Genomic DNA, 57671 nt, shown 5'->3' with positions numbered 1-57671 from the left:
TCCATCACCTTCCCCTTGTTATCGAAAAAAACGTCTCAGTTGGTAGAAATTAACTATTTCACACATTAGCAACCAACCTGCAACATCCTTATGGCACAAAAATAGAAGGTCAATACATCTTATCTTTCAGGATTAAAAAATATGACCACACCCTCAGATTTGAACATTTACCAACTGATTGACACCCAAAACGGTCGGGTCACTCCGCGTATTTATACCGACCCGGACATTTACCAACTGGAGCTTGAGCGCATTTTCGGTCGTTGCTGGCTATTTCTCGCCCACGAAAGCCAGATCCCAAAACCTGGTGATTTCTTTAACACCTACATGGGGGAAGATGCGGTTGTCGTGGTGCGCCAGAAAGACGGCAGCATTAAGGCGTTTCTCAACCAGTGCCGCCACCGGGCCATGCGCGTGAGCTATGCCGATTGCGGCAATACTCGCGCCTTCACCTGCCCATATCACGGCTGGTCTTACGGCATTAACGGCGAATTGATCGACGTACCGCTGGAACCTCGCGCCTACCCGCAAGGTCTGTGTAAATCCCACTGGGGATTAAACGAAGTTCCCTGCGTAGAAAGTTATAAAGGGTTGATTTTTGGCAACTGGGACACCACTGCACCGGGCCTGCGTGATTACCTTGGTGACATTGCCTGGTATCTGGATGGCATGCTGGATCGTCGCGAAGGCGGCACCGAAATTGTCGGCGGTGTACAGAAATGGGTTATCAACTGCAACTGGAAATTCCCGGCGGAGCAATTCGCCAGCGACCAATATCACGCTCTGTTCAGCCACGCTTCTGCCGTTCAGGTATTAGGAGCAAAAGATGATGGCAGTGATAAACGCCTCGGCGATGGACAAACCGCTCGCCCGGTATGGGAAACCGCTAAAGATGCCCTGCAATTTGGTCAGGACGGTCACGGCAGCGGCTTCTTCTTTACTGAAAAACCGGATGCTAATGTCTGGGTTGATGGCGCAGTTTCCAGCTATTACCGCGAAACCTACGCCGAGGCGGAACAACGTTTAGGTGAAGTTCGCGCCCTGCGCCTGGCAGGTCATAACAACATCTTCCCGACACTTTCCTGGCTCAACGGCACTGCCACGCTCCGCGTCTGGCATCCGCGCGGCCCCGACCAGGTAGAAGTGTGGGCGTTCTGTATCACCGACAAAGCCGCCTCCGATGAAGTTAAAGCCGCTTTTGAAAACAGCGCCACCCGCGCTTTTGGTCCGGCTGGTTTTCTCGAGCAGGATGACTCCGAAAACTGGTGTGAAATCCAGAAACTGCTGAAAGGCCACCGCGCTCGCAACAGCAAACTGTGTCTGGAAATGGGGCTCGGTCAGGAAAAACGTCGCGACGACGGCATTCCAGGTATTACTAACTATATCTTCTCAGAAACGGCCGCCCGTGGAATGTATCAACGCTGGGCCGATCTCCTGAGCAGCGAAAGCTGGCAGGAAGTGCTCGATAAAACCGCCGCTTACCAGCAGGAGGTGATGAAATGAGTGCCTTAGTTTCGCTGGAGTTACATCACCGTATTAGTCAGTTTCTCTTTCACGAAGCCAGCTTACTGGATGATTGGAAATTTCGTGACTGGCTGGCACAGCTCGACGAAGAGATTCGTTACACCATGCGCACCACGGTTAACGCGCAAACACGCGACCGCCGCAAAGGCGTCCAGCCCCCGACAACCTGGATTTTTAATGACACCAAAGACCAGCTGGAGCGGCGAATCGCCCGTCTGGAAACGGGCATGGCCTGGGCGGAAGAACCGCCGTCACGCACCCGCCACTTAATCAGCAACTGCCAGGTAAGCGAAACCGACATACCAAACGTATTTGCCGTGCGGGTGAATTATTTGCTCTACCGGGCTCAAAAAGAGCGCGATGAAACGTTCTATGTTGGAACGCGTTTCGACAAAGTTCGCTGTCTGGAAGACGGGAACTGGCGCTTGCTGGAACGGGATATCGTCCTGGATCAAGCGGTCATCTCCTCCCATAACCTGAGTGTACTGTTCTGATGAATCGAATTTATGCGTGTCCCGTTGCGGATGTGCCGGAGGGTGAGGCTCTCCGGATCGATACCTCGCCCGTCATCGCCCTGTTCAACGTCGGCGGCGAGTTTTATGCCATTAACGATCGTTGCAGCCATGGTAATGCGTCGATGTCAGAAGGGTATCTGGAAGATGACGCAACTGTGGAATGCCCACTGCACGCCGCCAGTTTTTGCCTGAAAACGGGGAAAGCGTTATGTCTGCCCGCCACCGACCCGCTAACCACTTATCCAGTACACGTTGAAGGTGGTGACATCTTCATCGACTTACCAGAGGCGCAGCCATGAGCGATCTCCATAACGAATCCATTTTTATTACCGGCGGCGGCTCGGGATTAGGCCTGGCGCTGGTCGAGCGATTTATCGAGGAAGGCGCGCAGGTTGCCACGCTGGAACTGTCGGCGGCAAAGGTCGCCAGTCTGCGTCAACGATTTGGCGAACATATTCTGGCGGTGGAAGGTAACGTGACCTGTTATGCCGATTATCAACGCGCGGTCGATCAGATCCTGACCCGTTCCGGCAAGCTGGATTGTTTTATCGGCAATGCGGGCATCTGGGATCACAATGCCTCACTGGTTAATACTCCGGCGGAGGCACTGGAAACCGGCTTCCATGAACTGTTTAACGTCAACGTACTCGGTTATCTGCTGGGCGCAAAAGCCTGCGCTCCGGCGTTAATCGCCAGTGAAGGCAGCATGATTTTCACACTGTCAAATGCCGCCTGGTATCCTGGCGGCGGTGGCCCGCTGTACACCGCCAGTAAACATGCCGCAACCGGGCTTATTCGCCAACTGGCTTATGAACTGGCACCGAAAGTACGGGTGAATGGCGTCGGCCCGTGCGGTATGGCCAGCGATCTGCGCGGCCCACAGGCGTTGGGGCAAAGTGAAACATCGATAATGCAGTCTCTGACGCCGGAGAAAATTGCCGCCATTTTACCGCTGCAATTTTTCCCGCAACCGGCGGATTTTACGGGTCCGTATGTGATGTTGGCATCGCGGCGCAATAATCGTGCATTAAGTGGGGTGATGATCAACGCCGATGCCGGTTTAGCCATTCGCGGAATTCGCCACGTAGCAGCTGGGCTGGATCTTTAAGGACGTGAAATGAAAGAAAAAACGATCATTATTGTCGGTGGCGGGCAAGCGGCGTCAATGGCTGCGGCCTCGCTACGCCAACAAGGATTCACTGGTGAGCTGCACCTGTTTTCCGATGAGCAACATCTTCCTTATGAACGACCACCGCTCTCGAAAACCATGTTACTGGAGGATTCCCCGCACTTGCAGCCCGTGTTACCCGCTATCTGGTGGCAGGAAAACAACGTTCATCTGCATTCTGGCGTAACCATCAAAACATTGGGACGCGACACACGGCAGTTAGTGTTAGCCAACGGCGAAAGCTGGCACTGGGATCAGCTTTTTATAGCAACGGGCGCGGCAGCCCGACCACTGCCGTTACTTGATGCACTGGGAGAACGCTGCTTTACCCTGCGCCATGCCGGTGATGCCGCCAGACTACGGGAAGCACTACAAGCTGAACGGTCAGTAGTGATTGTCGGTGCCGGAACTATTGGTCTGGAACTGGCTGCCAGCGCCACGCAGCGCGGTTGTAAGGTGACAGTGATTGAACTGGCAGCAACCGTCATGGGCCGCAATGCGCCGCCGCCCGTGCAACGCTATCTTTTGCAGCGCCATCAGCAGGCTGGCGTGCGCGTCTTGCTCAACAATGCCATTGAGCATGTGGTCGATGGTGAGAAAGTAGAGCTGACGTTGCAAAGCGGCGAAACGCTTCAGGCCGATGTAGTGATTTACGGTATTGGTATCAGCGCCAACGACCGCCTGGCACGTGAGGCCAACCTTGATACGGTAAATGGTATTGTCATTGACGAGGCTTGCCGCACCAGCGATCCCGCGATCTTTGCCGGTGGCGATGTGGCAATCACTCGTCTTGATAATGGTCTGCTGCACCGCTGCGAAAGCTGGGAAAACGCCAATAACCAGGCGCAAATTGCCGCAGCCGCAATGTTGGGGCTACCGCTTCCGCTACTGCCGCCACCGTGGTTCTGGAGCGATCAGTACAGTGATAACTTACAGTTTATTGGCAATATGCGTGGCGATGACTGGATTTGTCGTGGCAACCCGGAAGCCCAGAAAGCGATTTGGTTTAATCTGCAAAGCGGTGTGCTTATCGGCGCGGTAACGCTGAATCAGGGACGTGAGATTCGCCCAATCCGCAAATGGATCCAGAGCGGTAAAACGTTTGATGCGAAACGGCTGACAGATGAGAACATCGCGCTTAAATCACTGTAACCAGGATAATTAGCGAATATCTCAACGCCTGGGGCGTGGCGAGGTGCAAGAGTGTGTATTACGTTTAAATCACATTATCTTGCAAAGGGATTGGTTATGAACTCACTACGTTATTTTGATTTTGGTGCTGCCCGCCCCGTTTTGTTATTAATTGCCCGTATCGCCGTCATCTTAATTTTCATTATTTTTGGTTTTCCCAAAATGATGGGCTTTGACGGAACGGTACAATATATGGCCTCGCTGGGCGCACCGATGCCGATGCTGGCGGCAGTTATTGCGGTGATTATGGAAGTACCCGCCGCGATATTAATCATACTTGGCTTTTTCACCCGTCCGCTGGCGGTGCTGTTTATTTTCTACACGCTGGGAACGGCGGTGATTGGTCATCATTACTGGGATATGACTGGCGATGCGGTTGGGCCAAATATGATTAATTTCTGGAAGAATATCAGCATTGCTGGCGCATTCCTGCTGCTGGCAATTACCGGGCCGGGGGCAATTTCTCTCGATCGGCGTTAGGAAAGATGCCGGATGCGGCGTGAACGCCTTATCCGGCATTTTATAAATTACAGCCACTCTACCCGCAACGACATCTCAGAGGTTGTTGATTCCCCCGGCGCAAGCGCAATGAGGTCACCACCTTCCGGGCGATGATGGTCATCCGGCGCATGGCTCATCGGCTCCAGACAGAAGAAATCAAACACATACCCTTTATCAAACGCGGGATCGGAGACAAAGATGAAATAGCACGGCGCAGGCGGCGTCGTTTCCATGATGACGGCGTAACCCTCCTGCGGCTGCTCGATGCGGGCCTGACCATTCCATCCGGCAAAACCATTGTTCACCCACTGGCGCGGCAATGGCGCGAGCTGGTTGAAATCCAGTTCCTGCGGTAGCTGCTCGCAAAACTCACCCGCCAGCCACTGCTCCCGCTCCAGCCAGTAACCATTCGCCTGTGCCTGAATCCGCGTTTGCGGCGACAACGGAAAATAAGGATGCCAGCCGGTACCAAATGGCAGCGTCTCTGCCCCTTGATTGGTGACAGCGAGCGTCACCGTCAGCGTATCCGCCGTTAAATGAAACGCCTGACTTACCCGATAGTGATAGACACCGCTGCGATGTTCATACACCAGACACAAACTATCATCGCTGTGCGAGACACATTGCCACTCGCCCAACCAGCCATCGCCGTGTAGATAGTGCGCATCCCACTCAACATTCGGTTGCAGTTGATACTCACGCCCCTGCCAGACAAAACGGTTGCCGCTCACCCGGTTTGCAAATGGCACCAGCGGAAAACAAGAGGCATCGGTTGCCACTCCGCTTTTTTTACCAGGACGTAGCAGCGGCGTCGTATCGCGCCAGAAGCCTTCGATTACGCCGCCCTGGTCAGAAACGTCCAGCTTTAGCGGTCCGTGAGATAAGGTATAGATGGTCATCCGCTAACTCCTTAATCCGGGAAGTTAATCACAACTTTCCCGCATTTGCCGCTCGCCATCAGCGCATAGGCATCACCTGCCTGTTCCAGCGTGAAGCGATGGGTAATGGCGTTACGCGGCCACAGTTTCCAGTCAGTCAAATCGTGGGCGCATTTTTCCATATGGAACAGACTGGTCACCCAGGAGCCGATAATCCGCCGTTGATGGTGCATCAGATCGGCGCTAACCTCGAACTCCACTTTTCCGGTTTCTCCGATGTAAACCACCCGTCCCCAGTCAGCAGTGGATTGCAGTGCCAGCAAGCGACCTGCAGCATTACCGGAACAATCGAGCGCAACATCCGCGCCACCGTGGGTAAGTTCGGCGATTATCTGCGGCAGACCTTCGGTGGTCGCTAAATACCCGTGATCCATCACTCCTAACTGTTTTGCCATCGCCAGACGTTCCGGCAGCATATCAACGCCGATGATCCGTTTTGCACCGCGACCTTTCGCCAGCATCATCGCCATCATGCCGACCGGTCCCAGACCGACCACCAGCACGTTATCGCTGCCGGAAACTTCGCCGCGCAAAATCCCTTCATAGGCCGTGCCAACGCCGCAACTGATAAACGCACCATCTTCGTAGCTCAGCGCATCCGGCAGGAGGATCAGATCTTTTTCTTCCGCCAGCAGATATTCGGCATGACCGCCGTCACGCTGCCAGCCGTAAGCCGCTTTTCCTTTGCCTGTACAAGAGATAGGAAAGCCGCGGCGGCAGTTCGGGCAAAAACCACAGCCAGAAATGTGATACACCAGCACGCGATCACCCTCTTTAAAATGGCGACAGCCTTGCCCCATCGCCACAATTTGCCCGCACGGCTCATGACCGTTGATAAAGCCCTGGTATAACGGTTTATCGGGCGCGCCGCCGTGGCGCGGTGTTGATGGTAGATATAGTGGACATCGCTTCCGCAAATCCCGGAGGATTTCATTTTGATCAGCACCTGGTTAATCCCCGGCGTCGGCACCGCAACTTCCCGCAGATCGACGGTCGAATTTCCTGGTAAATAAGCTGCCAGCATCGTTTTCATAAATCCCTCATTAACAATACGATTAATTTTCATCCCTGCCGCACCCGCGCCAGGGGCGTTAAGGTTTAGCGTTTCGCTTTACTGCTTCGCTGGGTCAGCAAGATATTCGCCAGGACTGCCACCACGATGATGACGCCGCGTACCACCTGCTGGAAAAAGGAGTTAATCCCGAGCAATACCAGACCGTTACCGATTAGCGTAATCACCAGCACACCAAGCAATGTACCGAACAGGGAACCGCGACCGCCGGAAAGTGCCGTACCGCCGACCACGACCGCGGCGATGACGTCAAACTCCAGACCGTTTGCCGCACCTGCGTTACCAGAACCGAGGCGCGCCGCCAGCAAAATGCCAGTCACCGCCGCTAATAATCCCGAAAGGGTAAAGATAAGAATGCGCACCCGACGAACGTTGATGCCGCACAACTGCGCCGCCGTAGCATTACCGCCAACGGCAAAAACCGAGCGCCCGAAAGCGGTTTTACGACTGATGAACACAAAAAGCGCAAACAACACCATCATGATCAGCGCGGATACCGGCACTCCGAGAAATTGTCCACCCAGCCAGTCCAGTACCTCGTTTTCGTCAATCGGCACTGGCAGGGCGTTAGTCATAAACAGCCCCATTCCGCGCAGGGCGCTCCACAGCCCCAGCGTGGCAACGAAACTTGGTACGTTAAACACACCGCGCAGCACCCCGGCCAGCGTTCCCATCAGCGCGCCTAACAGCAACACCAGCAGACAAGCAATCGCCAGCGAAACTTCAAATTGCAGCAAAAATGCCAGGCACACCGAGACAAAAGCCACCATCGGCCCAACGCTGACATCAATTTCCCCGGAGATAATAATCAGCGTCATCGCCCAGGCGGCGATCCCGATGGTGGCGGCATCGCGCAGCACGTTCATTTGGTTATTCAATGAGATAAAGCCAGGCGCGTTCAGGGAGAAGACCAGATACAAAATGGCAATCACCACCAGCAAACCGATCTCATTAATATGGCGACTGACAAATTGTTTGAGCGAGACGCTCTTGCCCTGCGGCAATGGTAATGACGAAGCAGACATCTTCAGGTTCCTCGGTAAAATTCATCAGTGCACAGACAGAATGGCGGACATCAGCTCATCCACATTGACCGGAGAGTGAAACTCCTGCGAGAACGTACCGTGCTGTAACAACAGAATGCGGTCGCACACCAGCGGTAACTCCTCCACTTCACTGGAGATAAACACCACGCTTTTTCCTTCGGCAGCCAGCTCGCGGGCAATACGGTAAATCTGCTGTTTGGCTTCGATATCGACGCCGCGCGTTGGCTCGTCGAGCAACAAAATCTGGCTGGCGGCATAGACCCAACGACCGATCACCACTTTTTGCTGATTGCCGCCAGAAAGCGTGCCGATGGGTGTTTCGCTACTGGCAGCCTTGACCGTCATCCGCTGCATCACCTCTTCGGTCAGGCGGCGGATGGTGGACCATTGCAGTACGCCGTTGGTGCTGATTTTTTGCCGATTGGTCAGCACTGTATTTTCGTCAACGCCCAGCCAGGGAATGATCCCCGCTTCTTTGCGGTTTTCTGGCGTATAGCCAATGCCGCGTTTCAGCATGTCGCCGTAATCAGGGCGCGTGATTTTCTCGCCGTTAATAACAATTTCGCCCTGTTCATACGCTTCCAGCCCAACTATCGCTTTCAGCAATTCACTGCGCCCTGCCCCCAGCAGGCCAGCAATGCCGAGCACTTCGCCACGACGCAGGGAAAAACTGATCTCTGTAAGTTTTGGTCTGTGGCGTAACGCGCGAACTTCCAGTACGGTCTGGTCCGCAATCTCCTGAGCTGCAACCGGTGCAATATCAACGTGATCGCGCCCGAGCATCAACGACACAATATGGCGAGTTGAGGTGTTTTCGAGCATCACATCGCCCGCCACCTGCCCGTCGCGCATGACGGTGGCACAGGAAGCGATACGGCGGATTTCCTCCATCCTGTGGCTGACGTAAATCACCGCCACGCCCAGTGCCGACATTTTTTTTCACGGCGCTGATCACCAGTTCAACTTCCGCACTGGCAAGCGAGCTGGTGGGTTCATCAAGGATGACCACGCGCGGCTCGCCCTTCATCACCCGCGCAATTTCCACCAGTTGCTTTTGCGCCGGGCTTAGCGTTGAAACAAGTTGTTCAGGGCTAACGTCAACGCCCAGCGCCTGTAAGCAACGTTGGGCATCCTGCGCCATTTGCGGGTAATCAATCATGCCGTTGCGGCGAGGCCATTGACCAAGGCAGAGGTTTTCTGCCACCGTCAGTCCTTCCACCAGACTTAATTCCTGATAAACCGCGCGTACCCCCAGTTCAGCGGCACGGCGAGTCAGCGTAGCTTCGTCACCTTCCAGTCGCGTCTCGCCAATCCAGATATCACCGCTATCCGGGCGTTCGCTACCGGTAAGCATTCGAATGAGGGTCGATTTTCCCGCACCGTTTTTGCCTAACAGCGCGCGAACTTCGCCTTTATTGAGCGTGAAGTTAACGTTATCCAGCGCAACGACGCCGGGGTAACGCTTATTTCCTGCCACCACTTTTGCTACCGGGACTGCCTCTGTTGCCGTGAACATAGGGACCTCTGCGAATCAGCTATTAGGGCAGACCATCAACGTGCGTTGCCAGCCACTGTTTACCGTCTTCAGTTTTGGTATAGAGATCGATTGGCACCTGAATCACTTTTTCACCGTCGGCTTGTTTATTGATAACCTTCAATGTTTGCGCGAAAACAGCATTGCCCATTTTCTTACCGGAAATATCCACTACCGCTTTCAGCACCTGGTTGTTTTCCAGCTCCTGAGCAATTTCAGTGGTCATGTCCGAACCGAAAACGGCAATTTTTCCGGCCTGATTTTGATTGCGTACCGCTTTTACCGCACCAAGTGTCGCTCCGCCCGATTCCCCCATAATGGCGTTGAGATCTGGCGTGGAGATAATCAGTTTTTCACCGACAGAAATCGCTTTATCTAAAACAGTCCCTTCCTGATTAGCGACAATTTGCGCGCCGGGAACGCGGGCTTTTAATACTTCTTCAAACCCTTTACGTCGTTGCACACAAACTTCAAAGGCTTCACAATTGATGACGGCAATTTTCGGCTGGTCAATTTTGTTGGCAATAAAATAATCGGCGGCAGCGTTACCCAGTTTTTTACCAAATTCCAGCGGATCGCCGACCAGATACGCCGAGACATATTTATCGACACCCTTTTGATTAATACAGGTGTTGTAGCAAATCACCGGAATACCCGCTTCACTGGCGCGACGAACGGTACGGCTACTGCCATTTTCAGACACTGCCGATAAAATAATGGCATCGACATTACGCGCCACGAGGGTATCTACAAAAGTACTTTCTTTCGAAATATCGCCCTGGGCGTTAGTTTCAATTAACTGTACCTGTACTGAGGAATCTTTTGCCGCATCCTGAACGCCCTGACGCACGCCAGCGTAATATCCCTGGGTATCAAGGTATATTGCGCCAATGGTCATTTCTTTATCCGCAGCGTTGGCAAATAGTGCGCTACCTAATAGCGTAGCCATTAATAATAGATTACGGGTTGTTCTCATTCTTTTAGGCATAGTGCCTCCTGTAGGTTTTTTATTTACAACGGCTTATTTTAATTATTTGAGCGTGAGCGGCAGCGCGTGCCGCTCAAATATTACAGTTAATAGGGTTTAGTGAACGTAGCTAAAAATAAAAGGCATCACGGTGGTGAATAATGCCGCTTTCGGCCAGGCCGGATTAATCGCAGTCAATTCAGCGCGAGCAGATTCATATTGCGCAATCTCGCCTAGTCCCGCGGCCGCCAGCATCGCCACCATCAGGCATTTTTCTTTATGCTGCTGTTGTAAATCGCCATACAGCGACAACAAGTCAGGTTGCGAGACGGCAAAGAAATCCGCTTCGATACTGGTTTTCGCCATCTCTTGCGCCCACAGTTTCATTTCACTAAACAGTTGCTGTGCGGTTTGTTGTTCGCCCAGCAGTCGCAGCGCCATTCCTTGCCAGAAGAGATAATCAACCGGCTGATCGTTGTAATAACTGTGGATGTTAATGGTACGATCGCCGGTCGCCGCCAGACGTAAACAACGCGTCGCTTCAGTTTCATCGCCCTGAGCTTTGGCACATATCGCCTGCCAGAACCAGATGTCGTTGTCAGTTTGCCCCGGTAAACGGCCTTCGCTTAAATTCTCCGGATAATGCAGCGCGGCATGAAGCAGTTCGCTGGCCTGCTGCGGCTCTCTGGCATCAAGATGCTGCCAGGCGCGTAACAATTGGTTAAGGATAAACTGACTGGTGACCTTCCCTTCCCCGCCTTCCCACGGGTGGAATTTGCGCGTAGCGAGAATGTCCGCCGCTTTGTCGGCCTGACCTGTGAGATGCCACAAATTGAGCAGTTCTGCGGTCATATCGTCGCGTTTCAGCGCAATTTCCAGATTATTTTCCAGACGCGCCAGTCGTTTCTCCGGTGTGGCTCCGCTTAACTTATCCAGCAAATCCCGTTCGAAAAGCAGACGTGCATCCTGCGGCGCAAGCTGATAAGCATTATCAAGATAGCGCGCGGCCAGCTCATAATCGTGTTGCTTATTCCACGCATGGATCGCCAACCCGCGCCAGCCGTCGGCAAACTCCGGTGACATCTCTACGCAACGCTGCCATAAAGTAATGGCTTTGTTGTAGCTACGCTTGTTGTAGTAGAAGCAGGCCAGTAAATGACGGGCAAACCAGCACTCTTCAATACTCTCCAGCGCCGCCACTTCTTCCAGCGTATTCGGGAAACGGACAAACTGCGGGAAGACATCAATGGCTTTTGCGACCAGTTCGCCGCGTTCGGCTTTCGGCAGCAAGCTGGCTTGCAGGTAAAGTGGCAGCGTGCGCTGACAGTCCAGTGCGTTCAGCATCTCTGCAGCCAGGGCGGGCATGCCCCAGTTAATCAGTTGCCCGGCGGTCATCAGGGCGTTAACGTCGCGTCCCTGACACAGACCGCGCCACTGCGCGAGGCTGATTCGCTACGACCATCGAACCAGTTCAGCCACCACAGAGTGGCGTTCAGCGGATAATCACGCAGCAGTTTCTCGCGCTGCAAACGCGCGTTGTCCTGACGACCACTTAACACCAGCAGCAGGTTATACAGGCAAAGCACTTCCTGATTGGTTGGGCAGGCGCGAAGACTTTGTTGGCAAAAATCCAGACCCGCGTCGAAGTTACCATTACGCGCAGCCAGGCGTGCCAGACCATAATAGCCACCCGCTTTGCTGTTCCCGCTCCAGACCGCGCGCCAGAAATCCTCTTCGGCTTGTTGATATTGTCCCTGACGTTCGTAAGCACTGGCGCGAATCAAACTTGCCTGTCCGCACTGCGGGTTTTTGTTCAGCGCATGTGCGCGTTTCAGCGCCTGGCTGGCATACGCCACCGCTTGCGGGAAATCGGCGCGGTTATATTCCAGCATCGCCAGCGCCAGGTTGCAGCGATAATCCAGCGGGTCCAGCGCCACGCCGCGCAGGTAGTAATCGAACGGTGAACGACTGGCGTGATGATATTGCTCCAGATGCTGACCGATAAACCAGGCTTCATCTGTACTGGCAATGTCTTGTGCTGCCAGTGGCACTTTGGCGACGTCCGGCAACGGCAACTTCTGCGGCTGATGTTCCTGATAACTCAGTACAATATTGCCGTCGGCATCGGAGAGTTCAATGGTCAGTCTGTCAGGATTGATACCGTGCAACACGCCCTGGATGGCGGTCGCTGGTGTCAGGGCCACGGCATCATCGAGCAACGCGTTGCATTTGCCAATTTCGCGGATCGCCAGACGGTATCCTTTCAACGGGGAGATGGCATACAGCCCCCACTCAATCCCCCGCTCGCTACGCTGGAGTTTTATCACCGCATCGCGGGAGGCATTTTGCACCATGCCCAGAGAATGATAAGGCAGGAAATACTGCTCGAAACGCTTCTCTTCGTAAGCATCAAGCCAGGTAAAATCGGGCTGGTTATCGGCAAAAATACCGGTCATCAGTTCGATATACGGGCCGTTATTGTCGGTCAGACTCTTATCCCACGCCTGGCCAAATTCACTGTGTCCCCAGCTCCACTGTTTTTTACCTGGCGCAATATGGTGGTTGGCAACGTGCAGCAAACCGCCATCTTCATCGTGACACCACGCACCGACAAAATCGTACTGCGATTTTTCGGCCATATATGAGGTTGGAACAGGCACATTTTTATAGCGAGAAATGTCCACTCCGGCGGAGTAGTCCACTTTATAATAAGTGCCAGTAGCGATAGGGAAAGCTGAAACAGCCCGTTTGCCGTGATCAAACACCGCAGTCACATCCGGCGGGAAAACGCTCTGATGCCCTTCACCACCTTTCACTGCCGGGTTGGCCCACCACAAGAAATGACGCGGCGTGGCGTTGCCGTTATAGACGCGGCTGGCGATTTCCAGCGCCGCCCGGTCAGGGCGCAGGGTGAAACCTGTCATCACCTGTAAACCATGCATCGGCTCCGTTTCGCCGACCCACACCGTCTGTGCGCCGTCGTCATGGGCTTCGAGGGTGAAATCAACGGGCATAAAGGTGGTCGGGCGATGGTGTTGTGGCCAGTTAAACTCAATCCCGCCCGAAATCCACGGCCCCAGCAGCCCCACCAGCGCCGGTTTAATGACTTCATTGTGATAGACAAAATCGCGCTGTTTCACTTTATCCCATGCGCGATGCACGCGACCGCCCAGCTCCGGCAGGATCATCACTTTGATGTAGTCGTTTTCCAGCCACACCGCCTGCCAGGATTTCAGGGTTTTCTGCTCGCTCAGCGTATCGGTCACGCCATAGGGATAAACCGCGCCGGACGATCCCTGATAAACGCGATTTTCCAGGAACATGGGATGTATATCCTGCGGACCGGTTTCATAGGTCGGGATCTCAACGCGCTCTTGCCACACTTTTACTGGAGTCATGGTGCCCTCAATATTAACAAGACATACTGAATTAAAAGATTTGTGGCAGTGTATTGAACAATCTGGCAATGTTTTCGCGGAATAATCACGCAATTAACTAAACAAGGTTTAGTGAAGATGAGAGCCTGCATTAACAATCAACAGATCCGCCACCATAACAAATGCGTGATTCTGGAACTGCTGTACCGGCAAAAGCGCGCCAACAAGTCGACGCTGGCCCGGCTGGCGCAAATTTCAATTCCGGCGGTCAGTAATATTTTGCAGGAACTGGAAAACGAAAAGCGGGTGGTGAATATCGACGATGAAAGCCAGACGCGTGGGCATAGCAGCGGCACATGGCTGATTGCGCCGGAAGGTGACTGGACGCTATGCCTGAACGTGACGCCCACCAGCATTGAGTGCCAGGTCGCTAACGCTTGTTTAAGTCCGAAAGGCGAATTTGAATATTTTCAGATTGATGCACCGACACCGCAGGCACTGCTGTCCGAAATCGAAAAATGCTGGCATCGTCATCGCAAACTGTGGCCGGACCGTACCATCAACCTGGCGCTGGCAATTCACGGTCAGGTTGATCCGGTAACTGGTGTATCGCAAACCATGCCGCAAGCACCGTGGACCACGCCAGTTGAGGTGAAGTATCTGCTGGAAGAGAAGCTGGGCATTCGGGTGATGGTCGATAATGACTGCGTGATGCTGGCGCTGGCGGAGAAATGGCAAAATAATTCGCAGGGACGGGATTTCTGCGTGATCAACGTTGATTACGGCATTGGCTCGTCGTTCGTGATTAACGAGCAAATTTATCGCGGTAGTTTGTATGGTAGCGGGCAGATTGGTCACACCATTGTTAATCCGGATGGCGTCGCCTGCGACTGTGGACGTTATGGCTGCCTGGAAACCGTCGCCTCGTTAAGCGCATTAAAAAAACAGGCGCGAGTATGGCTAAAATCACAACCTGGCAATACTCAACTTGATCCAGAAAAACTGACTACAGCGCAATTAATCGCTGCCTGGAAGAGTGGAGAACCGTGGATCACCAGTTGGGTTGACCGCAGTGCCAACGCCATTGGTTTGAGTCTGTATAACTTCCTCAACATCCTCAATATTAATCAGATTTGGCTGTACGGTCGCAGTTGTGCCTTTGGTGAGAACTGGCTTAATACTATTATTCGCCAGACAGGATTTAACCCGTTCGACCGCGACGAAGGACCGAGCGTGAAAGCGACGCAAATTGGCTTCGGGCAATTAAGCCGCGCACAACAGGTGCTGGGGATTGGCTATTTGTATGTTGAGGCGCAATTACGACAGATTTGACGGCGCGATAACGTAACAAGGCTTCCCGAAGGAAGCCTTGATGATCACAAACGTAAGATTGCCTGATGCGCTACGCTTATCAGGCCTACACGAAGATTGCAATATATTGAATTTGCAAGAATTTGTAGGCCGGACAAGGCGTTCACGCCGCATCCGGCATGAACAACGAGCACATTGTCAGCAAATCACCGTTTCGCTTACGCGTAAACCGGGTAACGTGCGCAGATGTCGAGAACTTTACCTTTGATGCGCTCGATAACCGCTTCATCATTGATGCTGTCCAGCACGTCACACATCCAGCCAGCCAGTTCTTTCGCTTCGGCTTCTTTAAAGCCGCGACGGGTAATCGCCGGAGTACCTACACGAATACCGGAGGTCACAAACGGGCTCTTCGGATCGTTCGGTACGCTGTTTTTGTTCACGGTGATATTAGCACGGCCCAGAGCGGCGTCTGCTTCTTTACCGGTCAGGTTTTTATCAACCAGATCAACCAGGAACAGGTGGTTATCAGTACCGCCGGAAACCACTTTGTAGCCGCGCTCCAGGAACACTTCTACCATCGCTTTAGCGTTTTTCGCGACCTGCTGCTGGTAAATTTTGAACTCAGGCTCCATCGCTTCTTTCAGAGCAACCGCTTTACCAGCGATTACGTGCATCAACGGACCGCCCTGACCACCAGGGAAAACGGCAGAGTTCAGTTTTTTGTACAGTTCTTCGCTACCGCCTTTCGCCAGGATCAGGCCGCCGCGCGGACCCGCCAGGGTTTTGTGAGTAGTGGTAGTCACTACGTGAGCATGAGGAACCGGGTTCGGGTAGACGCCAGCAGCAACCAGGCCCGCAACGTGCGCCATATCAACGAACAGGTAAGCACCGATGCTGTCAGCGATTTCACGCATTTTCGCCCAGTCCACCACGCCGGAATATGCAGAGAAGCCACCGATAATCATTTTCGGTTTGTGTTCTTTGGCTTGTTTTTCCAGATCTGCGTAGTCGATATGGCCAGTTGCATCGATACCGTAAGGAACGATGTTGTACAGTTTACCGGAGAAGTTAACCGGAGAACCGTGAGTCAGGTGACCGCCATGCGCCAGGTTCATACCCAGAACGGTATCACCTGGTTCCAGCAGCGCGGTGTAGACCGCAAAGTTAGCCTGGGAGCCGGAGTGCGGCTGAACGTTAGCGTAATCAGCGCCGAACAGCTCTTTCGCACGATCGATCGCCAGTTGTTCAACGATATCAACATACTCGCAACCGCCGTAGTAGCGCTTGCCCGGATAACCTTCAGCATATTTATTGGTCAGCTGAGAACCCTGCGCCTGCATTACGCGCGGGCTGGTGTAGTTTTCGGAGGCGATCAGTTCGATGTGCTCTTCCTGACGTACTTTTTCCTGCTCCATAGCCTGCCACAGTTCGGCATCATAATCGGCAATGTTCATTTCACGCTTTAACATCCGCATCTCCTGACTCAGCTAACAATAAAATTTTTTCGCCTAATTTTGGCGGTCCTGATGGACAACGGCGAACAGTATAACCGAATCATTGTGCGATAACAGGTCTTGACAAAGGAATTTACGCAAACGATTACCTTCAAGCTATGCAAGGCTTTGGAGAATAAAGGGCCTGCAACCGGAAACGGATTTCTTTTCAGGTTTGTGATGCAAATTTTTCACTTCATCACATTCTTGATGAAAAACACCAAAAGAACCATTTACAGTGCAGGGCTATTTTTTATAAGATGCATTTGAGATACATCAATTAAGATGCAAAAAAAGGAAGACCATATGCTTGACGCTCAAACCATCGCTACAGTAAAAGCCACCATCCCTTTACTGGTGGAAACAGGGCCAAAGTTAACCGCCCATTTCTACGACCGTATGTTTACTCATAACCCAGAACTCAAAGAAATTTTTAACATGAGTAACCAGCGTAATGGCGATCAACGTGAAGCCCTGTTTAACGCTATTGCCGCCTACGCCAGTAATATTGAAAACCTGCCTGCGCTGCTGCCAGCGGTAGAAAAAATCGCGCAGAAGCACACCAGTTTCCAGATCAAACCGGAACAATACAACATCGTCGGCGAACACCTGTTGGCGACGCTGGACGAAATGTTCAGCCCGGGCCAGGAAGTGCTGGACGCGTGGGGTAAAGCCTATGGCGTACTGGCTAATGTATTTATCAATCGCGAGGCGGAAATCTATAACGAAAACGCCAGCAAAGCCGGTGGCTGGGAAGGTACTCGCGATTTCCGCATTGTGGCTAAAACACCGCGCAGCGCACTGATCACCAGCTTCGAACTGGAGCCGGTCGACGGTGGCGCAGTGGCAGAATACCGTCCGGGACAATATCTCGGCGTCTGGCTGAAACCAGAAGGTTTCCCGCATCAGGAAATTCGTCAGTACTCTTTGACTCGTAAACCTGATGGCAAAGGCTATCGTATTGCGGTGAAACGCGAAGATGGCGGGCAGGTATCCAACTGGCTGCACAATCACGCCAACGTTGGCGATGTCGTGAAGCTGGTAGCTCCGGCGGGTGATTTCTTTATGGATGTGACAGATGACACGCCGGTAACACTGATCTCTGCGGGTGTAGGGCAAACGCCAATGCTGGCAATGCTCGATACGCTGGCAAAAGCAGGCCATAACGCCCAGGTAAACTGGTTCCACGCGGCAGAAAATGGCGATGTTCACGCCTTTGCTGATGAAGTTAAGGAACTGGGGCAAGCACTACCGCGCTTTACCGCGCATACCTGGTATCGCCAGCCGAGCGAAGCCGATCGCGCTAAAGGTCAGTTTGATAGCGAAGGTCTGATGGATTTGAGCAAACTGGAAGGTGCGTTCAGCGATCCGGCCATGCAGTTCTATCTCTGCGGTCCGGTTGGCTTCATGCAGTTTGCCGCGAAACAGTTAGTGGACCTGGGCGTGAAGCAGGAAAACATTCATTACGAATGCTTTGGCCCGCATAAAGTGCTGTGATTTGATGTTGCCGGATGGAGACATCCGGCAACCCTGACGCGGTTTAAATCGCCGCGTCGTCCTCTTCGCCGGTACGGATACGAATGACCCGTGCCACGTCGAAGACGAAGATTTTACCGTCACCGATTTTGCCGGTTTGCGCCGTACGAATAATCGTGTCTACGCAGATATCGACAATGTCGTCCGGCACGACGATCTCAATTTTCACCTTCGGCAGAAAATCCACCATATATTCCGCACCGCGATACAGCTCAGTGTGGCCTTTCTGGCGGCCAAAGCCTTTCACTTCGGTCACGGTCATGCCGGTAATACCGACTTCGGCCAGTGCTTCACGGACATCGTCCAGCTTGAAGGGTTTAATAATCGCATCAATCTTTTTCATGCTATTCCTTGAAAAGGTCGCCTGTCTTTTGATCTGCTAAACGTAACACATTACACCGATTCATTCCTTGAAATCGTTTGCATCCAGCTCGTGTCGGGAAAGCAGTTTATAAAATTCTGTCCGGTTACGCCCCGCCATTCTCGCCGCGTGAGTGACGTTGCCTTTGGTGATTTGCAGCAACTTGCGCAAGTAATTGAGTTCAAACTGGTTACGTGCCTCAACAAAGGTGGGCAGCGCCGTGTTTTCGCCCTCCAGCGCCTGCTCTACTAATGCATCGCTAATCACCGGAGATGAGGTCAGTGCCACACATTGTTCAATCACGTTGACCAACTGACGCACATTTCCCGGCCAGCTGGCAGTCATCAGGCGTTTCATCGCATCGGTTGAGAACGCGCGGACAAACGGTTTATGTCGCTCTGCCGCCTGGCGCAATAAGTGGTTTGCCAGTAGCGGAATGTCTTCTGTGCGCTCCGCCAGTGCCGGAATTTTAAGGCTGACGACATTGAGGCGGTAATAGAGATCTTCGCGGAATTCCCCGCGCGCCATCGCTTTTGGTAAGTCGCGGTGGGTCGCAGAAATAATCCGCACGTCGATATCAATATCGCGGTTACTGCCCAGCGGGCGCACTTTACGCTCCTGCAACACGCGCAGCAGTTTGACCTGCAACGGCGCGGGCATATCGCCAATCTCATCGAGAAACAGCGTACCGCCTTCCGCCGCCTGGAATAAACCTTCGCGATTGCTGACGGCACCAGTAAACGCGCCGCGTGCATGACCAAACAGCTCCGACTCCAGCAACTGCTCGGGCAATGCGCCACAGTTAATGGCAATAAACGGCTTGCTGTTACGCGGGCTGGCGTTGTGGATAGCCTGAGCAAAAATCTCTTTCCCGGTGCCGCTCTGACCGTTAATCAAAACGCTAACGTCGGATTGCGCCACCAGCCGGGCCTGTTCCAGCAAGCGCAGCATCAGCGGGCTGCGAGTGACAATCGCCTCGCGCCAACGTTCGTCGGTGGCTGGCGCGGATTGTTCCAGCGCATCATCAATTGCCTGATATAGTGCGTCTTTATCAACGGGCTTGGTGAGGAAACTAAACACGCCCTGCTGTGTCGCGGCAACGGCATCGGGAATGGAGCCATGCGCGGTGAGGATGATTACCGGCATACCTGGCTGCACTTTCTGGATTTCAGCAAACAGTTGCATACCATCCATTTCATCCATCCGCAGGTCGCTGATGACTAAATCCACTTTTTCACGATTCAGTATCCGCAGCCCCTCGGCACCACTTTCTGCCGTGACCACGCTGTAGCCTTCGCTGGTCAGGCGCAGGCCAAGTAATTTCAGTAATCCCGGATCGTCATCGACCAATAATAAATGCGCAGGTTTATGGCTCATCAGGGGTGACCTCATTGGTGGATGGCGCGTTTTTTCACTCTCGTGCGGCGTGTCCGGTGGGAAATTTCCGGCCGGTTTGCGAGTCGAGAGTTGGCGTTCAATATCCGTCAGGTTCTCCAGCTTGCGGGTGGTTAGTTCCAGTTGTTGCTGTAGAACGTGATGTTGCTGGCGCAGGGCGTCCAGTTCGCTGTCGCTGGATTGCTGGAGTTTACTGTAACGTAGGCGCTCTTCCGCCAGTTGCAGTTGCAACGCCTGTCCGTCGCGCCAGAGTTGATACAACGGGCGAACCTGCGCCGGGATCTCAGTACTTAACGCATCAATGCGCGCGACCAGTTGGCGGCGCTCAAAAGGCGTGATTTTGGCATCGGCAAGCAAAATCCCCTGCTTAAAGGTATTTTGCCAGCTGCCATCACCATACTTGCGCGCTTCCTGACGCGACTGCGCTGGCATTAAGCGATTGGCGCAATCCATCGCCCGTAGCCAGTAAAGCGGGTTAGTTTCAGTTGATTTACCTTGCAGCGCCCAGATGTCGCTACATTCAGTAGGAAGATAATCAGCCAGTTGATAAACCGGGATTTTTTCTTCTACTGGCGCATTAATGGCTGGCTTATTGTGATTCTGCACGCAGCCCAGCAGCGCCAGACAAGGCAACCCCGCCAGCCACAGCCGTCGGGATAAAAATCGTTGAAAAAATGTGTCGCATATTCACCAGACTCAGAGCCTATCCCAGTGGGCGTAATTGTTGCAGGCAGTTTGGACACGGACAGTGCGGAGAAACCGGAGCGTACACGTAGTACGTGAGGATTTCGAGCACTGCCCGGGGCCGAACTGGCAAATAAAATAGCCTGATGGGATAGGCCTTAACATTATTTCGTGTTTTTCGACGAAGGCAATTCAATGCGGAAGCAAACGTCTTGCCCGCTCTCGTCGACCAGATACAGTTCCCCCTGCATACGGCGAATACAATCCCTGGCAATGCTTAATCCCAGACCGCTCCCCTTCACCGCCCCTTTTCGCTGGTGACTTCCCTGAAAAAAGGGTTCGAAGATCATGGCGCGTTCCTCTTGCGGAATGGGTGTGCCTGTATTGATGACATCAATATAAACCCGTGCGCCATGTAAACTGCTGCGAAGGCAAATGTTACCGGATTCAGCCCCGTAGTGCACCGCATTGGAGTAAAGATTATCCAGCACACTCATCAGTAGCATGGGTTCCGCCAGGCATGCAGTTGCCTTGAGATCAACGTCGGTATGCATCATTTTAGTCCGAGCTGGCAGGCTGTGAGCGGAAACTACCGTCTCCACCAACGGTGCCAGCTCAACATTCTCCAGTTCCACCGCGCCATCTGCCTGTTTACGATTGTAATCAAGCAGTTGTTCTATAAGTTTTTGCAAATTGCGGCTGCTGCTGTCGAGGATGCTTATCACCTCTTTTTGCTCTGGCGTAAGCGGCCCGACAACCTGGTCAGCCAGTAATTCAGTGCCCTCGCGCATACTCGCCAGTGGCGTTTTTTAATTCATGAGATAAATGTCTTAAAAATTGATGGCGCTGGGATTCCAGCCATGACAGGCGTTCACTTAACCAAAGAATACGTTGCCCAACCGAGCGTAACTCGCTCGGTCCACTAAACGAGACGCTATTACCCAGTGAGCGTCCTTCCCCCAGACGGTTGATCATCCGCTCGATATTTTTCACCGGACCAATAATCATTCGGGTGAAAAGCAGCACCATTATCAGACTCACCAGAAACAACACCAGTGACTGCCAGCCGAAATACTGTCCGCGTTCTGCTATCTCTCGCTGGAGTTGCTGCCCGCGTGAAAACACCACGGTGCGCGTGGCCTGTACCATTTCGGCATTGGCATTGGCAAAGGCTTCCAGACGCGCGGCAGCCGCCGCATCCGGCCCGCTGTTGTTACATTGTAATTGGGCGAGATTGTTCAAGTCCTGACGCAATGCCTGGTAAAGTTTATCGTCCGGCAGCACGCCAGCGTGGGCATCGAGCATTTCGCTGTAACGTTTACGCTGGCTTTGATAGACCTTCGCCAGGGTTGAGTCGTCCAGCACGCAATACTGACGGTAGCTACGCTCCATCTCCAGTGCCGCATTAGTCATTGCCTCACTGCGCCGGGCGTCAATAAGCGTTGTGCGATTGACCAGCGCCGCCTGATCGCTAAGCGCATTAAGGCTTTGCCAGGCTTGCCATGCCAGTACCAGCAGAGGCAGCAGAATCAGCAAGAATGCCAGCATGACTAATTGTCGTAATGAACGGGGAAAAACGGGCCAGCGTTTCAAGGTGTTACTCTCGTCAGACGCGAATAGCCAGATGCTAACCGAGGGGAAGTTCAGATACAACAAAGCCGGGAATTACCCGGCTTTGTTGTGGAATAAGGCGGTGCCTAACTCGACGTTTCGCCCGATGGTTGATATAGCTACGCTGATATCAGAAGTTGGACGGCAGGCACCTTGTTGTGCGTCATTCGAATTTTATGTAGCACGTCCCGAAGGGGCTGACATAAGTGGGTGAATGAGCCACTGGTTATTATTATGCAGTAACTGTGCCAATAAATAAAATGGTTTGATAACGTACTGATAAAACATAGCTTTAATGAATTAATGGTTGTTCCATTGGTTGGCTATAAATCAGCCAGTGTGTCGCTTAAAAGAGACGCCCAAAGCTTAAATTATTCGTTTTAAATTAAATCAATAAGTTATATGTCACCTATAAGCGACACGGCAAACCACCCATTGTCGTGATTTACAGACACAAAAAAAAAGCTCCCGGAGTTGGGAGCTTATAATTGTTGGCTAAGTGGTTGTGTGTAATGCCGGATGCGGCGTGAAAGCCTTATCCGGCCTACAAAACAATGGGTTGCGTGAAATTTCCGCAGCCTTACCCCAGCTGCTTACGCGCATTACGGAAAATACGCATCCATGGGCCATCCTCGCCCCAGTTTTCCGGATGCCAGGAGTTGCTGACAGTACGGAAAACACGTTCCGGATGCGGCATCATAATGGTGACTCGACCGCTTTCAGTCGTGACCGCCGTGATGCCATTCGGAGAACCGTTCGGGTTAGCCGGGTAGGTTTCGGTGACTTTGCCGAAATTATCGACATAGCGCAGCGCAACCAGCCCTTTGCTTTCCAGTGCCGCCAGATGCGCCGCGTCGCGTACTTCAACGCGCCCTTCACCGTGAGACACAGCAATCGGCATCTGCGAGCCCACCATCCCCTGCAACAGCAGAGACGGGCTTTGGGTCACTTCAACCAGGCTGAAACGCGCTTCAAAGCGATCGGAGGTGTTACGCACGAAACGAGGCCACAGCTCGCTACCTGGGATCAGCTCACGCAGATTAGACATCATCTGGCAACCGTTACATACCCCCAGCGCCAGCGTTTGCGGACGATGGAAGAAGGTTGCAAACTCATCGCGTACACGGTTGTTGAACAGAATAGACTTCGCCCAACCTTCACCGGCACCCAGCACATCACCGTAGGAGAAACCACCGCACGCGACCAGGGCGTGGAAATCCTCCAGACCAGTGCGTCCAGCCAGCAGATCGCTCATATGCACGTCGATAGCGTCGAAGCCCGCACGATGGAAAGCTGCCGCCATTTCAACATGCGAGTTCACGCCTTGCTCACGCAGTACGGCAACTTTCGGGCGCGCGCCAGTAGCGATAAACGGAGCTGCCACATCTTCGTTGATATCGAACGACAGTTTCACATTCAGGCCCGGATCAGCGTCGTTGGATTTCGCCTGATGTTCCTGATCGGCGCACTCCGGGTTGTCACGCAGGCGCTGCATCTGCCAGGTGGTTTCCGCCCACCAGACACGCAACGTGGTGCGGCTTTCGCTGAATACAGTCTGCCCGTTGGCGGTAATCACAAAACGATCGCCAGAAACCGCCTGGCCGACATAATGGACGCACTCAGCAAGGCCATGCTGTGCCAGTACCGCTTCGACCGCTTCACGGTCAGCGGCACGCACCTGAATCACCGCTCCCAGTTCTTCGTTAAACAGCGCCGCCAGGTGATCGTCGCCCAGAGAGGCGATATCCGCTTCAATGCCGCAATGACCGGCAAATGCCATTTCCGCCAGCGTTACCAGCAGGCCACCGTCAGAGCGGTCGTGGTACGCGAGCAGCTTACGCTGTGCAACCAGCGCCTGAATCGCGTCATAGAAGCCTTTCAGTTGCGCGACGTCGCGCACATCAGCCGGTTTGTCGCCAAGCTGACGATAAACCTGCGCCAGCGCCGTTGCGCCCAGCGCATTATTGCCAAGGCCCAAATCAATCAGCAGCAGTGCGTTATCTTCGGTAGAAAGCTGCGGCGTGATGGTGTGACGCACATCTTCCACGCGGGCAAATGCAGAAATAACCAGCGACAGCGGCGAGGTCATTTCGCGCTCTTCGTTACCTTCCTGCCAGCGGGTTTTCATCGACATTGAATCTTTACCCACCGGGATCGTCAGGCCCAGCGCCGGACAAAGCTCTTCGCCCACGGCCTTAACGGCTTCATACAGGCCCGCATCTTCACCAGGGTGGCCTGCCGCCGCCATCCAGTTGGCGGAAAGTTTAATGCGTTTGATATCGCCAATCTGTGTTGCGGCAATATTGGTTAACGCTTCACCGACAGCCAGACGGGCAGAAGCGGCGAAATCCAGCAGCGCAACTGGTGCACGTTCGCCAATTGCCATCGCTTCACCGTAGTAGCTGTCGAGGCTGGCAGTAGTGACCGCACAGTTAGCGACCGGCACCTGCCACGGGCCAACCATCTGATCGCGCGCCACCATGCCGGTTACGCTACGGTCGCCAATGGTAACGAGGAAAGTTTTTTCCGCCACGGTCGGCAGATGCAGCACACGTTTCACCGCGTCAGCAATGGTGATCCCTTCACGGGCCAGCGCATCGCCTTTCGCTTTCAGCGTTTGCACATCGCGGGTCATCTTCGGCGTTTTGCCTAGCAGTACGTCCAGCGGTAGATCGATCGGCTGATCATCAAAATGACGATCGTGCAGAGAAAGATGCAGTTCTTCGGTCGCTTCACCAATCACCGCGTAGGGCGCGCGTTCACGCTTACACAGTTCGTCAAACAGTGGTAACTGATCGGCAGCAACCGCCAGCACGTAGCGTTCCTGGGACTCGTTACACCAGATTTCCAGCGGGCTCATACCCGGTTCGTCGCTCAGGATATCGCGCAGTTCAAATTTACCGCCGCGCCCGCCGTCGCTCACCAGTTCCGGCATGGCGTTAGAAAGACCGCCTGCGCCGACGTCGTGGATAAACAGAATCGGGTTCGCATCGCCAAGCTGCCAGCAACGGTCGATCACTTCCTGGCAACGACGTTCCATTTCCGGGTTGTCGCGCTGAACAGAAGCAAAGTCGAGGTCGGCATCAGATTGACCAGACGCCATAGAAGACGCAGCACCGCCGCCAAGACCGATGTTCATTGCCGGGCCGCCGAGAACGACCAGCTTCGCACCAACGTTGATCTCGCCTTTTTGTACGTGATCGGCGCGAATGTTGCCGATCCCGCCCGCCAGCATGATCGGTTTGTGATAACCGCGCAGCTCTTCGCCGTTGTGGCTGTTCACTTTTTCTTCATAAGTACGGAAGTAGCCGTTCAGCGCCGGACGACCAAATTCGTTGTTAAATGCCGCGCCGCCCAGCGGACCTTCGGTCATGATGTCCAGCGCGGTGACAATGCGCTCAGGCTTACCGAAATCTTCCTCCCACGGCTGTTCGAAGCCAGGAATTCGCAGGTTGGAAACGGAGAAACCAACCAGACCGGCTTTCGGCTTCGCGCCGCGCCCGGTGGCACCTTCATCGCGGATTTCACCGCCGGAACCGGTCGCCGCGCCCGGCCACGGAGAAATTGCCGTCGGGTGGTTGTGAGTTTCGACTTTCATCAGAATATGCGCCGGTTCCTGATGGAAATCGTAGCGGCCCGTTTCGTGGTCAGCAAAGTAGCGGCCCACTTCAGAACCTTCCATCACCGCGGCGTTATCTTTATACGCAGAGAGAACGTGATCCGGCGTGGTTTCGAAGGTATTTTTGATCATCTTGAACAGCGATTTCGGCTGCTGTTCACCGTCGATAATCCAGTCGGCGTTAAAAATTTTGTGGCGGCAGTGCTCAGAGTTCGCCTGGGCGAACATATAGAGCTCGATGTCGTTCGGGTTACGACCAAGCTTTGTGAAAGCATCTTGCAGATAGTCAATTTCATCTTCCGCCAGTGCCAGGCCAAGACGCAGGTTAGCGTCGATTAGCGCCTGACGGCCCTGCCCCAGCAAATCAACACTGGTGACCGGAGTCGGTTGATGATGCGCAAACAGCTGCTCTGCATCATCTAAAGCAAAAAAGACCGTTTCCATCATGCGGTCGTGCAGTTCAGCGGTAACCTGCTGCCATTGTTCATTGGTCAGCGTACCGGCTTCTATATAGTAAGCCACGCCGCGCTCAAGGCGGTTTACCTGTTGCAGCCCGCAGTTATGAGCGATATCGGTCGCTTTCGAAGACCAGGGAGAGATGGTGCCAGGACGCGGGGTCACCAGCAGTAATTTGCCTTCCGGGGCATGGCTGGCGAGTGCCGGACCATATTTCAACAGGCGTTCAAGTTGCGCGTGCGCTTCTTCGTTTAACGGCGCATTGAGGTCAGCAAAATGGACATACTCGGCGTAAATGTTGTGAACCGGGAGCCTGGCAGCCTGAAAACGCGCCAGCAGTTTATTGATTCGGAATGCCGACAGTGCAGGCGAACCACGCAGAATTTCCATCATAAGTCTCTCGTCTTCTAAGCTTTCGGTGTACCCAAGGGGGGGAAACGGGCGTCATTATAAAGAATCTGATGCGCTGACGAAACCGTTTGCGTGGAAATAAAATCACCATCGTGAATTAGCAACGCGTGCCGCCAATGGCTGTAATAAGTTGCCAACTGGCACAGGTTTACGCAAAATGCCGCTCATTGATGATTATACCTTTGTTTAGCATATCGTTTTTTCAAGCCAGGACACGAACGACACAGAGAATTAACTAATTGAAAAAATTAAAGATTAATTATCTGTTCATTGGCATTCTGGCACTGCTTCTTGCGGTAGCTCTCTGGCCGTCTATTCCGTGGTTTGGTAAAGCCGACAACCGTATCGCCGCCATTCAAGCGCGGGGAGAATTGCGCGTGAGCACCATTCATACTCCCCTCACCTGGAATGAGATTAACGGTAACTCTTCCGGGCTGGATTATGAGTTGGCCAAACAATTTGCCGACTACCTCGGTGTGAAACTGAAAGTGACCGTACGGCAGAATATCAGCCAGTTGTTTGACGATCTCGACAACGGCAACGCAGACCTGCTGGCAGCAGGTCTGGTTTATAACAGTGAGCGGGTAAAAAACTATCAGCCTGGTCCTACCTATTATTCCGTTTCACAACAACTGGTTTACAAAGTGGGTCAATATCGCCCACGCACGCTGGGCAATTTGACGGCGGAACAGCTCTCCATCGCACCAGGACACGTCGTCGTTAACGATCTACAAAGACTGAAAGAAACTAAATTCCCGGATTTAAGCTGGAAGGTGGACGACAAAAAAGGCTCAGCGGAATTACTGGAAGATGTCATCGGAGGTAAGCTGGATTACACCATTGCTGATTCTGTCGCCATCAGCCTGTTCCAGCGAGTTCACCCGGAACTCGCCGTGGCACTCGATATCACCGATGAACAACCAGTGACCTGGTTTAGCCAGTTAGATGACGATAATACCCTTTCCGCAGCTCTGCTCGACTTCTTCAACAAAATGAATGAGGACGGCACGCTGGCACGCATTGAAGAGAAATACCTGGGGCATGGCGATGATTTTGATTATGTCGATACGCGCACATTTTTACGCGCCGTCGATGCGGTGCTGCCACAATTAAAACCTTTGTTTGAGAAATACGCCGAGGAAATTGACTGGCGTTTGCTGGCGGCTATTGCTTACCAGGAATCACATTGGGACGCGCAGGCCACCTCGCCGACCGGTGTGCGCGGCATGATGATGTTGACCAAAAATACCGCGCAAAGCCTGGGCATTACCGATCGTACCGATGCTGAACAAAGCATCAGCGGCGGCGCGCGTTATTTGCAGGATATGATGAGTAAAGTGCCGGAAAGCGTGCCAGAAAATGAACGGATTTGGTTTGCGCTCGCTGCGTACAATATGGGTTATGCGCATATGCTGGATGCTCGCGCCCTGACGGCAAAAACCAAAGGTAATCCAGACAGCTGGACCGATGTTAAACAACGTCTGCCTTTACTTAGCCAGAAACCCTATTACAGCAAGCTGACTTACGGTTATGCGCGGGGACATGAAGCTTACGCCTATGTCGAGAATATCCGTAAGTATCAGATTAGTCTGGTGGGGTATCTGCAAGAGAAAGAAAAGCAGGCAACAGAAGCGGCGATGCAGCTGGCTCAGGATTATCCGGCAGTGTCGCCAACAGAATTGAGTAAAGGGAAATTTCCTTTTCTCTCGTTTCTTTCACAGTCGTCATCTAACTATCTGACACACTCCCCTTCGCTGCTGTTTTCCAGGAAGGGAAGTGAAAAGAAGCAAAATTAATCCGCAGAAGATTGCGCTTTTTTCTGCGCTTTGATTTCCTGACGGCGCATGCGAAAGAAGTCGCTGAGCAGCGCTGCACACTCTTCCGCCAATATCCCTTCCGTGATTTCTACCCGGTGATTCATGCCCGGATGGTGCAACACATCCATTAATGATCCGGCAGCCCCCGTTTTCGCATCTCGTGCACCAAAAACTACACGACCAATCCGGCTGTGAATCATCGCTCCGGCGCACATCACACACGGCTCCAGCGTGACATATAATGTGGCGTCGATCAGGCGATAATTTTGCATCACCAGACCGCCCTGACGCAGGGCCATGATTTCAGCGTGCGCGGTAGGATCATGCCGACCAATCGGACGATTCCAGCCCTCGCCGATTACCCGGTTGTTATGCACTAATACCGCGCCGACCGGTACTTCCCGCTCGTCCCAGGCACGCTTTGCCAGCGTCATGGCATGGCGCATCCAGTATTCGTGACTAAATTCGACTTCAGACAAAAAGAAAACTCCGGTTATAAAAGCGCGGCGCATTATACACGGACGCTATGCTTTACTCTATTCCAGTTGCTGGAGTTCACCGCGCGGGGTTACTCGCCAACGATGCTGGCAGAAATAAAGCAGCGGGTTGTCCTGATTACTGTCGCTGTAACCACTGTACAACCGCAGTGGCGTGCCGATTTTGCGTTCCAGTTGCGCGACCTTCTCATGCCCGAGGCAACGCATTGTCAATACCCAGCCGCCATAACCACGCTGAATTTGGCTGGCGATAAGATTCACCCGCGGTAACCAGGGCGTATCGAAATAGACCGCTTCAACCAGCGGCTGTGGAGAACCGGTAATCAACCAGATATCAGCATCGGAACTGAGCAAGTAGGTGGTCAGGCGCTCTTGCACCAGCGGAAAGGCAGTCACATTGTCGCGAAACCAGTGTACAAAATCGGCTTGTAATGCCTGTAAACGCGCTTCGCTGTGACCAAAAGTGCATCCCCACAATAGCAGACTCATCGGCCAGCGCGCAGCACGGCCTTTTATCAATAATGCCATGGCAATAACCGGCAATAGCGGCAGGACAAGCAGTGTATTCAGCGGTTGGCGACGCAGTAAGTAGCGCAGAAAACTACCGAACATATCCTGTTGATGCAATGTTCCATCTAAGTCAAAAAACACCACACGACGCTCGTGAGTTGCCAAACCATACTCCTCTGGACTGAAACATCCTGATTAATCATCGCTACTACATAGCCTAACAGATAGATCATCACTTTTCCGGCAACAATCTACCGTATAATGCTGAATGGAATTTTTAATTCATAGATCTTACAAGCTATGGAATATAATATTCACTCGCTTGTGTCTCATATTGCCTGTTGTCGCCATTATTTTATCGCGAGGAAAGATATGAACGGCTTACTTCGTATTCGTCAGCGTTACGAGCAGCTTGCCCAGAGTGATAAAAAACTGGCGGACTATCTCCTGCTACAACCTGATACGGCGCGCCATTTAAGTTCGCAGCAATTGGCCAACGAAGCTGGGGTCAGTCAATCCAGCGTAGTGAAATTCGCACAAAAACTCGGCTATAAAGGTTTTCCAGCCTTAAAACTGGCGTTAAGCGAAGCTCTGGCGAGCCAGCCGGAATCCCCTTCTGTCCCCATTCATAACCAAATTCGCGGTGATGATCCGCTGCGACTGGTGGGTGAAAAACTCATAAAAGAAAACACGGCTGCCATGTATGCGACACTGAACGTTAACAGTGAAGAGAAATTGCATGAATGCGTGGTGATGCTGCGTTCTGCGAGGCGGATTATTTTGACTGGCATTGGCGCTTCGGGTCTGGTAGCGCAAAACTTTGCCTGGAAACTGATGAAGATTGGTTTCAATGCTGCCGCAGAACGCGATATGCATGCGTTGCTCGCTACTGTACAGGCATCTTCACCGGACGACCTGTTATTAGCCATCTCTTACACTGGTGTACGACGTGAGTTAAATCTCGCGGCAGATGAGATGCTGCGCGTGGGTGGAAAGGTGCTGGCAATTACCGGTTTCACGCCGAATGCTCTGCAACAACGAGCGTCCCACTGCCTGTATACTATTGCCGAAGAACAGGCGACGAATAGTGCATCGATCTCCGCTTGTCACGCTCAGGGAATGCTTACAGATTTGCTGTTCATTGCGCTAATCCAGCAGGACCTGGAACTGGCGCCTGAGCGCATTCGCCACAGCGAAGCACTGGTGAAAAAACTGGTTTGAGCAAAGAATGCGCGTATAATGCCCGCCCAGTTTGTGTTGTTTTGAGAGTTTCCTTATGGCGCTGTTAATCACTAAAAAATGCATCAATTGTGATATGTGTGAACCTGAATGCCCGAATGAGGCGATTTCAATGGGAGATCATATCTACGAGATTAACAGCGATAAGTGTACCGAATGCGTAGGTCACTACGAGACGCCAACCTGCCAGAAGGTGTGTCCGATCCCTAATACTATTGTGAAAGATCCGGCGCATGTCGAGACAGAAGAGCAGTTGTGGGATAAATTTGTGTTAATGCATCACGCAGATAAAATTTAATATTCTGCTCTGGAAGTAGAGTATTTATTATTTTTTAGAGAAACCTTGACGCTATTATATTTATTTAAATGATGACAACGGCATAATCATTCGCCAAATAAATTCATATAATATCTGCGCAGACATTTATTTATAATTATTAAAGGCGCGCCTGGCTGGTTAACCTGACGCGCCTTAAGTACGTTTCCTTGTGTTATAAGAACAGAAGGATCAGCTGTAAAACAGCAATGATGACTTTAATGACCCGTTTAAACAGGTATCGACAATCAGTCATTCGTTTTTCCTTAAACAAGGAATGCAGCCGTTCAGATTAGCCCTTACATCTCCCCAAAACTGAACGTGCGAGTTATTGAGGATGCATGCTGCACTCCACACCAGAGCTTTGACGACACCACTCGTTTCAATGGGGGAATTCAGTGGCATGGTGTAAAGCACAGCAAAATCGCCAATAACGAAGCCAATTTTAATGTACTTACGAATTTGCAGTCACGTTAATATTTCCATCAATATCGCTTTCTTCGTAAAGGCTCGAGTTTTTATGATAAAGATTGCAAGTTGCTTGTAAAAGATAACCACCCTGATCCATAATCGCTGTTGTTGAGGGTGCATGCTGCACAAAATTAAAGTTATGAAGTAAAACCCCCGTTCCTTACCAGTTCGGGGGTTTTACTTTATAAAGAGAACGGTATTATTTTAACTTTCAATAATTACCGTGGCGCAAGCATAGTGACGTTCATCTGCCAGCGTCACATGCATATGTGCGACGCCCAGCTTTTCCGCGAGTTTTAATGCCTCGCCCCACAGTCGCAACCGTGGCTTACCAAGCTCATCATTGAACACTTCAAACTGATTAAACGCCAGACCATTGCGGATCCCGGTTCCAAACGCTTTTGCCGCCGCTTCTTTCACTGCAAAACGCTTCGCCAGAAAACGCACTGGCTGTTGGTGCGTTTTCCAGATTTCCCATTCGTTATCGCTTAATACGCGGCGAGCCAGGCGCTCACCGGAACGGGCGATCACCGCTTCAATGCGAGCGATCTCCACGATATCCGTGCCTAAACCTAATATTGCCATTAGCCACGCACTTCCAGCATCAGACGCTTCATTTCTGCCACCGCATCTTTCAGTCCGGTCATCACTGCACGACCAATAATGGCATGGCCGATATTCAGTTCATGCATCTCAGGAATGGCGGCAATGGCTTTCACGTTGTGATAGGTCAGACCGTGTCCGGCGTTAACTTTCAGACCGAGGCTTGCGGCAAAGGTCGCGGCTTTGGCGATGCGCGCCAACTCTTGCGCCTGTTCAGCGTCAGTTTTGGCATCGGCATAACAACCGGTGTGGATCTCGATAAACGGGGCGCCTACCTCTGCTGCAGCTTTGATCTGCTCTTCATCTGCGTCGATAAACAGAGAAACCTGAATCCCGGCATCCGCCAGACGTTTACAGGCATCGCGCATTTTGTCACGCTGACCTGCGACGTCCAGGCCACCTTCGGTTGTCACTTCCTGGCGCTTTTCCGGTACCAGGCAGCAAAAATGAGGCTTCGTCTCAATGGCAATCGCCAGCATCTCTTCGGTCACCGCCATTTCCAGATTCATGCGGGTATCCAGCGTCTGACGCAGGATGCGCACGTCGCGGTCAGTAATGTGGCGACGATCTTCACGCAAATGCACGGTAATGCCATCCGCGCCAGCCTGCTCGGCAATAAACGCGGCCTGCACCGGGTCGGGGTAAGCAGTACCACGTGCATTACGCAGCGTTGCGATATGGTCAATGTTGACGCCCAACAGTAATTCAGCCATGACAATCCTCATCAGTCATTATGTGTTTGCACTGTTCGCTTAGGTATAAACTGCCGGAACAGTTCCCTGCTCTTTAAAGGTTTACCGCCAAGATACGGCTTAAGCGCCATGCGGGTAAAGCGTTTCGCGGCACGCAATGTGTCTGCGTCAGGAAATTCCCGCGAGTGTAACGCTTTCAACTGCCTCCCGGTGAAGGTTTTATTGTCGATAACGACGCTTGCGATAAACCCTTTTTCTTCGCGATAACGATACGTCATGGTGTCATCCACCGGTTCGCCGCTACCTGCACAATGGGTAAAATTGACGCCATAACCCAGATGCCCGAGCAATGCCAGTTCGAAGCGGCGCAACGCGGGTTCCGGTGTGCCTGTGGCTCCAGCCAGAGACTGGATGCAGTGCAAGTAATCGAAAAAGAGTTCCGAGAAGCGCGTCTCGTATTCCAGCACGCGGGAGAGAAGTTCGTTGATGTACAGACCGCTGTAAAGCGTGATACCGCTTAATGGCAGCGCCAATGAGACAGCTTCAGCACTGCGCAGTGTTTTGACTTCACCGCGCCCACCGAAGCGAAGCAAGAGAGGCGTGAAAGGCTGTAATGCACCTTTCAGGGTAGAGCGTTTAGAGCGTGCGCCTTTGGCAACCAGACGCACGCGACCCGACTCCTCCGTGAAGACATCCAGCATCAGGCTGGTTTCGCTCCACGGGCGACTATGCAGGACAAATGCGCGCTGCCAGCCTTCCATCATACTCGTCGCCTTTCAAGTTGCAGGTGCCCTGGCTGCACCCGTTCCCCCTGGTCACTTACTTTAGTAAGCTCCCAGGGATTCACGGTCTTGCCGCCTTCCTGCACCTCGAAAGTCATAGAGTATGCTAATTAAAGATCGTCAACGTAACCGAGACTACGCAGTGCGCGTTCGTCATCAGCCCAGCCGGATTTCACTTTCACCCACAGCTCAAGGTGGACAGGCGCTTCGAACATTTCCTGCATGTCTTTACGCGCTTCAATACCGATGGTTTTGATCTTGGCCCCTTTGTTGCCAATGACCATCTTCTTCTGCCCTTCGCGCTCAACGAGAATCAAACCGTTGATGTCATAGCCACCACGTTCATTGGTGACAAAACGTTCGATCTCCACGGTCACGGAGTACGGCAGTTCTGCACCGAGGAAACGCATCAGTTTTTCACGGATGATTTCAGAGGCCATAAACCGCTGTGAGCGATCGGTGATGTAATCTTCCGGGAAGTGATGGGTCGCTTCAGGCAGATGCTTACGCACGATTGCCGCAATAGTGTCAACATTCAGCCCGGTTTCGGCAGAGATCGGCACAATATCGAGGAAGTTCATCTGGCTTGCCAGGAACTGCAGATGCGGCAGCAGATCGGCTTTCTCCTGCACGTTGTCCACTTTGTTCACCGCGAGGATCACCGGCGCTTTGCCATCACGCAGCTTGTTGAGCACCATTTCATCGTCCGGTGTCCAACGGGTGCCTTCAACGACAAAATCACCAGCTCAACGTCGCCAATGGAGCTGCTCGCCGCTTTGTTCATCAGGCGGTTAATAGCACGCTTCTCTTCCATATGCAGGCCCGGGGTGTCGACGTAGATCGCCTGATACGCGCCTTCAGTATGGATCCCCACAATGCGGTGACGAGTTGTCTGCGCTTTGCGGGAAGTGATGGAGATTTTCTGCCCCAACAGTTTGTTCAGCAGCGTGGATTTGCCAACGTTCGGGCGTCCGACGATGGCAATAAATCCGCAATAACTTTTATCGATGCTCATTCCAGCTCCAGTTTTTTCAACGCCTGTTCGGCGGCAGCCTGCTCAGCCTTACGACGGCTTGAACCTGTGCCAACCACCGGTTCACTCAGGCCGCTGACCTGGCAGTGGATTGTAAATTCTTGATCGTGCGCTTCGCCACGGACCTGAACTACCAGATAAGTCGGCAGCGGCAGATGGCGACCCTGCAAATATTCCTGCAGACGTGTTTTCGGATCTTTTTGTTTATCGCCTGGGCTAATTTCGTCCAGACGGGTTTGATACCAGTTAAGGATTAACTTCTCGACAGTTTGAATATCACTGTCGAGGAATACGCCACCAATTAATGCTTCGACGGTGTCGGCGAGAATTGACTCGCGACGAAATCCACCGCTTTTAAGTTCACCCGGCCCTAAACGCAAGCACTCGCCTAACTCAAATTCGCGTGCCAGTTCTGCCAGCGTATTGCCACGGACCAGCGTGGCGCGCATCCGGCTCATATCGCCTTCATCCACACGCGGGAAACGGTGATACAGCGCATTGGCGATAACGTAGCTCAAGATTGAGTCGCCTAAAAATTCTAAACGCTCGTTATGTTTGCTGCTGGCGCTGCGGTGAGTTAATGCCTGCTGCAGCAGTTCCTGATGATTAAAAGTGTAGCCCAGCTTCCGTTGAAGCCGATTAATTACGATGGGGTTCATGCGATACCAATAAATAAATGCGTCAACAATTCAGCACACGAAACAGACCTGATACACATAGGCTCTGTTAACCGCTTTGTCGCGGATTCATTACGCCATATATGGAAACCAACGCTGTTTCGTGTGCCGTGGCAACCAGAAGGCGCCAACCTTAAACTTCGGGGGAATATTCTATACACAACGATAAGGGATGTCGTTAGCCTGGGGAGATTTATCTCATAAATAATTCACGTTGCCGCCAGAATGACGACAACGTGAACGAGAAGCAGCAATTAATGGATGCCACCAATGCGACTTAAGCGCACACCTGTCGGCCATTCACCTTCTTGCTTATCGAAACTCATCCAGATTGCCGTTGCCCGACCAACCAGATTCGCTTCCGGCACAAAGCCCCAGTAACGGCTGTCCGCGCTGTTGTCGCGGTTATCGCCCATCATGAAGTATTGACCCGGCGGGACAATCCAGGTTGCCAGTTGCTGCCCTGGCTGCTGGTAATACATACCCACCTGATCCTGGGCGATTGGCACAGTCAGGATACGATGCGTTACATCGCCCAGCGTCTCTTTACGTTCGGAAAGACGAATGCCATTTTCTTTGGTTTCGTTTTTCGGCACTTCAAAGAAGCCACTGGTCGCTTCCCCGCCGTTACGACGCGAGAAGGTCTGTACGAAATCGCTCGGTTCAACGTTGGAATAAGTTACCGGCAGCGCGTTTTCACACGCCTGACCAGAACTGCATCCAGGTTGAATGGTCACTTCTTTCGCGACCGGATCATAAGTGACTTTATCGCCCGGTAAACCTACCGCGCGTTTGATGTAATCAAGCTTCGGATCTTCCGGGTATTTGAAGACCACGATATCGCCACGTTTCGGATGACCGGTTTCGATCAATGTTTTCTGGTAAATAGGATCTTTAATGCCGTAAGCAAATTTCTCTACCAGAATGAAGTCACCGATTAACAGAGTCGGCATCATCGAACCTGACGGGATCTGGAACGGCTCATAAATAAATGAACGCACAATCAATACGATAGCCAGCACCGGAAATACAGAAGCCCCGGTTTCCAGCCAGCCTGGCTTCGGCGCAACCTTTTTCAGTGTTGCTTTATCCAGTGAATCCCCGGCAGCCGCTTGCGCCGCTGCCTGACATTCCCGTCGTTTAGGTGCGAAAAAGAATTTATCCACGCACCATAAAATGCCCGTCACCAGTGTGGCAATCACCAGAATCAGGGCAAACATATTCGCCATGCCAACTCCTAAGGGTTATTTGTTGTCTTTGCCGACGTGCAGAATGGCAAGGAACGCTTCCTGCGGCAGCTCAACGTTACCGATCTGCTTCATACGTTTCTTACCTTCTTTCTGTTTCTGCAGCAGCTTTTTCTTACGGCTGATATCACCACCATAGCATTTAGCCAGTACGTTTTTACGCAGCTGCTTCACGGTAGAACGCGCAATGATGTGCGTTCCAATCGCTGCCTGAATAGCGATATCAAACTGCTGGCGTGGGATCAGATCTTTCATCTTCTCCACCAGCTCGCGACCACGGTTTTGCGAATTATCACGGTGGGTGATCAATGCCAGCGCATCAACACGTTCACCGTTGATTAAGACGTCAACACGCACCATGTCAGAAGCCTGGAAGCGTTTGAAGTTGTAATCCAAAGACGCATAACCACGCGAGGTAGATTTCAGTCGGTCGAAGAAATCAAGCACCACTTCCGCCATCGGGATCTCGTAGGTCAGCGCTACCTGGTTTCCGTGATAGACCATGTTGGTCTGTACACCGCGTTTTTCCACGCACAGGGTAATGACGTTACCGAGATACGCTTGCGGCAGCAGCATGTGACACTCTGCAATCGGCTCGCGCAGTTCGTAGATGTTATTTACCGCTGGCAGCTTGGATGGGCTGTCGACGTAGATAACTTCTTTTGCCGTAGTTTCAACTTCATACACTACTGTCGGTGCTGTGGTAATCAGGTCAAGATCGTATTCACGTTCCAGACGTTCCTGAATGATCTCCATGTGCAACAGGCCGAGGAAGCCGCAGCGGAAACCAAAGCCCAGCGCCGTTGAGCTTTCTGGCTCATAGAACAGTGAAGCGTCGTTCAGGCTGAGTTTGCCCAACGCGTCACGGAAGGCTTCATAGTCGTCGGAACTTACCGGGAACAGACCGGCATATACCTGCGGTTTAACTTTCTTAAACCCAGGCAACGCTTTTTCTGCCGGATTACGCGCCAGCGTTAAGGTATCGCCTACCGGTGCACCGTGGATGTCTTTGATCGCACACACCAGCCAGCCTACTTCGCCGCATTTCAGTTCAGTACGATCAACCTGTTTCGGCGTGAAGATCCCCAGGCGGTCGGCGTTATAGGTCTGCCCGGTGCTCATAACTTTCACTTTGTCGCCCTTACGCAGGGTGCCGTTTTTAATACGGATAAGTGAAACCACGCCCAGGTAGTTATCGAACCAGGAATCGATAATCAGCGCCTGTAGCGGACCTTCTGGATCGCCTTCCGGCGGCGGAATGTCACGCACCAGACGTTCGAGAACATCCTGCACGCCAACGCCGGTTTTCGCGGAGCAGCGCACCGCATCGGTGGCGTCGATGCCAACAATATCTTCAATTTCTTCCGCCACGCGTTCAGGATCGGCTGCCGGCAGGTCAATCTTGTTCAGTACCGGCACCACTTCGAGATCCATCTCCATCGCGGTGTAGCAGTTCGCCAGAGTTTGCGCTTCTACGCCCTGCCCGGCGTCGACCACCAGCAATGCACCTTCACAGGCAGCCAGCGAACGGGAAACTTCATAGGAGAAGTCTACGTGGCCCGGGGTGTCGATAAAGTTAAGCTGATAGGTTTCACCGTCAGACGCTTTGTAGTCCAGCGTCACGCTTTGCGCTTTGATGGTAATGCCACGCTCACGCTCAAGATCCATGGAATCGAGAACCTGCGCCTCCATTTCACGGTCAGACAGGCCACCGCAGATCTGGATAATACGGTCAGACAGCGTCGATTTACCGTGGTCAATGTGAGCTATGATCGAAAAGTTACGTATATTCTTCATAAAGTATGATTATTGTGCCTTAACGCCCGGTTAACCAGGCTTTTAGAAGTCGCTGTTCTGAGCTTAACGTCTGTATTAATAGAAAGGCCGCATTCTACACTACAACATTGAGGCGAGGAAATGTTCATACCGTATGGATTGTGGTATCTGGAAACGTCCTCGCATTTGTTATGCAAAATGCAACAAAGCCAGTGAAATCACTGGCTCGCGTCTTCCGAAGATGTTTCAAACCGCACAAGGCCTGGCGGCAATGCCACGCTTAAGATGATCGGTTGCCATTCAGCCCGGGCAGCAAACTTTCGCGAGTAGCCGCGCGCAATCAGGAATCCACCAACGCCACCAAGAATTGCGCCGCATAACGCCGCGATGTCTGAAGCAAAGAGTAGCTGAAATAACGAAGCAACAAGGAATAATCCCAACAGTGGCGACATATAAACCAGTAATGCGGAACTAAGCAGGCTACCTTCAGCGATTCCTAATTCCACTTTTTGCCCCGGCACTAACGGCTCATCACAGGGTACGACGATGGTATGTGTGGTTTGCGGACCAAGTTTATTCAACACGCGACTGCCGCAGCCAGCGCGGGAAGCGCAGCTGCTGCACGAGGCTTTGACATCACAACTGACCAGCGCCTGCCCGTTTTGCCAGGAGACGACGGTAGCCCACTCTTTGATCATTGTGCGGCCCCGAACTTAATGTTCTCGGCAATGCGTTTCGCCGTTTGCGGCGGTAGTTCACCAACAATAGTGATTTCCGCGTTGTCACGTATGCTGGTGCTGACTGTTCGGCGTCCGGTACGCAACATCTGATCGGTGCTCGATGGCGTCGCGCGGTTAACGTTTACCGAGAAGCTGAACAAGCCGTCTGAATAGAGACGTGATTCGATGGGCATATTGTCCATCGTGGGCAACGGGCGTCGGCTACTGGAGACTTCGCTAAACCCCTGCGGCAACCAGGTTGGAGTCCAGTTGAATTTGGCTTTTTCACCTACAGGAACAGAAAGCAGTGGCGGCAAATTTGCCTTCGCCAGCGTCTGCATACTGCTGCTGATATCCTGATTGACGTTAAAAGCAATCACGCGAAATTGTTCCAGCGTTTCACCATCGCGATCAAGGAGATCAACCCGCATCGGTAATTTCGATTCGGTGTCCATCCACACAATGTAGCTGTAGCGTGTGCCATCACGAGCAACCACGCGAATGACTTCGCAAAGACGATCAGCAATACGCGTGCGTCCCACGGAGATAAAGTCGTAGTAAGGAGAAAGGCGTTTGAAATCGGTATAAATGAGCGATGGCAGAGAATCAACAATGTAATCGCCATTAAGAGTAAACGGTTCAAGGCCCGGCTCAAAGTAGCTGATTTCATTGCCGCGCTGTACCACTTCCCGGCGCGGGCCATCCATTTGCAACAGCTGTGCAAGCGGACGGTTATCGAGGCGTGCATGTCGATAACGCAGAGACTCAACACCCTGTTTATTGATGCTGATGAATGACAGCTCGTAATTCAGTGACTGGCTGGCCAGGTTCATCTGCTGTAATAACGCCCCGGACGCGGGAGTGGCCGAGGCGTTAGCAGAGAATAACAGGCTACCTGTCACTAATGACATGGCAAACCAAAGTTGCTTCATTACTGCGATTGCGTTCCTAAAGTTTGAATTCCTGGCACCTGTACAGCGGCTTGCTGTGTTTGTGCCTGCTCAAACTGAAGCTGTTCAGAGTGGAGTCGACGTTGCAGTTCGTAATCCTGCAACATGGCATTAATGCGACGACGCTGCTCCTGTACCTGCTGCTGTTGACCATTGTTTGCGGTCGCTTCAGAAGGTACTCCCAGACTTACCGGACTGGCTTTCCCCATCATCGGCAGAGTATTAAATACCGGTGTTTCGGGCTGCTGGGACGTTTCAGATTGTCCATTATAGTGCTGGACGCCAACGATAACTGCAAGCGATACACATGCCGCTACGCCCATTTGGGTAAGCTGTGCCGCCCATGGACGTACTTTCTGCCAGAATGGCATTTTCTGCCATTGATGCGGCGCAGGCTGGGCCTCTGGGATCAATGTCGTCGGTTGACGAACGGGCTCTTCTTCAATGGCGGCCATCACGCGTGATGAAATATCGAAATGAAGCAACTCAGGAGTATCACCCCGCATAGAGTCACGGATTAAGTGATAGCTTTCCCAGGTTTTCTGCATTTCCGGGTTGTGAGCCAGTTCGTTAAGCAGCTCACTATCCAGCGTTTCGCCATCCATTAAAGCGGAAAGTTGTTCTTTCTGCATGCCTAATACCCTTATCCAGTATCCCGCTATCGTCAACGCCTGATAAGCGGTTGAACTTTGTTATCAATAGCTTCCCTCGCTCGGAAGATACGTGAACGCACCGTACCTACCGGACAATCCATGATAGCGGCTATCTCTTCATAGCTCAGGCCATCCAGCTCCCGCAAGGTTATTGCCATGCGTAAATCTTCCGGGAGGGACTCAATAGTTCGGAAAACTATCTGTCTCAGTTCTTCTGACAACATTAAGTTCTCAGGGTTCGAAATTTCTTTCAACGCGCCGCCACTTTCGAAGTTTTCTGCTTCAATGGCATCCACATCACTGGAAGGTGGACGACGCCCCTGAGCAACCAGGTAATTTTTCGCTGTATTTACAGCAATCCGATACAGCCATGTATAAAAAGCACTATCTCCCCGGAACGAATCCAGCGCACGATAGGCTTTAATAAAAGCTTCTTGTACCACATCGGGAACATCACCCGACGGCACATAGCGGGAAACCAGACTCGCCACTTTATGCTGATAGCGCACTACCAGTAAGTTAAAAGCTTTCTGATCTCCCTTCTGGACCCGTTCAACCAGGACCTGGTCCGTTAACTGCTCGCTCATCCGAGGTAAAGTCTCCCCAAACCAAATTTCCACGCGCTATCGAAACGCCACTCCATTAGCTGCAATTTGAGCAAGCAAAACGTTAGAGTGTCTCGTTTTTGTAAAGTTCCGTAACGCATCTGTTTTTGTTTGTCATGCTGTAGACGGATCATTATCTATCATTATAAGTCTACAGAATCTGAACATCGCATTATCTGTGTAGAAATGCCCATTTAACTGCCTGAAGAGTACCCCAACGGCCTTTTTATTTCACCACCTAATCCTCCGCCAGCAAGCAACTTCTCTTTTTTCCACCGTCCAGGATCTCCCTGTTTAGCCATTGTAACAAATATTAAAATAGCAGGTGTTTAATTACACAATGTGATGCTATGCTGACCAAACCGTGTTTAGTAAATTAAACAAACAAAATGAATACTCTTCCTGAACATTCTTGTGATGTGCTGATTATCGGTAGCGGCGCAGCCGGGCTTTCACTGGCACTACGTCTGGCTGACCAGCATCAGGTCATCGTTCTTAGCAAAGGCCCGGTAACGGAAGGCTCAACATTTTATGCCCAGGGCGGAATCGCCGCCGTGTTTGATGAAACTGACAGCATTGACTCGCATGTGGAAGATACATTAATTGCTGGCGCCGGTATTTGCGATCGCCATGCGGTTGAGTTTGTCGCCAGCAACGCGCGTTCCTGCGTGCAATGGCTAATCGATCAGGGAGTGTTGTTTGATACCCATGTGCAGCCAAATGGCGAAGAAAGCTATCATCTGACTCGTGAAGGTGGGCATAGTCACCGTCGTATTCTTCATGCTGCCGATGCCACTGGTAGAGAAGTAGAAACCACGCTGGTGAGCAAGGCGCAGAACCATCCGAATATTCGAGTGCTGGAACGCAGCAATGCGGTTGATCTGATCGTTTCTGACAAGATTGGTCTGCCTGGAACGCGACGGGTTGTCGGCGCGTGGGTGTGGAACCGTAATAAAGAAACCGTGGAAACTTACCATGCTAAAGCGGTGGTGCTGGCAACTGGCGGTGCGTCGAAGGTTTATCAGTACACCACCAATCCGGATATTTCTTCTGGCGATGGCATTGCTATGGCGTGGCGCGCAGGCTGCCGGGTTGCCAATCTCGAATTTAATCAGTTTCACCCTACCGCGCTGTACCATCCACAGGCACGGAATTTCCTGTTAACGGAAGCCTTACGCGGCGAAGGCGCTTATTTGAAACGCCCGGACGGCACACGTTTTATGCCTGATTTTGATGATCGCGGCGAACTGGCCCCACGCGATATTGTCGCCCGCGCCATTGACCATGAGATGAAACGCCACGGCGCGGATTGTATGTTCCTTGATATCAGCCATAAGCCCGCCGAATTTATTCGCCAGCATTTCCCGATGATCTATGAAAAGTTGCTCGGGTTGGGTATTGACCTCACGAAAGAACCGGTGCCGATTGTGCCTGCTGCGCACTATACCTGCGGCGGCGTAATGGTTGACGATCATGGACGTACGGACGTTGATGGCCTGTATGCCATTGGCGAAGTGAGTTATACGGGCTTACATGGTGCTAACCGCATGGCCTCTAACTCCTTGCTGGAGTGTCTGGTCTATGGCTGGTCGGCAGCGGAAGATATTACAAAACGTATGCCTTATGCGCGTGGCGTCAGTACGTTACCGCCGTGGGATGAAAGCCGTGTTGAGAATCCTGACGAACTGGTGGTGATTCAACATAACTGGCACGAGTTACGCCTGTTTATGTGGGATTACGTCGGCATTGTGCGCACAACAAAACGTCTTGAGCGCGCTCTGCGGCGTATCAATATGTTGCAACAGGAAATAGACGAATATTACGCACACTTCCGCGTATCAAATAATTTGCTGGAACTGCGTAATCTGGTGCAGGTTGCCGAGTTGATTGTTCGCTGTGCAATGATGCGTAAGGAAAGTCGGGGGTTGCATTTCACGCTGGATTATCCGGAACTGCTCACGCATTCCGGTCCATCGATCCTTTCCCCCGTCAATCATTACATAAATAGATAAAAAGCCTGGGTCAGCGCCGTATACGCTTCGGAATAGTTCTGGTCTGGCCCACGAATGACTAAGCGATCGCAAAAGCACTCCCCCGCCAGTGGGGAGAATGCCAGCAGCACCCGATGCGGCAATCGCGCTTCGTTTTCTGCCACATCCGTTCGCAAACGTAAATGCCACCCCATGCTTAATGCCAGCTCCGTAAAACTATTACCGATTTGCTCTGGCAACACCACGCAGAAAAATCCCTCTTCGGTAATGCACTCTGCCGCGCAAGTCAGCAAGGATTGATGATCCAGCGTGGTGGTATAGCGCGCCTGTTCCCGCTGCGGTGTCGCACACTCCACTCCCTGCTGATAATACGGCGGGTTGCTGATGATTAAATCGAAGCGTGCTGTCTGCTGTGTGATCCACTGCTGAATATCTGCCGTATGGACATTAATCCGCTCTGCCCACGGAGACTGGTTAATATTCTCCTGCGCCTGAGCTGCAGCTTCACTTTCCAGTTCAACTGCATCAATCATCACGCTGTCATCGGTTCGCTGCGCCAGCATCAGTGCCAACAACCCGCTACCAGTGCCGATATCAAGGCAGCGTTTTACCCCTGCCACCGGAGCCCATGCGCCAAGCAAAATTCCATCCGTTCCCACTTTCATCGCACATCGTTCGTGGCCGACAAAAAACTGTTTAAAAGTAAATCCATTACGACGAAGCACGGATGTAGACTGTGACATGTAAATAAAACCTTGCTGAAAAAACGGCGATAGCACCGGGTAAGAACAATACCTGAGAAGCGATATCCATACAAACAGATGAAGATTGCAGCCGTAACGTCTATAATCAGCGCCCCACACAGAGGTAGAACATGACTGTAACGACTTTTTCCGAACTTGAACTCGACGAAAGCCTGCTGGAAGCCCTCCAGGATAAAGGTTTCACTCGCCCGACCGCCATTCAGGCTGCCGCCATTCCGCCTGCGCTCGATGGCCGTGATGTACTCGGTTCTGCGCCGACAGGCACCGGTAAAACGGCGGCGTATCTGCTGCCAGCGTTGCAGCACCTGCTCGATTTCCCACGTAAGAAATCCGGTCCGCCGCGTATTTTGATCCTCACCCCAACTCGCGAGCTGGCGATGCAGGTGGCCGATCATGCCCGCGAACTGGCGAAACATACGCATCTGGATATCGCCACTATCACCGGCGGCGTGGCCTATATGAACCACGCAGAAGTTTTCAGCGAAAACCAGGACATCGTGGTCGCCACGACCGGACGTCTGCTGCAATACATAAAAGAAGAGAACTTCGATTGCCGCGCAGTTGAAACGCTGATCCTCGACGAAGCTGACCGGATGCTGGATATGGGCTTCGCTCAGGATATCGAGCATATTGCTGGCGAAACGCGCTGGCGTAAACAGACCCTGCTCTTTTCCGCAACGCTGGAAGGCGATGCGATTCAGGATTTTGCCGAGCGTCTGCTGGAAGATCCGGTGGAAGTTTCTGCGAATCCGTCTACCCGTGAGCGCAAAAAAATTCATCAGTGGTATTACCGCGCCGATGATCTTGAGCATAAAACCGCATTGCTGGTGCATCTGTTAAAACAGCCTGAAGCGACTCGCTCAATCGTATTTGTGCGTAAGCGTGAGCGTGTGCATGAGCTGGCAAACTGGTTGCGCGAAGCAGGCATCAACAACTGCTATCTCGAAGGTGAGATGGTACAAGGCAAGCGTAATGAAGCGATTAAACGCCTGACCGAAGGTCGCGTTAACGTGCTGGTTGCAACCGACGTTGCCGCACGCGGTATTGACATTCCTGATGTCAGCCACGTCTTTAACTTCGATATGCCGCGCAGTGGCGATACTTATTTGCACCGTATCGGGCGTACCGCGCGCGCCGGTCGTAAAGGCACCGCAATTTCGCTGGTGGAAGCTCATGACCATCTGCTGCTGGGCAAAGTTGGCCGTTACATTGAAGAGCCGATTAAAGCTCGCGTAATTGATGAGTTACGCCCGAAAACGCGTGCGCCAAGCGAGAAGCAGACCGGCAAGCCATCGAAGAAAGTACTGGCAAAACGCGCCGAGAAGAAAAAAGCTAAAGAGAAAGAGAAGCCGCGGGTGAAAAAAACGCCATCGCGATACCAAAAATATAGGTAAGCGCCGTAAACCAAGCGGAACGGGCGTGCCACCGCAAACAACAGAAGAGTAATCATAATGCCGGGTTTAAGTCCGGCATTTTTTTATCCAGCCACAAAACACTCTTCAACACACTGAATAAAAGTGTGCATCGCCGGGCTAACCGCTTTTCCAGCATGGTGTGCGCACATTGCCGTAATGGTCTGCGACTGTTCGCCAAAAGGCAATTCAATTAATTCTCCGCTCTCAAGCTCTTTTGCCACCGCAAAGCGGGGCAAGTAACTGACACCGATATTCGCCGCGACACAACGTTTGATGCTTTCGATACTTATAAGCTCAATGGTGTTTTCCACCGTGATCCGCCGCTGGCGCAGCGTGCTCTCAAATATCTGCCGGAAGACACATTGCGGTTCGTTGATAATAAAGCTACAGGCGTTATGTCTTCCCGACTCAGTAAAATCGACATCTGCAATTTGCGGTGAAGCCACCAGCACCAGCGATTGTTCACCCAACTCACGTCGGTTCAGTGCATCATCATTCCCTACGCGATAAAAGATGCCGACATCGGCCTCATCATTCAGTAGTGCATCACGAATAACGTAACAGTTCAGTGACTGCAATGATAAACGCACTTTTGGTGCGCGTTGCCGAAAACGCTGCAACACCTGCGGCATTCGGTAAGAGAGCAACGTTTCGCCCGAAACAACGCGCAGTTCTCCGTCCGGATCCGACTCTTTTTTGGCAGCTTCACGAAGTGTATCCATCACTCTGGTGAGTTCATAGATGTGCGGAAGCAGCTTTTTGCCTTCGCGAGTGAGGCACATCCGTCGACCAATTTTCTCAAACAACTGGACCGAGAACTCCTGTTCAAGCTGCTGAATATGAAAAGTCACCGTCGACTGTGTGCAACACAATTTTTGCGAAGCTCGCAAAAAAGAACCCTCTTCCACCACGGTTTTTAGGGTAATAAAACGGCGCAGATCCATAATCCCAAACCTATCGAAAATATCGAATTTAGAATGTGAAAACATTCATTTTTTTAAATGTTTTGTGTCGGGTACTGTCTACCAAAACAGAGGAGATAACAAGTGACACCGACCCTTTTAAGTGCTTTTTGGACCTACACCCTGATTACTGCCCTCACGCCAGGACCAAACAATATTCTCGCCCTTAGTTCTGCCACGTCGCATGGGTTTCGTCAGAGTACCCGCGTACTGGCGGGGATGAGTCTGGGATTTTTTAATCGTCATGCTACTGTGCGCGGGAATTTCGTTTTCACTGGCTGTTATTGACCCGGCAGCAGTGCATCTGTTGAGTTGGGCGGGGGCGGCATATATTGTCTGGCTGGCGTGGAAAATCGCTACCAGCCCAACAAAGGAAGACGGGCTTCAGGCAAAACCGATCAGCTTTTGGGCAAGCTTTGCGCTACAGTTTGTGAACGTCAAAATCATTTTGTACGGCATTACGGCACTATCGACGTTTGTCCTGCCGCAAACGCAGGCGTTAAGTTGGGTGGTTGGCGTCAGCGTTTTGCTGGCAATGATTGGGACGTTTGGCAATGTGTGCTGGGCGCTGGCGGGGCATCTGTTTCAGCGATTGTTTCGCCAGTATGGTCGCCAATTAAATATCGTGCTGGCGCTGCTGCTGGTCTATTGTGCGGTACGCATTTTCTATTAATGAAAAAAAGCGGAAGAGGTCGCCCTCTTCCGCTTAGTAACTTGCTACTTAAGCCTTACAGGCTTTCAGTAAAGGTACGAGCGATAACGTCGCGCTGCTGTTCCGGAGTCAGAGAGTTAAAGCGAACTGCATAACCGGATACACGGATGGTCAGCTGCGGATATTTTTCCGGATGCTTAACTGCATCTTCCAGAGTTTCACGACGCAGAACGTTTACGTTCAGGTGCTGACCACCTTCTACGCGAACTTCTGGTTTAACTTCTACTGGAACTTCACGGTACTCAATGTCACCCAGTTTGCTTACTGCAACCACTTCGTCTTCTGCAAAACCTGCTTTCGCAACGATGCAACGCGCTTCGCCTTTTTCGCTGTCCAGCAGCCAGAAAGAGTTCAGCAGATCGTCGTTAGCGGCTTTAGTAATCTGGATACCTGTAATCATGTGATGCCTCCCCGGCAAAATTATTTGATTTGTTCAGCCTGTCGCGGCCAATTGGTAAAACCATTGTTGCTTGAGTGTATATATACTCCTCAAAGACCCCTGATTCTTTGATTTAAATCAAATAAAAACACACACCAAGTGTAGCAGCAAGTGGATTTTATTGTTTTACATCAACTTATGCGGGTGTGAAATTTTACCAATTTACATTTTTTTACAGTCGATTATGTCTATAAAATGAGCTTGATTTTGTTCTGTAGAAAGAAGCAGTTAAGCTAGGCGGATTGAAGATTCGCAGGAGAGCGAGATGGCTAACGAATTAACCTGGCATGACGTGCTGGCTGAAGAGAAGCAACAACCCTATTTTCTTAATACCCTTCAGACCGTCGCCAGCGAGCGGCAATCCGGCATCACTATCTATCCGCCACAAAAAGATGTCTTTAACGCCTTTCGTTTTACCGAGTTAGGCGATGTCAAAGTTGTGATTCTCGGCCAGGATCCTTATCACGGCCCCGGACAGGCTCACGGCCTGGCGTTTTCTGTTCGCCCCGGTATCCCCACTCCGCCATCATTACTGAATATGTATAAAGAGCTGGAAAACACCGTTCCAGGCTTTACCCGCCCGGCGCATGGCTATCTCGAAAGCTGGGCGCGTCAGGGTGTTCTGCTGCTCAATACCGTATTGACGGTACGCGCAGGTCAGGCGCATTCCCACGCCAGCCTCGGTTGGGAGATATTTACTGATAAAGTCATCAGCCTCATAAATCAGCATCGCGAAGGCGTGGTGTTTTTGTTGTGGGGATCTCATGCGCAAAAGAAAGGGGCGATTATAGATAAGCAACGCCATCACGTACTGAAAGCACCGCATCCGTCACCGCTTTCTGCGCATCGTGGATTCTTTGGCTGTAACCATTTTGTGCTGGCAAATCAGTGGCTGGAACAACGTGGCGAGACGCCGATTGACTGGATGCCAGTATTACCGGCAGAGAGTGAGTAAATTAGCGGGAAAATGCCGGATGGCAGAGTTGCCACCCGGCTGATTTATCAGGCTTTATTCTGACGCCACCATTCGCCAAGCAGAACGCCAGTTGCGACAGAAATATTCAGTCCAGCAACGTTGCCAGTACCGTCAATCTTCACGCGCAAATCGTTCGGATCGCGTGCGGCATCCGGTAACCCTTCATATTCCTGCCCCAGCACCAGCACCATTTTTTCTGGCAGACTGGTTTTGAACAGCGGTTTACCTTGCTCGCTGGAAGTGGTCACCACGGTGTAGCCCGCCTGACGGAAATCATCCAACACGTCAACAATGTTGTCGCCAGTAATCGGCTGAACGTGCTCTGCGCCGCCTTCTGCGGTACGGATAGCCGCACCAGACTCCAGCAGTGCCGCATCCTGCACCACAACGCCTTTCACGCCGAAGTGCGCGCAGCTACGCATCATGCCACCCAGGTTATGCGGGTTAGATTCGTTTTCCAGCGCCAGTACACAATCCTGCGCGCCTGCCTGGCTTACCCACTGCTGCACGGTTGTACCGTTACGCTTTTTGATCAGGAAGCACACGCCGCCGTGATGTTCCGTGCCTGACGCTTTTGTCAGTTCCGCTTCATCCACCACATGGTACGCTTTGCGGTTTGCCGCCATCCAGCGCAATGCTTCTTTAAAACGTGGCGTTACGCTCTGGATAAACCAGGCGCGAACAATTGCTTCCGGACGGCTCTGGAACAGTGCCTGACATGCGTTTTCGCCGTAGACGCGGGTTTCTTCCGCACGCTGACGACGCAACACTTCCGGATCAATAAAACTTTTACCACTGATGCCACCGTGATCGGCCTTTTCCGGCGCATCATCACCAGGCGCGCGGGAAACTGTGCGCCACGGCGACTCTTCCCACTTGCGGTCACGGGGCTGACTCTGTTTGTCATCGCGGGCGGGGCGACGGCCACCGTCGGCACGAGATTTTCCTGGACGCCCGCCCCCTTTCCCGGTACGCGGGTTATGGGTACGTTTATCAGAATCATCATCACTGCGGACATACATCACTTTGACCTTGCCGCTTTTACCTTTCATTTCATCGTTCATGCTTTTCTCCACCAGCGCTGCGCGAAGCGCGCAGATTACCCGAAGTGCGCGCGGTTCGCCATGATTTCGTTCCAAAGCCTGCGTCTATCATACCCATTGAATAAAACAGATTGTTGTCTGGAACAATGTCCCCGATAATATGTAACATATTAGAAACATACCGGCGTCGTTGCCGATAAGTCTCCTTACTCATCCCGAGGTTAGTTATGAATACCGTTTGTACCCATTGTCAGGCCATCAATCGCATTCCCGACGATCGGATCGAAGATGCGGCAAAATGCGGACGCTGCGGTCACGACTTGTTTGACGGAGAGGTGATTAATGCGACCGGTGAAACGCTCGACAAATTGCTGAAAGATGATCTACCTGTGGTGATCGACTTCTGGGCGCCGTGGTGCGGCCCCTGCCGTAACTTCGCGCCAATTTTTGAAGATGTTGCGCAAGAGCGTAGCGGTAAAGTGCGCTTTGTGAAAGTGAATACCGAAGCTGAACGTGAATTAAGCAGCCGCTTTGGTATTCGCAGTATTCCGACGATCATGATTTTCAAAAACGGTCAGGTTGTCGACATGCTTAATGGCGCAGTGCCGAAAGCGCCGTTCGATAGCTGGTTGAACGAATCTCTTTAATCTTACCGGGGCGCATCTTGTGCCCCGTTTTCTCCTCTGCGACAATGGCGTTTTTTCGACGCTCTCTTATGACCGAAAACGCTGTTCTCCAGTTACGCGCCGAACGTATTGCGCGCGCAACACGTCCTTTTCTTGCCCGCGGTAATCGCGTTCGTCGCTGCCAACGCTGTCTTTTGCCAGAGAAATTATGTCTCTGTTCGACAATCACGCCAGCGGAAGCAAAAAGTCGCTTCTGTTTGCTGATGTTCGACACCGAGCCAATGAAGCCAAGTAACACCGGGCGTCTGATTGCTGATATTTTGCCTGATACCGTTGCGTTTCAATGGTCGCGTACCGAACCCTCGCAAGATTTGCTGGATCTGGTACAAAACCCGAACTATCAGCCAATGGTGGTCTTTCCCGCCTCATATGCTGATGAGCAACGGGAAGTGATCTTCACCCCGCCTTCCGGTAAGCCACCGCTGTTTATCATGCTCGATGGCACCTGGCCGGAAGCGCGCAAGATGTTTCGTAAAAGTCCGTATCTGGATAATCTCCCCGTCATTTCCGTCGATCTTTCCCGGCTTTCTGCCTATCGCCTGCGTGAAGCCCAGGCTGAAGGCCAATATTGTACCGCTGAAGTGGCTATCGCACTTTTAGATATGGCGGGCGATACCGGGGCTGCGGCCAGCTTAGGCGAGCATTTCACTCGCTTTAAAACACGCTATCTGGTAGGAAAAACGCAACATCTGGGTAGCATCACAGCAGAACAGTTAGAAAGCGTTTAAAATCATTCGGTCACTTCTGCGGGAGACCGGTATGAGTCAGCGAGGACTGGAAGCACTACTGCGACCAAAATCGATTGCGGTAATTGGCGCATCGATGAAACCCAATCGCGCAGGTTACCTGATGATGCGTAACCTGCTGGCGGGAGGCTTTAACGGACCGGTGTTACCGGTGACGCCGGCCTGGAAAGCGGTACAAGGCGTACTGGCCTGGCCGGATATCGCCAGTCTGCCCTTTACGCCCGACCTTGCTGTGCTGTGTACCAATGCCAGCCGCAATCTGGCGCTTCTGGAAGAACTCGGCGAAAAAGGCTGTAAAACCTGCATTATTCTTTCTGCCCCGGCATCGCAACACGAAGATCTCCGAGCCTGCGCCCAGCGTCATAACATGCGCCTGCTTGGACCAAACAGTCTGGGATTACTGGCGCCGTGGCAAGGTCTGAATGCCAGCTTTTCGCCCGTACCAATTAAGCGCGGCAAGCTGGCGTTTATTTCGCAATCGGCTGCCGTCTCCAACACCATCCTCGACTGGGCGCAACAGCGTGAGATGGGGTTTTCCTACTTTATTGCGCTCGGCGACAGCCTGGATATCGACGTTGATGAATTGCTCGACTATCTGGCGCGCGACAGTAAAACCAGCGCCATCCTGCTCTATCTCGAACAGTTAAGCGACGCGCGACGCTTTGTTTCGGCGGCCCGTAGTGCGTCGCGTAATAAACCGATTCTGGTAATTAAAAGCGGACGTAGCCCGGCAGCACAGCGACTGCTCAACACGACGGCAGGAATGGACCCGGCATGGGATGCAGCTATTCAGCGTGCCGGTTTATTACGAGTGCAGGACACTCACGAACTGTTTTCGGCAGTGGAAACCCTTAGCCATATGCGCCCATTGCGTGGTGACCGACTGATGATTATCAGCAACGGTGCAGCGCCCGCTGCGCTGGCGCTGGATGCCTTATGGTCACGCAATGGCAAGCTGGCAACGCTAAGCGAAGAAACCTCTCAGAAACTACGCAATGCGCTGCCAGAACATGTAGTAATCTCTAACCCGCTCGATCTGCGCGATGACGCCAGCAGTGAGCAATATATTAAAACGCTGGATATTCTGCTCCACAGCCAGGATTTTGATGCGCTGATGGTTATTCATTCGCCCAGTGCTGCTGCTCCCGCCACAGAAAGCGCACTGGCATTAATTGAAGCGGTAAAGCATCACCCTCGCAGCAAGTATGTCTCTCTGCTGACGAACTGGTGCGGCGAACACTCCTCGCAAGAGGCACGACGATTATTCAGCGAAGCCGGGCTGCCGACCTACCGCACCCCGGAAGGAACCATCACCGCTTTTATGCACATGGTGGAGTACCGACGTAACCAGAAGCAACTACGCGAAACGCCGGCACTGCCCAGCAATCTGACCTCTAATACCGCAGAAGCGCATCTTCTGTTGCAACAGGCGATTGCCGAAGGGGCAACATCACTCGATACCCATGAAGTACAGCCAATCCTGCAAGCGTATGGCATGAACACGCTTCCCACCTGGATTGCCAGCGATAGTACCGAAGCGGTGCATATTGCTGAACAGATTGGTTATCCGGTGGCGCTGAAATTACGCTCGCCGGATATTCCACATAAATCGGAAGTTCAAGGTGTCATGCTCTACCTGCGTACAGCCAATGAAGTCCAGCAAGCCGCGAACGCTATTTTCGATCGCGTAAAAATGGCCTGGCCGCAGGCGCGGATCCACGGTCTGCTGGTGCAAAGTATGGCTAACCGTGCTGGCGCCCAGGAGTTGCGGGTAGTGGTCGAGCAGGATCCCGTTTTCGGACCGTTGATCATGCTGGGTGAAGGCGGTGTGGAGTGGCGTCCAGAAGATCAAGCCGTCGTCGCATTACCGCCGCTGAACATGAACCTGGCCCGTTATCTGGTCATTCAGGGAATAAAAAGTAAAAAGATTCGTGCGCGCAGTGCACTGCGTCCATTGGATGTTACAGGCTTGAGCCAGCTTCTGGTGCAGGTTTCCAACTTGATTGTCGATTGCCCGGAAATTCAGCGTCTGGATATTCATCCTTTGCTGGCTTCTGGCAGTGAATTTACCGCGCTGGATGTCACGCTGGATATCGCGCCGTTTGAAGGCGATAGCGAGAGTCGGCTGGCAGTGCGCCCGTACCCACATCAGCTGGAAGAGTGGGTGGAATTGAAAAATGGCGAACGCTGCTTGTTTCGCCCGATTTTGCCAGAAGATGAGCCACAGCTTCAGCGATTCATTTCACGAGTCACCAAAGAAGATCTTTATTATCGCTACTTTAGCGAGATCAACGAATTCACCCATGAAGATTTAGCTAACATGACGCAGATCGACTACGATCGTGAAATGGCGTTTGTGGCGGTACGACGAATTGATCAAACGGAAGAGATCCTCGGCGTCACGCGTGCGATTTCCGATCCTGATAACATCGATGCCGAATTTGCTGTACTGGTTCGCTCGGATCTCAAAGGGTTAGGCTTAGGTCGACGCTTAATGGAAAAGTTGATTACCTATACGCGAGATCACGGACTGCAACGTCTGAATGGTATTACGATGCCAAACAATCGTGGCATGGTGGCGCTGGCCCGCAAGCTCGGGTTTAACGTCGATATCCAGCTCGAAGAGGGGATCGTTGGGCTTACGCTAAATCTTGCCCAGCGCGAGGAATCATGAGTAAGGTACTGGAAATGTTGACCACTTAATCGGGACTGGTGTTATTATTGCCCGCTTATGTCGTCTGCATTGCACAGAGGACCCTTCAATGAACAGAGAAGAAATGCACTGTGATGTTGTCAAAATTTAAGCGTAATAAACATCAACAACACCTTGCCCAACTACCCAAGATTTCTCAATCAGTTGATGATGTCGATTTCTTTTACGCTCCCGCCGACTTCCGGGAGACGCTGCTGGAAAAAATAGCCAGCGCGAAGCAGCGCATTTGCATTGTCGCCCTGTATCTCGAACAGGATGATGGTGGCAAAGGCATTCTGAGCGCACTATATGAGGCTAAACGGCAGCGTCCGGAACTGGATGTGCGGGTGCTGGTCGACTGGCATCGTGCGCAACGTGGACGCATTGGCGCTGCGGCATCTAACACTAATGCTGACTGGTACTGCCGCATGGCGCAGGAAAATCCGGGCGTAGATGTTCCGGTTTATGGCGTACCCATCAATACCCGTGAAGCCCTGGGCGTTCTGCATTTTAAAGGCTTTATCATCGACGATAGCGTACTTTATAGCGGTGCCAGCCTGAACGATGTTTATTTGCATCAGCACGATAAATACCGTTACGACCGTTACCATCTGATTCGTAACCGCAAGATGTCAGACATTATGTTTGAATGGGTTACGCAGAATATTATGAATGGTCGCGGTGTTAACCGTCTGGATGATGAACATCGCCCAAAAAGCCCGGAAATCAAGAACGACATTCGCCTGTTCCGCCAGGAGTTGCGTGATGCCGCTTATCATTTCCAGGGAGATGCCGACAACGATCAACTTTCCGTTACGCCGTTGGTGGGTCTGGGGAAATCGAGTCTGTTGAACAAGACCATTTTCCATCTGATGCCCTGTGCAGAACAGAAACTGACTATCTGTACGCCATACTTCAACCTGCCGGCAATCCTGGTGCGCAATATCATCCAGTTGCTGCGTGAAGGGAAAAAGGTCGAAATTATCGTTGGTGATAAAACCGCGAACGACTTCTACATTCCGGAAGATGAACCATTCAAGATAATTGGCGCGTTGCCTTATCTTTATGAGATTAATTTGCGTCGCTTCCTGAGTCGTTTGCAGTATTACGTCAATACTGACCAGTTAGTGGTCCGTTTGTGGAAAGATGACGATAATACTTATCACCTGAAAGGAATGTGGGTTGATGATAAGTGGATGCTGATAACCGGTAATAACCTGAATCCACGCGCCTGGCGTCTGGATCTGGAAAACGCCATTTTGATCCACGATCCACAACTGGAGCTTGCTCCACAGCGAGAGAAAGAACTGGAGCTGATCCGCGAGCATACCACCATTGTTAAGCACTACCGCGATCTGCAAAGTATTGCCGATTATCCGGTAAAGGTTCGCAAACTTATCCGCCGTTTGCGCCGCATCCGCATCGACCGATTAATTAGCCGTATCCTGTAATCTGAACCCCGTCCTGTACGGGGTTTGTTTTTTGGAGGCCGCGTTGCGTATTCTTTTTATCTGTTTGCTATTGTTACTTTCTGGTTGCAGCCACATGGCTAACGATAGCTGGCAGGGGCAGGATAAAGCTCAACACTTTATCGCCTCGGCGATGCTTTCCGCCGCAGGAAATGAATACGCGCAACATCAGGGGATGAGTCGCGACCGCAGCGCGATGTTCGGGCTGATGTTCTCTGTAGGGCTGGGAGCGTCAAAAGAGCTTTGGGATAGCCGCCCAGAGGGGAGCGGCTGGAGCTGGAAGGATTTTGCCTGGGATATCGCCGGTGCAACTACCGGCTATACCGTCTGGCAAATAGCGCATCACTAAAGACGCATCCCCTTCCCTTTGCGGTGCAGCATCAAAGAAACTAGAAACGCTACCACGGCCATCAATGTCACATACCAGAAGAATGCCGTTTCCATTCCTATCGATTTCAGCGACAACGCTACGTACTCCGCCGAACCACCAAATATAGCATTGGCGACCGCATATGACAGACCAACACCTAATGCGCGAACCTGTGCCGGGAACATCTCAGCCTTCAGTATTCCACTGATTGATGTATAAAAACTCACTATCAGCAGGGCGCACATCACCAGACCAAAAGCGGCATAAGGAGAGGAGACGTTCTGCAATGCTGATAGTATGGGGACGGTAAAAATAGCGGCCAAAGAGCCAAAGCATAACATTGAGGTTCGGCGTCCAATCTTATCTGACAGCGCGCCAATGAACGGTTGAATGAGCATAAATACAAACAATGCCGCAGTCATAATGCCGCTTGCCACGTTGGCGTGCATTCCCGCAGTATTCACCAGATATTTCTGCATATAGGTGGTAAAGGTATAGAAACAAAGAGAACCCGCAGCAGTGAAGCCGAGAACCATGATGAATGCACGGCGATTGCGCCATAACCCTTTCATTGAACCCGCTTCTTTTAAAGCGCGCGTTTCTTGTTGCGAAGTTTCATCTAATTGACGGCGTAACCATAATGCTACAACGGCTAACACTGCTCCTAACGCAAAAGGAATGCGCCATCCCCACTCTCTGAGAGCAGAATCTTCCATAGTATGTTGTAGAACAACCACCACCAGTAAGGCCAGCAACTGACCGCCAATTAGCGTGACATATTGGAACGAAGCATAGAACCCTTTGCGCCCTTCAACAGCAACTTCACTCATATAGGTTGCGCTGGTGCCATATTCTCCACCAACGGATAATCCCTGGAATAAACGCGCGAGAAGCAATAATGCCGGAGCCCAGGTACCGATAGTTTCATAACCTGGGAGGCAGGCGATAACCAGAGATCCGAAACACATCATACACACCGATAACAACATTGATTTTTTACGACCATGTTTATCGGCTATGCGTCCAAATAGCCAGCCACCGATTGGACGCATCAGAAAGCCCGCAGCAAAAACACCGGCTGTTTGCAATAATTGAGTGGTAGTGTTACCAGAAGGGAAGAAGATGTGGGCGAAGTAGAGGGAACAGAATGAGTAGACATAAAAATCGAACCACTCGACCAGATTACCTGAAGAGGCCCCTACTATTGCCCAGATGCGGCGACGAGTATCACTACTTGTCAGTTTGCCGTCTGCCGTTACAGTGCTTTCTGCCATGCCAATATTTCTCCTGCCATAATCCGATGCTTTTGTCGGCCAATGTTGTTTATTATTTAGTAAGACGAATGTTATACATTTGTTACTGATGTTTATGCAACCATAACTGCGAATTTAGTTAGCAGGGGAATGATTATTCTGGATGACCAGGAAGGATTTCAGGTGAGGTTGTCGTATGGAAATGGGCGAGCATCTGGCGTATACAAGGGAATGATAGGGTTTTTATTTCTTAGTCAGAACCACATCAGGTGGTTTTTACTGCCTACGCTATTCAGGACGGACGACAGATAAAACAAAAGGCCCAGTCTTCCGACTGAGCCTTTTGTTTTATTTGATGCCTGGCAGTTCCCTACTCTCGCATGGGGAAACCCCACACTACCATCGGCGCTACGGCGTTTCACTTCTGAGTTCGGCATGGGGTCAGGTGGGACCACCGCGCTAAGGCCGCCAGGCAAATTCTGTTTTATCAACACGTCCTGTTCTGACCTGTCGATTTAATCTGTATCAAGCTTACTTATTGATGTCTCATCCGCCAAAACATCTTCGGCGTTGTAAGGTTAAGCCTCACGGTTCATTAGTACCGGTTAGCTCAACGCATCGCTGCGCTTACACACCCGGCCTATCAACGTCGTCGTCTTCAACGTTCCTTCAGGAGACTTAAAGTCTCAGGGAGAACTCATCGTCGGGGCAAGTTTCGTGTCTTAGATGCTTTCAGCACTTATCTCTTCCGCATTTAGCTACCGGGCAGTGCCATTGGCATGACAACCCGAACACCAGTGATGCGTCCACGTNCGNTACGTACGNGAGCATCGATCGATGACAGCTACGTACG

At 52.0% G+C, this 57671-nt stretch carries 45 protein-coding genes, 2 rRNA genes and 8 pseudogenes (1 of these 55 running past the window's edge); 20 read left to right on the top strand and 35 right to left on the bottom strand.

All coding sequences use genetic code 11. The annotated features are described in order from the left end of the window. On the bottom strand, positions 1 to 5 hold the 5' portion of the coding sequence (gene hcaR, locus CRI63_RS15425; RefSeq protein WP_130214633.1) for a DNA-binding transcriptional regulator HcaR. The gene continues 886 nt to the left of window position 1, outside the view; the window shows 5 of its 891 coding nt (coding positions 1–5); the start codon lies at positions 3 to 5; its stop codon lies off the left edge, out of view. A gap of 136 nt (positions 6 to 141) precedes the next feature. Between hcaR and hcaE the strand changes: the two genes are divergently transcribed. The 6 genes from hcaE (at position 142) to CRI63_RS15395 (ending at position 4878) form a co-directional block, all read left to right on the top strand. After that, the gene (gene hcaE, locus CRI63_RS15420; RefSeq protein ID WP_112027606.1) at positions 142 to 1503 is read left to right on the top strand and encodes a 3-phenylpropionate/cinnamic acid dioxygenase subunit alpha; all 1362 of its coding nucleotides are present in this window, start codon (positions 142 to 144) and stop codon (positions 1501 to 1503) included. Further along, positions 1500 to 2018, top strand: coding sequence for a 3-phenylpropionate/cinnamic acid dioxygenase subunit beta (hcaF, locus tag CRI63_RS15415; protein ID WP_135520023.1), 519 nt, complete (start codon positions 1500 to 1502; stop codon positions 2016 to 2018). Before hcaE ends, hcaF begins: the two co-directional genes overlap by 4 nt. Then, positions 2018 to 2338, top strand: a complete 321-nt coding sequence (locus CRI63_RS15410) for a bifunctional 3-phenylpropionate/cinnamic acid dioxygenase ferredoxin subunit (RefSeq protein ID WP_001080102.1) — start codon at positions 2018 to 2020, stop codon at positions 2336 to 2338. The genes hcaF and CRI63_RS15410 overlap by 1 nt, the downstream gene beginning before the upstream one ends. Continuing rightward, positions 2335 to 3147, top strand: a complete 813-nt coding sequence (gene hcaB / locus CRI63_RS15405; RefSeq protein ID WP_130258867.1) for a 3-phenylpropionate-dihydrodiol/cinnamic acid-dihydrodiol dehydrogenase — start codon at positions 2335 to 2337, stop codon at positions 3145 to 3147. The genes CRI63_RS15410 and hcaB overlap by 4 nt, the downstream gene beginning before the upstream one ends. Before the next feature lie 9 nt (positions 3148 to 3156). Further along, a complete protein-coding gene (hcaD, locus tag CRI63_RS15400; protein WP_135520022.1) occupies positions 3157 to 4359 on the top strand; it encodes a phenylpropionate dioxygenase ferredoxin reductase subunit in 1203 nt (400 codons plus the stop codon). Between the two features lie 96 nt (positions 4360 to 4455). Beyond that, the gene (locus CRI63_RS15395; protein ID WP_001087245.1) at positions 4456 to 4878 is read left to right on the top strand and encodes a DoxX family protein; all 423 of its coding nucleotides are present in this window, start codon (positions 4456 to 4458) and stop codon (positions 4876 to 4878) included. 47 nt (positions 4879 to 4925) lie between these two features. Here the strand turns inward: CRI63_RS15395 and CRI63_RS15390 are convergent, their stop codons facing one another. The 6 genes and pseudogenes from CRI63_RS15390 to CRI63_RS15365 form a co-directional block, all read right to left on the bottom strand. Next, on the bottom strand, positions 4926 to 5798 hold the full coding sequence (locus CRI63_RS15390; protein ID WP_135520021.1) for an aldose 1-epimerase: 873 nt from the start codon (positions 5796 to 5798) through the stop codon (positions 4926 to 4928). Positions 5799 to 5809: 11 nt separating this feature from the next. Next, a pseudogene (locus CRI63_RS15385) lies at positions 5810 to 6903 on the bottom strand (zinc-binding dehydrogenase). 32 nt (positions 6904 to 6935) lie between these two features. Next, positions 6936 to 7934, bottom strand: coding sequence for an ABC transporter permease (locus CRI63_RS15380; RefSeq protein WP_135520020.1), 999 nt, complete (start codon positions 7932 to 7934; stop codon positions 6936 to 6938). Between the two features lie 24 nt (positions 7935 to 7958). Next, positions 7959 to 9471, bottom strand: a pseudogene (locus CRI63_RS15375) (sugar ABC transporter ATP-binding protein). 22 nt (positions 9472 to 9493) lie between these two features. Beyond that, entirely contained in the window at positions 9494 to 10477 is a 984-nt protein-coding gene (locus tag CRI63_RS15370) for a substrate-binding domain-containing protein (RefSeq protein WP_135407566.1), read from the bottom strand. Between the two features lie 96 nt (positions 10478 to 10573). Further along, positions 10574 to 13854, bottom strand: a pseudogene (locus tag CRI63_RS15365) (DUF5107 domain-containing protein). A 117-nt stretch (positions 13855 to 13971) separates the two neighbouring features. Between CRI63_RS15365 and CRI63_RS15360 the strand changes: the two are divergent. Beyond that, entirely contained in the window at positions 13972 to 15165 is a 1194-nt protein-coding gene (locus tag CRI63_RS15360; RefSeq protein WP_135520019.1) for an ROK family protein, read from the top strand. A 197-nt stretch (positions 15166 to 15362) separates the two neighbouring features. On the opposite strand, the gene glyA is transcribed toward CRI63_RS15360, so the two are convergent. After that, positions 15363 to 16616 (bottom strand): serine hydroxymethyltransferase, encoded by a 1254-nt coding sequence (gene glyA, locus CRI63_RS15355; RefSeq protein ID WP_000919151.1) that lies wholly within the window; start codon positions 16614 to 16616, stop codon positions 15363 to 15365. 330 nt (positions 16617 to 16946) lie between these two features. On the opposite strand from glyA, the gene hmpA reads away from it, so the two are divergent. Beyond that, a complete protein-coding gene (hmpA, locus tag CRI63_RS15350; RefSeq protein WP_130214657.1) occupies positions 16947 to 18137 on the top strand; it encodes an NO-inducible flavohemoprotein in 1191 nt (396 codons plus the stop codon). A 43-nt stretch (positions 18138 to 18180) separates the two neighbouring features. On the opposite strand, the gene glnB is transcribed toward hmpA, so the two are convergent. The 5 genes and pseudogenes from glnB to purL all read right to left on the bottom strand — a co-directional run bounded on the left by glnB (position 18181) and on the right by purL (position 26695). Continuing rightward, the gene (gene glnB, locus CRI63_RS15345; protein ID WP_000717691.1) at positions 18181 to 18519 is read right to left on the bottom strand and encodes a nitrogen regulatory protein P-II; all 339 of its coding nucleotides are present in this window, start codon (positions 18517 to 18519) and stop codon (positions 18181 to 18183) included. A gap of 60 nt (positions 18520 to 18579) precedes the next feature. After that, entirely contained in the window at positions 18580 to 19914 is a 1335-nt protein-coding gene (glrR, locus tag CRI63_RS15340; RefSeq protein ID WP_064526171.1) for a two-component system response regulator GlrR, read from the bottom strand. Next, positions 19904 to 20619, bottom strand: a pseudogene (qseG, locus tag CRI63_RS24115) (two-component system QseEF-associated lipoprotein QseG). Before qseG ends, glrR begins: the two are co-directional and overlap by 11 nt. 161 nt (positions 20620 to 20780) lie before the next feature. After that, positions 20781 to 22209 (bottom strand): annotated as a pseudogene (gene qseE / locus CRI63_RS15330) (two component system sensor histidine kinase QseE/GlrK). 598 nt (positions 22210 to 22807) lie between these two features. Continuing rightward, entirely contained in the window at positions 22808 to 26695 is a 3888-nt protein-coding gene (purL, locus tag CRI63_RS15325; RefSeq protein WP_135520018.1) for a phosphoribosylformylglycinamidine synthase, read from the bottom strand. A gap of 257 nt (positions 26696 to 26952) precedes the next feature. Between purL and mltF the strand changes: the two genes are divergently transcribed. Beyond that, on the top strand, positions 26953 to 28509 hold the full coding sequence (mltF, locus tag CRI63_RS15320; protein ID WP_130214665.1) for a membrane-bound lytic murein transglycosylase MltF: 1557 nt from the start codon (positions 26953 to 26955) through the stop codon (positions 28507 to 28509). Here mltF and tadA read toward each other — a convergent pair. After that, complete coding sequence (gene tadA, locus CRI63_RS15315) at positions 28506 to 29009, bottom strand: tRNA adenosine(34) deaminase TadA (protein ID WP_064526984.1); 504 nt, start codon at positions 29007 to 29009, stop codon at positions 28506 to 28508. The two genes, mltF and tadA, sit on opposite strands and share 4 nt — an antisense overlap. Before the next feature lie 57 nt (positions 29010 to 29066). Continuing rightward, positions 29067 to 29702, bottom strand: coding sequence for a phosphatidylglycerophosphatase C (yfhb, locus tag CRI63_RS15310; RefSeq protein WP_130222054.1), 636 nt, complete (start codon positions 29700 to 29702; stop codon positions 29067 to 29069). 207 nt (positions 29703 to 29909) lie between these two features. Here yfhb and CRI63_RS15305 point away from each other — a divergent pair, with 207 nt between their 5' ends. Beyond that, positions 29910 to 30758, top strand: coding sequence for a MurR/RpiR family transcriptional regulator (locus CRI63_RS15305; RefSeq protein WP_135520016.1), 849 nt, complete (start codon positions 29910 to 29912; stop codon positions 30756 to 30758). Positions 30759 to 30813: 55 nt separating this feature from the next. Continuing rightward, complete coding sequence (gene yfhL / locus CRI63_RS15300) at positions 30814 to 31074, top strand: 4Fe-4S dicluster ferredoxin YfhL (protein WP_001196283.1); 261 nt, start codon at positions 30814 to 30816, stop codon at positions 31072 to 31074. Between the two features lie 193 nt (positions 31075 to 31267). Here yfhL and shoB read toward each other — a convergent pair whose 3' ends face one another. The 13 genes and pseudogenes from shoB to rseD form a co-directional block, all read right to left on the bottom strand. Continuing rightward, a complete protein-coding gene (gene shoB / locus CRI63_RS15295) occupies positions 31268 to 31348 on the bottom strand; it encodes a type I toxin-antitoxin system toxin ShoB (RefSeq protein ID WP_130214702.1) in 81 nt (26 codons plus the stop codon). 419 nt (positions 31349 to 31767) lie between these two features. After that, complete coding sequence (gene acpS / locus CRI63_RS15290) at positions 31768 to 32148, bottom strand: holo-ACP synthase (protein WP_064526159.1); 381 nt, start codon at positions 32146 to 32148, stop codon at positions 31768 to 31770. Beyond that, entirely contained in the window at positions 32148 to 32879 is a 732-nt protein-coding gene (pdxJ, locus tag CRI63_RS15285) for a pyridoxine 5'-phosphate synthase (RefSeq protein WP_130258856.1), read from the bottom strand. Before pdxJ ends, acpS begins: the two co-directional genes overlap by 1 nt. 11 nt (positions 32880 to 32890) lie before the next feature. Then, complete coding sequence (gene recO, locus CRI63_RS15280; RefSeq protein WP_130258880.1) at positions 32891 to 33619, bottom strand: DNA repair protein RecO; 729 nt, start codon at positions 33617 to 33619, stop codon at positions 32891 to 32893. 131 nt (positions 33620 to 33750) lie between these two features. Beyond that, positions 33751 to 34655 (bottom strand): annotated as a pseudogene (gene era, locus CRI63_RS15275) (GTPase Era). Beyond that, positions 34652 to 35332: a ribonuclease III gene (rnc, locus tag CRI63_RS15270; RefSeq protein WP_001068343.1), complete on the bottom strand. Its 681-nt coding sequence runs from the start codon at positions 35330 to 35332 to the stop codon at positions 34652 to 34654. Before rnc ends, era begins: the two are co-directional and overlap by 4 nt. A 272-nt stretch (positions 35333 to 35604) precedes the next feature. Continuing rightward, positions 35605 to 36579 (bottom strand): signal peptidase I, encoded by a 975-nt coding sequence (lepB, locus tag CRI63_RS15265; RefSeq protein ID WP_135520014.1) that lies wholly within the window; start codon positions 36577 to 36579, stop codon positions 35605 to 35607. Between the two features lie 15 nt (positions 36580 to 36594). Beyond that, entirely contained in the window at positions 36595 to 38394 is a 1800-nt protein-coding gene (gene lepA / locus CRI63_RS15260) for a translation elongation factor 4 (protein WP_000790173.1), read from the bottom strand. Positions 38395 to 38591: 197 nt separating this feature from the next. Continuing rightward, a complete protein-coding gene (gene rseC / locus CRI63_RS15255; RefSeq protein ID WP_130214671.1) occupies positions 38592 to 39071 on the bottom strand; it encodes a SoxR-reducing system protein RseC in 480 nt (159 codons plus the stop codon). Then, complete coding sequence (rseB, locus tag CRI63_RS15250; RefSeq protein ID WP_064526144.1) at positions 39068 to 40024, bottom strand: sigma-E factor regulatory protein RseB; 957 nt, start codon at positions 40022 to 40024, stop codon at positions 39068 to 39070. The genes rseC and rseB overlap by 4 nt, the downstream gene beginning before the upstream one ends. Continuing rightward, positions 40024 to 40674, bottom strand: a complete 651-nt coding sequence (gene rseA, locus CRI63_RS15245; protein ID WP_130214673.1) for an anti-sigma-E factor RseA — start codon at positions 40672 to 40674, stop codon at positions 40024 to 40026. Before rseA ends, rseB begins: the two co-directional genes overlap by 1 nt. A gap of 32 nt (positions 40675 to 40706) precedes the next feature. Further along, positions 40707 to 41282 (bottom strand): RNA polymerase sigma factor RpoE, encoded by a 576-nt coding sequence (gene rpoE, locus CRI63_RS15240; RefSeq protein ID WP_001295364.1) that lies wholly within the window; start codon positions 41280 to 41282, stop codon positions 40707 to 40709. Continuing rightward, positions 41279 to 41434, bottom strand: coding sequence for a rpoE leader peptide RseD (rseD, locus tag CRI63_RS15235; RefSeq protein ID WP_064526141.1), 156 nt, complete (start codon positions 41432 to 41434; stop codon positions 41279 to 41281). The genes rpoE and rseD overlap by 4 nt, the downstream gene beginning before the upstream one ends. A gap of 255 nt (positions 41435 to 41689) precedes the next feature. Between rseD and nadB the strand changes: the two genes are divergently transcribed. Beyond that, positions 41690 to 43312 carry an L-aspartate oxidase gene (nadB, locus tag CRI63_RS15230; protein ID WP_130214675.1) on the top strand — a complete coding sequence of 541 codons (1623 nt, stop codon included), beginning with the start codon at positions 41690 to 41692 and terminating at the stop codon, positions 43310 to 43312. Here nadB and trmN read toward each other — a convergent pair. Further along, a complete protein-coding gene (gene trmN, locus CRI63_RS15225) occupies positions 43297 to 44034 on the bottom strand; it encodes a tRNA(1)(Val) (adenine(37)-N(6))-methyltransferase TrmN (protein WP_130214677.1) in 738 nt (245 codons plus the stop codon). The two genes, nadB and trmN, sit on opposite strands and share 16 nt — an antisense overlap. A gap of 131 nt (positions 44035 to 44165) precedes the next feature. On the opposite strand from trmN, the pseudogene srmB reads away from it, so the two are divergent. Further along, positions 44166 to 45501: pseudogene (gene srmB, locus CRI63_RS15215) on the top strand (ATP-dependent RNA helicase SrmB). Between the two features lie 31 nt (positions 45502 to 45532). On the opposite strand, the gene CRI63_RS15210 reads toward srmB, so the two are convergent. Further along, the gene (locus CRI63_RS15210) at positions 45533 to 46414 is read right to left on the bottom strand and encodes a LysR family transcriptional regulator (RefSeq protein ID WP_130258852.1); all 882 of its coding nucleotides are present in this window, start codon (positions 46412 to 46414) and stop codon (positions 45533 to 45535) included. A 102-nt stretch (positions 46415 to 46516) separates the two neighbouring features. Here CRI63_RS15210 and eamB point away from each other — a divergent pair. Then, positions 46517 to 47105 (top strand): annotated as a pseudogene (eamB, locus tag CRI63_RS15205) (cysteine/O-acetylserine transporter). Positions 47106 to 47160: 55 nt separating this feature from the next. On the opposite strand, the gene grcA reads toward eamB, so the two are convergent. Beyond that, on the bottom strand, positions 47161 to 47544 hold the full coding sequence (gene grcA / locus CRI63_RS15200) for an autonomous glycyl radical cofactor GrcA (protein ID WP_000627804.1): 384 nt from the start codon (positions 47542 to 47544) through the stop codon (positions 47161 to 47163). 304 nt (positions 47545 to 47848) lie between these two features. Here grcA and ung point away from each other — a divergent pair, with 304 nt between their 5' ends. Next, complete coding sequence (gene ung, locus CRI63_RS15195) at positions 47849 to 48538, top strand: uracil-DNA glycosylase (protein WP_135520010.1); 690 nt, start codon at positions 47849 to 47851, stop codon at positions 48536 to 48538. A 47-nt stretch (positions 48539 to 48585) separates the two neighbouring features. On the opposite strand, the gene CRI63_RS15190 is transcribed toward ung, so the two are convergent. Beyond that, positions 48586 to 49623, bottom strand: a complete 1038-nt coding sequence (locus CRI63_RS15190; RefSeq protein WP_130222059.1) for a tRNA/rRNA methyltransferase — start codon at positions 49621 to 49623, stop codon at positions 48586 to 48588. A 206-nt stretch (positions 49624 to 49829) separates the two neighbouring features. Between CRI63_RS15190 and trxC the strand changes: the two genes are divergently transcribed. The 5 genes from trxC to CRI63_RS15165 all read left to right on the top strand — a co-directional run bounded on the left by trxC (position 49830) and on the right by CRI63_RS15165 (position 55544). After that, positions 49830 to 50249 (top strand): thioredoxin TrxC, encoded by a 420-nt coding sequence (gene trxC, locus CRI63_RS15185; RefSeq protein WP_001098726.1) that lies wholly within the window; start codon positions 49830 to 49832, stop codon positions 50247 to 50249. Between the two features lie 68 nt (positions 50250 to 50317). Next, the gene (gene tapT, locus CRI63_RS15180; protein ID WP_130258850.1) at positions 50318 to 51016 is read left to right on the top strand and encodes a tRNA-uridine aminocarboxypropyltransferase; all 699 of its coding nucleotides are present in this window, start codon (positions 50318 to 50320) and stop codon (positions 51014 to 51016) included. Between the two features lie 31 nt (positions 51017 to 51047). Continuing rightward, complete coding sequence (pat, locus tag CRI63_RS15175) at positions 51048 to 53708, top strand: protein lysine acetyltransferase (RefSeq protein ID WP_135520008.1); 2661 nt, start codon at positions 51048 to 51050, stop codon at positions 53706 to 53708. Positions 53709 to 53821: 113 nt separating this feature from the next. Next, a complete protein-coding gene (pssA, locus tag CRI63_RS15170) occupies positions 53822 to 55177 on the top strand; it encodes a CDP-diacylglycerol--serine O-phosphatidyltransferase (protein WP_130214694.1) in 1356 nt (451 codons plus the stop codon). Positions 55178 to 55220: 43 nt separating this feature from the next. Continuing rightward, positions 55221 to 55544, top strand: a complete 324-nt coding sequence (locus tag CRI63_RS15165) for a YfiM family lipoprotein (RefSeq protein WP_130214696.1) — start codon at positions 55221 to 55223, stop codon at positions 55542 to 55544. On the opposite strand, the gene kgtP is transcribed toward CRI63_RS15165, so the two are convergent. From kgtP to CRI63_RS24110, 3 genes are all read right to left on the bottom strand, one after another. Then, complete coding sequence (gene kgtP, locus CRI63_RS15160; RefSeq protein WP_130222062.1) at positions 55541 to 56839, bottom strand: alpha-ketoglutarate permease; 1299 nt, start codon at positions 56837 to 56839, stop codon at positions 55541 to 55543. The two genes, CRI63_RS15165 and kgtP, sit on opposite strands and share 4 nt — an antisense overlap. Before the next feature lie 336 nt (positions 56840 to 57175). After that, a 5S ribosomal RNA gene (rrf, locus tag CRI63_RS15155) occupies positions 57176 to 57291 on the bottom strand. Positions 57292 to 57392: 101 nt separating this feature from the next. Further along, positions 57393 to 57671, bottom strand: a 23S ribosomal RNA gene (locus CRI63_RS24110); the annotation flags it as partial.

This window comes from Escherichia sp. E2661, from assembly GCF_004745185.1.
GTDB lineage: Bacteria > Pseudomonadota > Gammaproteobacteria > Enterobacterales > Enterobacteriaceae > Escherichia.
Note: the sequence above shows the minus strand (reverse complement) of the source record. Positions and strands in the feature narration are given on the sequence as shown.

Bases quoted from the DNA above. Each gene is read 5' to 3' on its own strand.
- hcaE (WP_112027606.1), top strand. From the start codon at position 142: ATGACCACACCCTCAGATTTGAACATTTACCAACTGATTGACACCCAA.
- hcaF (WP_135520023.1), top strand. From the start codon at position 1,500: ATGAGTGCCTTAGTTTCGCTGGAGTTACATCACCGTATTAGTCAGTTT.
- CRI63_RS15410 (WP_001080102.1), top strand. From the start codon at position 2,018: ATGAATCGAATTTATGCGTGTCCCGTTGCGGATGTGCCGGAGGGTGAG.
- hcaB (WP_130258867.1), top strand. From the start codon at position 2,335: ATGAGCGATCTCCATAACGAATCCATTTTTATTACCGGCGGCGGCTCG.
- hcaD (WP_135520022.1), top strand. From the start codon at position 3,157: ATGAAAGAAAAAACGATCATTATTGTCGGTGGCGGGCAAGCGGCGTCA.
- CRI63_RS15395 (WP_001087245.1), top strand. From the start codon at position 4,456: ATGAACTCACTACGTTATTTTGATTTTGGTGCTGCCCGCCCCGTTTTG.
- CRI63_RS15390 (WP_135520021.1), bottom strand. From the start codon at position 5,798: ATGACCATCTATACCTTATCTCACGGACCGCTAAAGCTGGACGTTTCT.
- CRI63_RS15380 (WP_135520020.1), bottom strand. From the start codon at position 7,934: ATGTCTGCTTCGTCATTACCATTGCCGCAGGGCAAGAGCGTCTCGCTC.
- CRI63_RS15370 (WP_135407566.1), bottom strand. From the start codon at position 10,477: ATGCCTAAAAGAATGAGAACAACCCGTAATCTATTATTAATGGCTACG.
- CRI63_RS15360 (WP_135520019.1), top strand. From the start codon at position 13,972: ATGAGAGCCTGCATTAACAATCAACAGATCCGCCACCATAACAAATGC.
- glyA (WP_000919151.1), bottom strand. From the start codon at position 16,616: ATGTTAAAGCGTGAAATGAACATTGCCGATTATGATGCCGAACTGTGG.
- hmpA (WP_130214657.1), top strand. From the start codon at position 16,947: ATGCTTGACGCTCAAACCATCGCTACAGTAAAAGCCACCATCCCTTTA.
- glnB (WP_000717691.1), bottom strand. From the start codon at position 18,519: ATGAAAAAGATTGATGCGATTATTAAACCCTTCAAGCTGGACGATGTC.
- glrR (WP_064526171.1), bottom strand. From the start codon at position 19,914: ATGAGCCATAAACCTGCGCATTTATTATTGGTCGATGACGATCCGGGA.
- purL (WP_135520018.1), bottom strand. From the start codon at position 26,695: ATGATGGAAATTCTGCGTGGTTCGCCTGCACTGTCGGCATTCCGAATC.
- CRI63_RS15305 (WP_135520016.1), top strand. From the start codon at position 29,910: ATGAACGGCTTACTTCGTATTCGTCAGCGTTACGAGCAGCTTGCCCAG.
- yfhL (WP_001196283.1), top strand. From the start codon at position 30,814: ATGGCGCTGTTAATCACTAAAAAATGCATCAATTGTGATATGTGTGAA.
- shoB (WP_130214702.1), bottom strand. From the start codon at position 31,348: ATGACTGATTGTCGATACCTGTTTAAACGGGTCATTAAAGTCATCATT.
- acpS (WP_064526159.1), bottom strand. From the start codon at position 32,148: ATGGCAATATTAGGTTTAGGCACGGATATCGTGGAGATCGCTCGCATT.
- pdxJ (WP_130258856.1), bottom strand. From the start codon at position 32,879: ATGGCTGAATTACTGTTGGGCGTCAACATTGACCATATCGCAACGCTG.
- recO (WP_130258880.1), bottom strand. From the start codon at position 33,619: ATGGAAGGCTGGCAGCGCGCATTTGTCCTGCATAGTCGCCCGTGGAGC.
- rnc (WP_001068343.1), bottom strand. From the start codon at position 35,332: ATGAACCCCATCGTAATTAATCGGCTTCAACGGAAGCTGGGCTACACT.
- lepB (WP_135520014.1), bottom strand. From the start codon at position 36,579: ATGGCGAATATGTTTGCCCTGATTCTGGTGATTGCCACACTGGTGACG.
- lepA (WP_000790173.1), bottom strand. From the start codon at position 38,394: ATGAAGAATATACGTAACTTTTCGATCATAGCTCACATTGACCACGGT.
- rseC (WP_130214671.1), bottom strand. From the start codon at position 39,071: ATGATCAAAGAGTGGGCTACCGTCGTCTCCTGGCAAAACGGGCAGGCG.
- rseB (WP_064526144.1), bottom strand. From the start codon at position 40,024: ATGAAGCAACTTTGGTTTGCCATGTCATTAGTGACAGGTAGCCTGTTA.
- rseA (WP_130214673.1), bottom strand. From the start codon at position 40,674: ATGCAGAAAGAACAACTTTCCGCTTTAATGGATGGCGAAACGCTGGAT.
- rpoE (WP_001295364.1), bottom strand. From the start codon at position 41,282: ATGAGCGAGCAGTTAACGGACCAGGTCCTGGTTGAACGGGTCCAGAAG.
- rseD (WP_064526141.1), bottom strand. From the start codon at position 41,434: ATGATCCGTCTACAGCATGACAAACAAAAACAGATGCGTTACGGAACT.
- nadB (WP_130214675.1), top strand. From the start codon at position 41,690: ATGAATACTCTTCCTGAACATTCTTGTGATGTGCTGATTATCGGTAGC.
- trmN (WP_130214677.1), bottom strand. From the start codon at position 44,034: ATGTCACAGTCTACATCCGTGCTTCGTCGTAATGGATTTACTTTTAAA.
- CRI63_RS15210 (WP_130258852.1), bottom strand. From the start codon at position 46,414: ATGGATCTGCGCCGTTTTATTACCCTAAAAACCGTGGTGGAAGAGGGT.
- grcA (WP_000627804.1), bottom strand. From the start codon at position 47,544: ATGATTACAGGTATCCAGATTACTAAAGCCGCTAACGACGATCTGCTG.
- ung (WP_135520010.1), top strand. From the start codon at position 47,849: ATGGCTAACGAATTAACCTGGCATGACGTGCTGGCTGAAGAGAAGCAA.
- CRI63_RS15190 (WP_130222059.1), bottom strand. From the start codon at position 49,623: ATGAACGATGAAATGAAAGGTAAAAGCGGCAAGGTCAAAGTGATGTAT.
- trxC (WP_001098726.1), top strand. From the start codon at position 49,830: ATGAATACCGTTTGTACCCATTGTCAGGCCATCAATCGCATTCCCGAC.
- tapT (WP_130258850.1), top strand. From the start codon at position 50,318: ATGACCGAAAACGCTGTTCTCCAGTTACGCGCCGAACGTATTGCGCGC.
- pat (WP_135520008.1), top strand. From the start codon at position 51,048: ATGAGTCAGCGAGGACTGGAAGCACTACTGCGACCAAAATCGATTGCG.
- pssA (WP_130214694.1), top strand. From the start codon at position 53,822: ATGTTGTCAAAATTTAAGCGTAATAAACATCAACAACACCTTGCCCAA.
- kgtP (WP_130222062.1), bottom strand. From the start codon at position 56,839: ATGGCAGAAAGCACTGTAACGGCAGACGGCAAACTGACAAGTAGTGAT.